The 52,554-nt window shown below is 73.0% G+C and carries 53 protein-coding genes, 1 CRISPR repeat array and 1 riboswitch; of the genes, 23 read left to right on the top strand and 30 right to left on the bottom strand.

All coding sequences use genetic code 11. The features are described from left to right. Positions 1-244: 244 nt before the first annotated feature. Positions 245-916, bottom strand: coding sequence for a DNA-3-methyladenine glycosylase (locus JJV70_RS16595; protein WP_219048776.1), 672 nt, complete (start codon positions 914-916; stop codon positions 245-247). A gap of 37 nt (positions 917-953) precedes the next feature. On the opposite strand from JJV70_RS16595, the gene JJV70_RS16590 reads away from it, so the two are divergent. Both JJV70_RS16590 and JJV70_RS16585 read left to right on the top strand, forming a co-directional pair. Then, positions 954-1,736, top strand: a complete 783-nt coding sequence (locus JJV70_RS16590; RefSeq protein WP_219048779.1) for a sporulation protein — start codon at positions 954-956, stop codon at positions 1,734-1,736. 222 nt (positions 1,737-1,958) lie between these two features. After that, the gene (locus JJV70_RS16585) at positions 1,959-2,498 is read left to right on the top strand and encodes a YbhB/YbcL family Raf kinase inhibitor-like protein (protein WP_219048775.1); all 540 of its coding nucleotides are present in this window, start codon (positions 1,959-1,961) and stop codon (positions 2,496-2,498) included. A gap of 302 nt (positions 2,499-2,800) precedes the next feature. Here the strand turns inward: JJV70_RS16585 and JJV70_RS16580 are convergent, their stop codons facing one another. The 3 genes from JJV70_RS16580 to JJV70_RS16570 form a co-directional block, all read right to left on the bottom strand. Beyond that, the gene (locus JJV70_RS16580) at positions 2,801-3,745 is read right to left on the bottom strand and encodes an SPFH domain-containing protein (protein ID WP_219048774.1); all 945 of its coding nucleotides are present in this window, start codon (positions 3,743-3,745) and stop codon (positions 2,801-2,803) included. A gap of 70 nt (positions 3,746-3,815) precedes the next feature. After that, positions 3,816-4,238, bottom strand: a complete 423-nt coding sequence (locus tag JJV70_RS16575) for an NfeD family protein (RefSeq protein ID WP_308294848.1) — start codon at positions 4,236-4,238, stop codon at positions 3,816-3,818. 46 nt (positions 4,239-4,284) lie between these two features. Continuing rightward, positions 4,285-5,076 (bottom strand): ABC transporter ATP-binding protein, encoded by a 792-nt coding sequence (locus JJV70_RS16570; protein ID WP_219048773.1) that lies wholly within the window; start codon positions 5,074-5,076, stop codon positions 4,285-4,287. Between the two features lie 128 nt (positions 5,077-5,204). On the opposite strand from JJV70_RS16570, the gene JJV70_RS16565 reads away from it, so the two are divergent. Beyond that, positions 5,205-5,993 (top strand): hypothetical protein, encoded by a 789-nt coding sequence (locus JJV70_RS16565; protein ID WP_219048772.1) that lies wholly within the window; start codon positions 5,205-5,207, stop codon positions 5,991-5,993. A gap of 90 nt (positions 5,994-6,083) precedes the next feature. Here the strand turns inward: JJV70_RS16565 and JJV70_RS16560 are convergent, their stop codons facing one another. From JJV70_RS16560 to JJV70_RS16545, 4 genes are all read right to left on the bottom strand, one after another. After that, positions 6,084-6,323 carry a chaplin gene (locus JJV70_RS16560; protein WP_219048771.1) on the bottom strand — a complete coding sequence of 80 codons (240 nt, stop codon included), beginning with the start codon at positions 6,321-6,323 and terminating at the stop codon, positions 6,084-6,086. Between the two features lie 256 nt (positions 6,324-6,579). After that, a complete protein-coding gene (locus JJV70_RS16555) occupies positions 6,580-7,221 on the bottom strand; it encodes a response regulator transcription factor (RefSeq protein ID WP_219048770.1) in 642 nt (213 codons plus the stop codon). Next, the gene (locus tag JJV70_RS16550; RefSeq protein WP_219048769.1) at positions 7,214-8,350 is read right to left on the bottom strand and encodes a GAF domain-containing sensor histidine kinase; all 1,137 of its coding nucleotides are present in this window, start codon (positions 8,348-8,350) and stop codon (positions 7,214-7,216) included. The genes JJV70_RS16555 and JJV70_RS16550 overlap by 8 nt, the downstream gene beginning before the upstream one ends. 100 nt (positions 8,351-8,450) lie before the next feature. Further along, on the bottom strand, positions 8,451-11,045 hold the full coding sequence (locus JJV70_RS16545; protein ID WP_308294847.1) for an FHA domain-containing protein: 2,595 nt from the start codon (positions 11,043-11,045) through the stop codon (positions 8,451-8,453). A gap of 251 nt (positions 11,046-11,296) precedes the next feature. Between JJV70_RS16545 and serB the strand changes: the two genes are divergently transcribed. After that, positions 11,297-12,544 (top strand): phosphoserine phosphatase SerB, encoded by a 1,248-nt coding sequence (serB, locus tag JJV70_RS16540; RefSeq protein ID WP_219048767.1) that lies wholly within the window; start codon positions 11,297-11,299, stop codon positions 12,542-12,544. 168 nt (positions 12,545-12,712) lie between these two features. Here serB and JJV70_RS16535 read toward each other — a convergent pair whose 3' ends face one another. The 3 genes from JJV70_RS16535 to JJV70_RS16525 form a co-directional block, all read right to left on the bottom strand. Next, positions 12,713-13,225: a histidine phosphatase family protein gene (locus JJV70_RS16535; RefSeq protein ID WP_219048766.1), complete on the bottom strand. Its 513-nt coding sequence runs from the start codon at positions 13,223-13,225 to the stop codon at positions 12,713-12,715. 69 nt (positions 13,226-13,294) lie between these two features. Beyond that, positions 13,295-13,540, bottom strand: a complete 246-nt coding sequence (locus JJV70_RS16530) for a hypothetical protein (protein ID WP_219048765.1) — start codon at positions 13,538-13,540, stop codon at positions 13,295-13,297. 361 nt (positions 13,541-13,901) lie between these two features. Continuing rightward, entirely contained in the window at positions 13,902-14,351 is a 450-nt protein-coding gene (locus JJV70_RS16525) for an ATP-binding protein (protein ID WP_219048764.1), read from the bottom strand. Between the two features lie 165 nt (positions 14,352-14,516). Here JJV70_RS16525 and JJV70_RS16520 point away from each other — a divergent pair, with 165 nt between their 5' ends. The 3 genes from JJV70_RS16520 (at position 14,517) to JJV70_RS16510 (ending at position 15,834) form a co-directional block, all read left to right on the top strand. Next, positions 14,517-15,371, top strand: coding sequence for a helix-turn-helix transcriptional regulator (locus JJV70_RS16520; RefSeq protein ID WP_219048763.1), 855 nt, complete (start codon positions 14,517-14,519; stop codon positions 15,369-15,371). Further along, complete coding sequence (locus JJV70_RS16515; protein WP_219048762.1) at positions 15,368-15,553, top strand: DUF397 domain-containing protein; 186 nt, start codon at positions 15,368-15,370, stop codon at positions 15,551-15,553. Before JJV70_RS16520 ends, JJV70_RS16515 begins: the two co-directional genes overlap by 4 nt. Positions 15,554-15,648: 95 nt before the next feature. Further along, complete coding sequence (locus JJV70_RS16510) at positions 15,649-15,834, top strand: DUF397 domain-containing protein (protein WP_219048761.1); 186 nt, start codon at positions 15,649-15,651, stop codon at positions 15,832-15,834. Positions 15,835-15,946: 112 nt separating this feature from the next. Here JJV70_RS16510 and JJV70_RS22860 read toward each other — a convergent pair whose 3' ends face one another. Further along, entirely contained in the window at positions 15,947-16,063 is a 117-nt protein-coding gene (locus JJV70_RS22860) for an SGM_5486 family transporter-associated protein (protein WP_257574064.1), read from the bottom strand. A 16-nt stretch (positions 16,064-16,079) separates the two neighbouring features. After that, on the bottom strand, positions 16,080-17,381 hold the full coding sequence (locus tag JJV70_RS16505) for an MFS transporter (RefSeq protein WP_219048760.1): 1,302 nt from the start codon (positions 17,379-17,381) through the stop codon (positions 16,080-16,082). 75 nt (positions 17,382-17,456) lie between these two features. Between JJV70_RS16505 and JJV70_RS16500 the strand changes: the two genes are divergently transcribed. Further along, positions 17,457-18,131 (top strand): FadR/GntR family transcriptional regulator, encoded by a 675-nt coding sequence (locus tag JJV70_RS16500; protein ID WP_219048759.1) that lies wholly within the window; start codon positions 17,457-17,459, stop codon positions 18,129-18,131. Positions 18,132-18,187: 56 nt separating this feature from the next. On the opposite strand, the gene fabI is transcribed toward JJV70_RS16500, so the two are convergent. Further along, positions 18,188-18,985: an enoyl-ACP reductase FabI gene (gene fabI, locus JJV70_RS16495; RefSeq protein ID WP_219048758.1), complete on the bottom strand. Its 798-nt coding sequence runs from the start codon at positions 18,983-18,985 to the stop codon at positions 18,188-18,190. Positions 18,986-18,990: 5 nt separating this feature from the next. Beyond that, positions 18,991-19,695 carry a 3-oxoacyl-[acyl-carrier-protein] reductase gene (fabG, locus tag JJV70_RS16490; protein WP_219048757.1) on the bottom strand — a complete coding sequence of 235 codons (705 nt, stop codon included), beginning with the start codon at positions 19,693-19,695 and terminating at the stop codon, positions 18,991-18,993. A gap of 340 nt (positions 19,696-20,035) precedes the next feature. On the opposite strand from fabG, the gene JJV70_RS16485 reads away from it, so the two are divergent. From JJV70_RS16485 to tyrS, 3 genes are read left to right on the top strand one after another with little or no spacing between them, the layout of a single operon-like run. Then, positions 20,036-21,577 carry a TldD/PmbA family protein gene (locus JJV70_RS16485; RefSeq protein WP_257574063.1) on the top strand — a complete coding sequence of 514 codons (1,542 nt, stop codon included), beginning with the start codon at positions 20,036-20,038 and terminating at the stop codon, positions 21,575-21,577. Next, entirely contained in the window at positions 21,574-22,974 is a 1,401-nt protein-coding gene (locus JJV70_RS16480; protein WP_219048755.1) for a metallopeptidase TldD-related protein, read from the top strand. Before JJV70_RS16485 ends, JJV70_RS16480 begins: the two co-directional genes overlap by 4 nt. 51 nt (positions 22,975-23,025) lie before the next feature. Continuing rightward, positions 23,026-24,438, top strand: coding sequence for a tyrosine--tRNA ligase (tyrS, locus tag JJV70_RS16475; protein ID WP_219048754.1), 1,413 nt, complete (start codon positions 23,026-23,028; stop codon positions 24,436-24,438). Positions 24,439-24,609: 171 nt separating this feature from the next. Here the strand turns inward: tyrS and JJV70_RS16470 are convergent, their stop codons facing one another. Continuing rightward, positions 24,610-24,891, bottom strand: a complete 282-nt coding sequence (locus tag JJV70_RS16470; protein ID WP_219048753.1) for a GlsB/YeaQ/YmgE family stress response membrane protein — start codon at positions 24,889-24,891, stop codon at positions 24,610-24,612. Between the two features lie 201 nt (positions 24,892-25,092). Here JJV70_RS16470 and JJV70_RS16465 point away from each other — a divergent pair, with 201 nt between their 5' ends. After that, positions 25,093-25,488, top strand: a complete 396-nt coding sequence (locus tag JJV70_RS16465) for a DUF3099 domain-containing protein (RefSeq protein WP_219048752.1) — start codon at positions 25,093-25,095, stop codon at positions 25,486-25,488. Between the two features lie 214 nt (positions 25,489-25,702). Continuing rightward, positions 25,703-25,942: a hypothetical protein gene (locus JJV70_RS16460; RefSeq protein ID WP_219048751.1), complete on the top strand. Its 240-nt coding sequence runs from the start codon at positions 25,703-25,705 to the stop codon at positions 25,940-25,942. Positions 25,943-25,991: 49 nt separating this feature from the next. On the opposite strand, the gene moaA is transcribed toward JJV70_RS16460, so the two are convergent. Continuing rightward, entirely contained in the window at positions 25,992-26,981 is a 990-nt protein-coding gene (gene moaA, locus JJV70_RS16455) for a GTP 3',8-cyclase MoaA (protein ID WP_219048750.1), read from the bottom strand. Positions 26,982-27,288: 307 nt separating this feature from the next. Here moaA and JJV70_RS16450 point away from each other — a divergent pair, with 307 nt between their 5' ends. The 4 genes from JJV70_RS16450 to JJV70_RS16435 all read left to right on the top strand — a co-directional run bounded on the left by JJV70_RS16450 (position 27,289) and on the right by JJV70_RS16435 (position 31,777). Next, positions 27,289-28,821, top strand: coding sequence for a S8 family serine peptidase (locus JJV70_RS16450; protein WP_219048749.1), 1,533 nt, complete (start codon positions 27,289-27,291; stop codon positions 28,819-28,821). 301 nt (positions 28,822-29,122) lie between these two features. Then, entirely contained in the window at positions 29,123-30,142 is a 1,020-nt protein-coding gene (locus tag JJV70_RS16445) for a DEDDh family exonuclease (protein ID WP_219048748.1), read from the top strand. A gap of 25 nt (positions 30,143-30,167) precedes the next feature. After that, a complete protein-coding gene (locus JJV70_RS16440; RefSeq protein ID WP_219048747.1) occupies positions 30,168-31,016 on the top strand; it encodes an SURF1 family protein in 849 nt (282 codons plus the stop codon). Between the two features lie 5 nt (positions 31,017-31,021). Then, complete coding sequence (locus JJV70_RS16435; protein ID WP_219048746.1) at positions 31,022-31,777, top strand: SDR family oxidoreductase; 756 nt, start codon at positions 31,022-31,024, stop codon at positions 31,775-31,777. Positions 31,778-31,846: 69 nt separating this feature from the next. On the opposite strand, the gene amaP is transcribed toward JJV70_RS16435, so the two are convergent. The 11 genes from amaP to JJV70_RS16380 form a co-directional block, all read right to left on the bottom strand. Next, the gene (gene amaP, locus JJV70_RS16430; RefSeq protein ID WP_219048745.1) at positions 31,847-32,443 is read right to left on the bottom strand and encodes an alkaline shock response membrane anchor protein AmaP; all 597 of its coding nucleotides are present in this window, start codon (positions 32,441-32,443) and stop codon (positions 31,847-31,849) included. Positions 32,444-32,449: 6 nt separating this feature from the next. After that, positions 32,450-33,097, bottom strand: a complete 648-nt coding sequence (locus JJV70_RS16425) for a DUF6286 domain-containing protein (RefSeq protein ID WP_219048744.1) — start codon at positions 33,095-33,097, stop codon at positions 32,450-32,452. Next, positions 33,094-33,477: a hypothetical protein gene (locus JJV70_RS16420; protein ID WP_308294846.1), complete on the bottom strand. Its 384-nt coding sequence runs from the start codon at positions 33,475-33,477 to the stop codon at positions 33,094-33,096. The genes JJV70_RS16425 and JJV70_RS16420 overlap by 4 nt, the downstream gene beginning before the upstream one ends. Before the next feature lie 18 nt (positions 33,478-33,495). After that, the gene (locus tag JJV70_RS16415) at positions 33,496-33,687 is read right to left on the bottom strand and encodes a hypothetical protein (protein ID WP_219048742.1); all 192 of its coding nucleotides are present in this window, start codon (positions 33,685-33,687) and stop codon (positions 33,496-33,498) included. A gap of 33 nt (positions 33,688-33,720) precedes the next feature. Beyond that, positions 33,721-34,194, bottom strand: a complete 474-nt coding sequence (locus JJV70_RS16410; RefSeq protein WP_219048741.1) for an Asp23/Gls24 family envelope stress response protein — start codon at positions 34,192-34,194, stop codon at positions 33,721-33,723. Between the two features lie 250 nt (positions 34,195-34,444). After that, the gene (locus JJV70_RS16405) at positions 34,445-35,233 is read right to left on the bottom strand and encodes an enoyl-CoA hydratase/isomerase family protein (RefSeq protein ID WP_219048740.1); all 789 of its coding nucleotides are present in this window, start codon (positions 35,231-35,233) and stop codon (positions 34,445-34,447) included. A gap of 118 nt (positions 35,234-35,351) precedes the next feature. Continuing rightward, entirely contained in the window at positions 35,352-35,567 is a 216-nt protein-coding gene (locus JJV70_RS16400; protein ID WP_219048739.1) for a helix-turn-helix domain-containing protein, read from the bottom strand. A 432-nt stretch (positions 35,568-35,999) separates the two neighbouring features. Continuing rightward, positions 36,000-37,598: an ABC-F family ATP-binding cassette domain-containing protein gene (locus JJV70_RS16395; RefSeq protein ID WP_219048738.1), complete on the bottom strand. Its 1,599-nt coding sequence runs from the start codon at positions 37,596-37,598 to the stop codon at positions 36,000-36,002. A gap of 317 nt (positions 37,599-37,915) precedes the next feature. After that, the gene (locus JJV70_RS16390; RefSeq protein ID WP_219048737.1) at positions 37,916-39,280 is read right to left on the bottom strand and encodes a hypothetical protein; all 1,365 of its coding nucleotides are present in this window, start codon (positions 39,278-39,280) and stop codon (positions 37,916-37,918) included. A gap of 149 nt (positions 39,281-39,429) precedes the next feature. Next, positions 39,430-40,578 (bottom strand): S9 family peptidase, encoded by a 1,149-nt coding sequence (locus JJV70_RS16385; protein ID WP_219048736.1) that lies wholly within the window; start codon positions 40,576-40,578, stop codon positions 39,430-39,432. Between the two features lie 82 nt (positions 40,579-40,660). Then, a complete protein-coding gene (locus tag JJV70_RS16380; RefSeq protein ID WP_219048735.1) occupies positions 40,661-41,440 on the bottom strand; it encodes a class II aldolase/adducin family protein in 780 nt (259 codons plus the stop codon). Positions 41,441-41,887: 447 nt separating this feature from the next. Between JJV70_RS16380 and JJV70_RS16375 the strand changes: the two genes are divergently transcribed. Together JJV70_RS16375 and JJV70_RS16370 are read left to right on the top strand one after the other, a co-directional pair. Continuing rightward, a complete protein-coding gene (locus JJV70_RS16375; RefSeq protein WP_219048734.1) occupies positions 41,888-43,117 on the top strand; it encodes an inorganic phosphate transporter in 1,230 nt (409 codons plus the stop codon). 48 nt (positions 43,118-43,165) lie between these two features. Next, positions 43,166-43,378, top strand: a complete 213-nt coding sequence (locus JJV70_RS16370; protein WP_219048733.1) for a hypothetical protein — start codon at positions 43,166-43,168, stop codon at positions 43,376-43,378. A gap of 54 nt (positions 43,379-43,432) precedes the next feature. Here JJV70_RS16370 and JJV70_RS16365 read toward each other — a convergent pair whose 3' ends face one another. Next, on the bottom strand, positions 43,433-43,693 hold the full coding sequence (locus JJV70_RS16365) for a type II toxin-antitoxin system RelE/ParE family toxin (RefSeq protein WP_219048732.1): 261 nt from the start codon (positions 43,691-43,693) through the stop codon (positions 43,433-43,435). Then, positions 43,690-43,956, bottom strand: coding sequence for a type II toxin-antitoxin system Phd/YefM family antitoxin (locus tag JJV70_RS16360; RefSeq protein ID WP_219048731.1), 267 nt, complete (start codon positions 43,954-43,956; stop codon positions 43,690-43,692). The genes JJV70_RS16365 and JJV70_RS16360 overlap by 4 nt, the downstream gene beginning before the upstream one ends. A 303-nt stretch (positions 43,957-44,259) precedes the next feature. Then, positions 44,260-44,472: a CRISPR direct-repeat array (repeat unit 29 nt; unit sequence GGGACCACCCCCGCAGGCGCGGGGAGCAC). A gap of 308 nt (positions 44,473-44,780) precedes the next feature. Next, positions 44,781-44,908: riboswitch (cobalamin riboswitch) on the top strand. Between the two features lie 139 nt (positions 44,909-45,047). Here JJV70_RS16360 and JJV70_RS16355 point away from each other — a divergent pair. The 4 genes from JJV70_RS16355 to JJV70_RS16340 form a co-directional block, all read left to right on the top strand. Further along, entirely contained in the window at positions 45,048-46,040 is a 993-nt protein-coding gene (locus JJV70_RS16355; RefSeq protein WP_219048777.1) for a cobalamin biosynthesis protein, read from the top strand. Then, positions 46,027-47,553 carry a cobyric acid synthase gene (locus JJV70_RS16350; protein ID WP_219048730.1) on the top strand — a complete coding sequence of 509 codons (1,527 nt, stop codon included), beginning with the start codon at positions 46,027-46,029 and terminating at the stop codon, positions 47,551-47,553. The genes JJV70_RS16355 and JJV70_RS16350 overlap by 14 nt, the downstream gene beginning before the upstream one ends. Then, positions 47,550-51,203 (top strand): cobaltochelatase subunit CobN, encoded by a 3,654-nt coding sequence (cobN, locus tag JJV70_RS16345; RefSeq protein WP_219048729.1) that lies wholly within the window; start codon positions 47,550-47,552, stop codon positions 51,201-51,203. The genes JJV70_RS16350 and cobN overlap by 4 nt, the downstream gene beginning before the upstream one ends. After that, the coding region (locus JJV70_RS16340) for an ATP-binding protein (protein ID WP_219048728.1) at positions 51,200-52,554 on the top strand (1,355 nt) is incomplete at its 3' end. The genes cobN and JJV70_RS16340, both read left to right, overlap by 4 nt.

Raw genomic sequence — 52,554 nt, 5'->3', positions numbered from 1 at the left:
AGGAACGGACGCTTCCTTCGGACACCCTTCCAGGCGATCCTCCGGGCGCTTCCCTTCGGTGTCTCCACTCTAACCAATTTCCCAGCCGAGTCATAATCGGCCTTTTGGGAGACTTTCGGCATCGCCAAAAGGATCCCGTGCGGGAGATCGTCGAAGTGGATGGCCACCCTACGCGGCGTCCACGCGATCCGTTGCTGAATGATCTTTGTGAATGCTCTGCCTGCGTCCAGCGGCTCGGACTACATTAGGCGTCCGGCCGCCCGGCGTCAAGTGGCTTCTGGCGGCGGCGCGGTTGGTGGGGCCGGTAGGGGCTCACCGTGGGGTCGCCCTCGATCCAGAAGCGGTACGGATGGTGAGCGCCGTCGCCGCCGACGCCCGTGCGGGGACCGGTGCGGATGCTGCTGGACACCGGCGGCTCCCCGCCCGTCAGGCTGAGCGCGGCAGCACCGTCGGGGGCACACAGGTCGGTGCCGTTGAGTCGGCGGTCCACGTCGAGGGCAGTGGCCAGGCGGGCGGGGCCCTTGGCCAGCTCGCTGTCGCGCCGCGCGGTGTGGCGCCGGGGGCGGGCGAGTTCGGCGCCCGTCACGACCTCGCCGGCGCGCAGGAGAACCCCGGCGGCCGTGCCCGGCGTCTCACACACCAGGTTCAGGCAGTGCCACATGCCATAGGTGAAGTAGACGTACGCGTGCCCGGGAGGTCCGAACATCGAGGCGTTCCGCTCGGTTTGGCCACGGTAGGCGTGGGAGCCCGGGTCGCGTTCACCCTCATACGCCTCCACCTCGGTCAGCCGGACCTCGATCGGTCCGTGCGGGGTGTGCCGTACGAGGACCCGGCCGAGCAGGTCCTCAGCGACCTCTAGTACGGGACGGTCAAAGAACGTTCGGGGCAGGGCGGTACGGTCACGGGCGACGAACATGCCAGTCGAGGGTAGTCGAGTGGCAGGAAAGGACGAGATGGCGTTCAAGAAGCTGTTCGCGAGTGTGGGCATCGGCGGCGCGTCGGTGGAGACCGTTCTCTCCGACCCGAACGTGCTGCCCGGTGGGGTCGTGCACGGAGAGGTGCGCATCGAGGGCGGTTCGGTCGATCAGGAGGTCCAGGGGCTGTCGGTGGGCCTCCAGGGCAAGGTGGAGGTGGAGAGCCAGGACCAGGAGATGCTGCGGGACATCGAGTTCCACACGCAGCAGCTCGGCGGCGCGTTCGACCTGCGGGCCGGGGCGTCTCACGTCGTGCCGTTCGCGCTGGAGATCCCGTGGGAGACGCCGATCACCACGTTCCTGGGGCACCAGCTGACCGGGATGCACATCGGCGTGAGCACGGAGCTGGCGATCGCCCGGGCGGTGGACTCCTCGGACCTCGACCCGGTGCACGTCCACCCGCTGCCCGCGCAGCAGGCGATTCTCGACTCCTTCGGGGAGCTCGGTTTCCGCTTCAAGAGTGCGGACCTGGAGCAGGGCGCGATCCGCGGCACCCGGCAGCGTCTGCCCTTCTACCAGGAGATCGAGTTCTACGCGCCGCCGCAGTACCGGGGGCTGAGCGAGGTGGAGCTGTCCTTCGTCGCCGACGGCCGGGGGATGGACGTCGTACTGGAGATGGACAAGAAGGGCGGCATCCTCACCGGCGGCAGCGACTCCTACCGGTGTTTCCAGGTGGACCTGGAGCGGTTCGGCGAGACCGACTGGACGGCCCACCTCAACCAGTGGCTGGCCGAGGTGGGCAGCAAGCGCAACTGGTTCTGAGCCCGCCCGCGCCGTGCCCGCCTGGCCAACCCGGCCGGACCTGTTCTGCCCGGCTCAGCTCAGCAGGACGGACATCAGCAGGACGGACAGGGGCGTGGCGCGCGCATCCCAGAAGGCGGCGGCCGCGGTCAGCAGGTCCCGCGGCCGTCGCCGCATCCTCGGGTGTCGCCTCTGGTTAGGCTGGCCAGTGGATCACATGCCAGCGATACAGGAGGTTCTGACGTGCCCGAGCAGAAGCGGCGCCCGCTCCCCCACGACTTCCATCCTCCGGTGGCGTCCTTCACGGTGGTCAGTGACGACGTCAGCGACGGGCAGCCACTCGGCGCGGCCCAGGTGCAGTCCGGCGGCAACGCCTCGCCGCACCTGCGCTGGGAAGGCTTTCCGGAGGGCACGAAGAGTTTCGCGGTGACCTGCTTCGATCCGGACGCCCCGACCGGCAGCGGTTTCTGGCACTGGACGGTCTTCGACATCCCCGCCTCGGTCACCGAGCTTCCCGCCGGTGCGGGCAGCGGGGACGGCGCCGGGCTGCCGCAGGGCGCCGTGCAGGTGCGCAACGACTACGGCGCCAAGGAGTTCGGTGGCGCCGCGCCGCCGCCCGGCGACGGGCCGCACCGGTACGTGTTCACCGTGTACGCAGTCGGTGAGGAGAAGCTGGGGCCGGACGCGGAGGCGACTCCGGCCGTCGTCGGCTTCAACCTGCGGTTCAAGGCGATCGGACGCGCGCACCTCATCGGCGAGTACGAGGTCCCAGCCGAAGGCTGAGCCGTGAAGCCGGGACGGGGACACGCTGCCGGAGTGGCTTGCGGTTCCGGCCGCGTGAGGCGGTTCCCGGTCTCACGCCTTCCCCGGCGAGTAACTGGGGCTACCCCCGCGCCCCGCTGCTGCGGCTCCCGCATCTCCTCCGCCGGAAGCGCTGAGTTCAGCCCGTTCTGGCGCATCCCCCAACGGTATTGCTGGGGGATGCGCCAGGACAGGGTCAAGCTGTGCAGGGGCAGCCTTGCCGGTTTCGGACAGAGCGGGGCCACTTCGCGCCCCGCGCACGAGCCCCGGCCCGGGCTGCGGAGTCAGTCGATCGGGGGGCGTTCCGGAGAGCGCTGGGGGGCGGGGACGCTGGGCGCGGTAGCACTGTTGCCGTGTCCCTTGAAGCTGTCGAGCGCGCCGCCGAGGCCCTTGAGCGCGTCGCCGATCTCGCTGGGCACGATCCACAGCTTGTTCGCGTCGCCCTCGGCGATCTTCGGCAGCATTTGCAGGTACTGGTAGGACAGCAGCTTCTGGTCCGGGTCCCCGGCGTGGATGGACTCGAAGACGGTGCGGATGGCCTGGGCCTCGCCTTCGGCGCGCAGGGCGGCGGCCTTGGCGTCACCTTCGGCGCGCAGGATCTCGGACTGCTTGTGGCCCTCGGCCTGGAGGATCTCGGACTGCCGGACACCTTCGGCCTGGAGGATGGCGGCGCGCTTGTCGCGGTCGGCGCGCATCTGCTTCTCCATCGAGTCCTGGATGGACGTGGGCGGCTCGATGGCCTTCAGCTCCACGCGGTTGACGCGGATGCCCCACTTGCCGGTGGCCTCGTCCAGCACGCCGCGCAGGGCGGCGTTGATCTCCTCCCGGGAGGTGAGGGTGCGCTCCAGGTCCATGCCGCCGATGATGTTGCGCAGCGTGGTGACGGTGAGCTGTTCGATCGCCTGGATGTAGCTGGAGACCTCGTACGTGGCGGCGCGCGCGTCGGTGACCTGGTAGTAGATGACGGTGTCGATGTTCACGACCAGGTTGTCCTGGGTGATCACCGGCTGGGGCGGGAAGGGCACGACCTGTTCGCGCAGGTCGATGCGGTTGCGGACCGTGTCGATGAACGGCACGACGATGTTGAGGCCCGCGTTGAGCGTGCGCGTGTAGCGGCCGAAGCGCTCGACGATGGCGGCGCTGGCCTGCGGAATGACCTGAATCGTCTTGATGAGTGCGATGAAGACCAGCACCACCAAAATGATCAGGACGATGATGACGGCGTCCATCGCGTCCCCCTGGAGTGAGTTGCTGACGTGAGAAGTTGGCCGGCAGCCACCGGCCGGGCGGTCCTCGGCATCACATCACGACAGCGGTGGCGCCGTCGATTTCGACCACGTCAACGCGGTGACCCGGCTCGTAGGCGGTCTCGGCCTCCAGCGCCCGGGCGGACCAGACCTCACCGCCGATCTTGACCCGGCCGCCGCTGCCATCGACGCGTTCGAGCACGATGGCCTGGCGGCCCTTGATCGCATCGACACCGCTGGCCAGTTCGGGGCGCTCGGCCCGCATGCGGCGGGCCACGGGCTGGATGACGAGGATCAGTGCCGTGGAGACCACGGCGAAGACGACGACCTGCGCGACGATCCCTCCCCCGAGCGCCGCGACGAGTGAGCCCGCTCCGGCGCCCACCGCGAGCATGCCCAGTTCGGGCATGGCGGTGAGCACGAGCGGAATGCAAAGCCCCACGGTGGCGATCAGCCACCACACCCATGCGTCCACCTACTCATCATAGGCGCCCGGCCAGGCTCCGGGACAGGGCACAACCTCAGCTCAGCGGCAGGCCATTGGCCGTCCAGCGGTCGCCGACGTGCTCGACGACGAGCGGGAGGCCGAAACAGCGCGAGAGGTTGGCGGAGGTCATCTCCATCTCCAGCGGGCCGGCGGTGAGCACCTTGCCCTGACGGACCATCAGCACGTGGGTGAAGCCGGGCGGGATCTCCTCGACGTGGTGGGTGACCATGATCATGGACGGTGCGTAGGGGTCGCGGGCGAGGCGGCCGAGGCGCCGCACGAGGTCCTCGCGGCCTCCGAGGTCGAGTCCGGCGGCGGGTTCGTCCAGGAGCAGTAGTTCGGGGTCGGCCATCATCGAGCGGGCGATCTGGGTGCGCTTGCGCTCGCCCTCGGAGAGGGTGCCGAACTGTCGGTGCAGGTAGTCGTTCATGCCCAGCCGGTCGAGGAAGGCGCGGGCCCGGTCCTCGTCCACGGCTTCATAGTGCTCCTGCCAGCCGGCGGTCATGCCGTAGGCGGCGGTCAGCACGGTCTGGAGCACGGTCTGGCCGGGGGGCAGCTTGTCGGCGAGTCCGCTGCTGGAGACGCCGATGCGGGGGCGCAGTTCGAAGACGTCCACGGCGCCGAGGCGGTCCCCGAGGATGGTGGCGTGGCCCGCGGTGGGGAACAGGTAGGTCGAGGCGAGGTTCAACAGGGTGGTCTTGCCCGCGCCGTTGGGGCCGAGGATGATCCAGCGCTCGCCCTCCTTGACCGACCAGGAGACGTCGTCCACCAGAGCCCGACCGTCGCGGACCACGGATACGTCCACCAGCTCCAGTACATCGCTCATGAGCGCGTTGTCTCCCATTACAGTCGCTTTCGCCCGTGCCGGTGGGCACAGTCCCCAGGGAAAACCTACGCCACGTGCCGCCGCTGGCGGCGGCCAGGCTGGTGCGCGCCGGGTCCTAGGCTGGAGGGATGCTGGAAGAACCACGGTCGGGGCGGTTGGCCGCCTGGGGGAACGCGCTGCTGGCGGGTGCGGTGGCGCCGGACGACGCGGCACCGCGCATCGTCGCGCAGGACGCCGTGCACCGGGTAGCGGGCATATCCGGAGAGCCGGATGCGGTGGGGTTGACGCTGGCGCTGGGGCGGCTGCGGGCCTTGGGCGCGGTGGGGCTGCGGGTGGCGCTGCCGGTGCCGGGGCATCCGCTGGGGCTGAGCGGTCCGCCGGAGTTCAACGCGGTGGCGCTGGAGGCCGGTGAGGCGGTGGTGGTGTCGGGGGCGGCGCTGGGGCTGGTGCCGGAGGTCACGGAGGCCGGTCCGGCGGGGGACACGCACGTGGAGGTGGTGTGGCGCTGCCACCCGGTGCGGGAGGGGCCGCCGGCGGATGTGCCGTCGCTGGGTGAGGCGGAGCGCGAGTTGCAGCAGGCGTTGCGGGAGGCGACGGGGGCACTGACCCGGCTGGACGTCGCGGGCTCCGGTCCGGTGGCACAGGCCGCGCTGGCGGCGTACCAGGCTCGGGCGGAGGCCGGACGGCAGCTGCTGGCGCCGGGCTATCCGCCGCGCGCGGTACGGGTGTTGGAGCTGGCCCAGCGGGTGGACGCGCTGGTGGGCATCGCACAGGCCACGGAGCCGGGCGCGGCGGTCAGCGCCGGGCAGCAGGCGGCCCGGGCGGAGCTGCTGCGTCCGGTGGCGCGGATGGCGCGCCGGGCGCAGGTGGCGGCGTACAACGCGTACGCGGAGGAACGCGAGCGGCGCGGCGCGTGAGGCGTGCCGCTCCGGCGGGTGCGGGTGCGCGGAACGCGCTGCGGGCCGCCGCCGGAAGTCGGCGGCGGCCCGCGAGGGTCGGGTCCGGCGTCAGTCGTTGATGCAGACGTTCCCGAAGGTGGGGTTGAGCACGCCGATGACGTTGACCGAGTTCCCGCAGAAGTTGATCGGGATGTGCAGCGGAACCTGGATCACGTTGCCCGAGATGACACCGGGCGAGTTGACCGCAGCGCCGTCGGCGTCCGCGTCGGCGACGGCAGTGCCGGCGATGGTGCCCACAGCGGCCCCCGCGGTGGCGAGGACGACGGCGACCTTCTTGCCTGCGTGCATGTGTTTCTCCTGGAACTGCTCGGGGTGTGTCGGCCCGCCGCGTCGCTTGGCACGCGGGCCCCGCGGCCTGAGCCGCACGCTGAGCAACGCGCCGGGTCGGGCGGCGACACGGGGGCGACCCTCACGTCGCTCGTTCGGAGCAGTTGTGCTCGCCGGGCGACGGGGGTCCCCCGAAAGAGTTCCCCGCCGGAGCGCCGGGCCGGTGCCGGAGAACCACCTGTTCAGGGGCCGTGCGGGCGCCAGGCTGGGCCCCGGGTCACGGCGTGAGGCCGTGGCGGACGGCCCACAGGGCGGCCTGGGTGCGGTCGGCGAGGTCCAGCTTCATGAGGATGTTCGACACGTGCGTCTTGACGGTCTTCTCTGACAGCACGAGTGCGCGGGCGATCTCGCGGTTGGAGCGGCCGTCCGCGATCAGGCCGAGCACCTCGCGTTCCCGTTCGGTCAGGCCCGCGCTACGAGCCGCTCCTGGGGCCCGGCCCTCCTCGGTGAGCAGCGCCCCGGCCACCGTGGGGTCGAGGAGGACGTGACCGGCGTGCACGGAGCGGATGGCGTCGGCGAGGGCGTCGGGGTCGATGTCCTTGTAGAGGCACCCGGCGGCGCCCGCGCGCAGGGCGGGGACGGCGGTGCGCTGTTCGGTGAAGCTGGTGACGACGAGGACCCGGGCGGGGTGCTGGAGTTCCTTCAGGCGGCGCAGGGCCTCGATGCCGTCGGCGCCGGGCATCTTGACGTCGAGGAGGATCACGTCGGGGGTGAGCCGCTGGGCCAGTTCGACGCCCTCGGCGCCGTCCCCGGCCTCGCCGGTGACCTCGATGTCGTCCAGCACCTCCAAAAACGTGCGCAGCCCCCGGCGGACCACCTGGTGGTCATCGACGAGCAGGACCCGGATGCGGTCACTCACCGGGCACCTCCATGGTGATCTCGGTGCCCTGGCCGGGCGCGGAGCGGACGGTGAGGTGGCCGCCGACGGAACCGGCGCGGTCCCGCATGGAGACCAGGCCCAGGTGGCGTCCGGCGCGGCGGACGGCGGTGGGGTCGAAGCCGCGTCCGTCATCGGTGACGCGCAGGATGACGCCGCGTCCGTCCCGGCCCAGGGCGACGCGGACGCGGGCGGCGCCGGAGTGGCGCAGCGCGTTGTGCAACGCCTCCTGCGCCACCCGGTACAGGGCCGCTTCCTGGGTGGCGGGCAGCGCCCGGACACCGGCTGTCTCGAAGCTCACGGCGGCGGTGTGGGCGCGGTCCAGCACCTGGGTCTGGGTGCGCAGGGTGGCGACGAGGCCGTCGTCCTCCAGCCCGGCGGGGCGCAGCTCGACGACGGCGGCGCGCAGCTCGTCGGCGGCGTCGGCGGCCAGCGTGGCGATCTGGCGCAGTTCCTCCTTGGCGCGCGGCGGGTCGCGGTCCACGAGGGCGGTGGCCGCCTGGGCGGTCAGGCGCAGGGAGAACAGTTTCTGCGCGACGGCGTCGTGCAGGTCGTGGGCGATGCGGGCGCGCTCTTCGGCGATCGTCAGTTCCCGGGCGCGTTCGTAGAGGCGGGCGTTGGTCAGCGCTAGGGCCGCGTGCTCGGCGAGCAGGCGCAGCAGGTCCTCGTCCTCCTGGGTGAAGCCGCAGCCGCCGCCGGGGTGGGCCGTGCGCTTGTTGGCGAGGAAGAGGGCGCCCAGGATCTCGTCGCCGTCGGCCACCGGCATGCCGAGGAAGTCCACTAGCTCGGGGTGGGCCTCGGGCCAGCCCTCGAAGCGCGGGTCGTGCCGCACGTCGGCCAGGCGCTGCGGGGTGGCGTCGTCCAGCATCGCGGCGAGGACGCCGTGCTGCCGGGGCAGCGGGCCGATGGCCTTCCACTGCTGCTCGCTGACGCCGGCGACGACGAACTGGGCGAAGCCGCCACGGTCGTCGGGGACGCCGAGGGCCGCGTACTCGGCGTCGAGCAGTTCGCGGGCGGAGTGCACGATCGTCTGGAGGACCTCGCGGGCTTCCAGCTGCCGGTTCATGGCGAGCAGGGCCGCGCTGACGGCGGCGAGCCCGGTGCGGATCATGCGTCTTACCGTACGCCGGGCGGGCCGCACCCCGCGCACGCGGTAGCGCCGGGGCGGGCGCTGCCCGGGGTGCCGGGAGCGCCCGCCGGTGCGAAGCCGCCTACTTGCGCATGACCTCCGGTTCGTGGCGGCGCAGCAGGCGGGCGACGGCCACGCCGCACAGCACGGCCATGGTGAGCAGGACGCCCATGCTGACCAGCCACTGGCTCAGCTCGTGGTCCCACAGCGGGTCGGGGTTGCCCGGTTCCCAGGGCACCAGGACGTTGAGGTCGGCGGTGTTGCCCATGCCCGCGATCGTCCACCGCGCGGGCATCAGCCAGGCCAGCTGTTCGATGCCCGCGGTGCCGTGGATCTGGAAGACCACGCCGGTGAACACGACCTGGACGATGGTGAACATCACCAGCAGCGGCATCGTCTTCTCGGACGTCTTGACCAGTGAGGAGATGACGAGGCCGAACATCATCGAGGCCAGGCCCAGGCCGATGACGACGAGGGTCATCTCCACGCCCGGCGAGCCGGTGAACAGGACGCCCTCGGCGGGCATCGCGCGCGGCAGGAAGCCGACGAGGCAGATGATCACGCCCTGGAGGGCGGTGATGAGGCCGAGGACGATCACCTTCGACATCAGGTAGGCCGAGCGGGACAGGCCGGTGGCGCGTTCCCGCTCGTAGATGACGCGTTCCTTGATCAGCTCCCGGACGGAGTTGGCCGCGGCCGAGAAACACATGCCGATGACCAGGATCAGCATGATCATGCTGGCGTCGCGGTTGGTGCGGCCGCTGCCTTCGGGGCCGTAGCCCAGCCCGTGGTCGGAGGGGATGACGATGCTGACGACGCCGAGGACGGCCGGGAGGGCGAGCATCAGCAGCATGAAGCCCCGGTCGGAGGCGATGACGGAGGCGTAGCGGCGCATGAGCGTCCACAGCTGCGAGCCCCAGCTCTGCGGCTTCCGCAGCCGTTGCTGCTGCTGGTGCCAGTCCATCCGGACCGGCTGCGGGGCGACGGCGTCGATGTCGGCGGCGTAGAGCTGGTAGTGCTGGGAGCCGCGCCAGCGGCCCATCCAGTCGTAGTCACGGTAGTTCTCGAAGGCGGAGAAGACGTCCGCCCAGGAGTCGTAGCCGAAGAAGTTCAGCGCTTCCTCGGGCGGGCCGAAGTAGGCGACGCCGCCCCCGGGCGCCATGACGAGCAGCTTGTCGCACAGCTGAAGTTCGGCGACCGAGTGGGTGACAACAAGCACGGTGCGGCCGTCGTCGGCCAGGCCGCGCAGCAGCTGCATGACGTCGCGGTCCATGCCCGGGTCGAGGCCGGAGGTGGGCTCGTCCAGGAAGATCAGCGACGGCTTGGTCAGCAGCTCCAGGGCGACCGAGACGCGCTTGCGCTGGCCGCCGGAGAGTGCGGTGATCCGTTTGTCCGCGTGGATGTCGAGCTTCAGCTCGGCAAGGACCTCCTCCACCCGGGCGTTGCGCTCGGCCTCGGCCACGTCGCCGGGGAAGCGCAGCTTGGCCGCGTAGCGCAGGGCGGTGCGCACCGGCAGCGCGGTGTGCAGGATGTCATCCTGCGGGACGAGCCCGATGCGGTGCCGCAGCTCGGCGAAGTGGGTGTAGAGGTCGCGGTTGTCGTACAGCACCTCGCCGTGGTTGGCGGGGCGGTAGCCGGTGAGTGCCTTCAGCAGCGTCGATTTCCCGGAGCCGGACGGCCCGATGACGGCGATGAGTGACTTCTCCGGGACGCCGAAGGAGACGTCGTTGAGGATCGTCTTGCCGCCATCGACCTGCACGGTGAGGTGCCGCGCGGCGAAGGAGACCTCGCCGGTGTCGACGAACTCCTCCAGCCGGTCGCCGACCAGGCGGAACGTGGAGTGGCCGACGGCGACGGTGTCGCCGGGGCCGATCCGGTGCCGCCCGTTCTTCGGCAGCGGCCGCCCGTTGACGTAGGTGCCGTTGTGGCTGCCGAGGTCGTGGATCTCGAACAGGCCGTCCGGGCCCGCGAGGAATTCCGCGTGGTGCCGGGAGACCTGGAGGTCGGAGACGACCAGTTCGTTCTCCAGGGCACGGCCGATGCGCATCACGCGGCCGAGGGAGAGCTGGTGGAACGTCGTCGGGCTGCGGTCCGCGCCGCCCGTGCCCCCGCCGCCCCCGGCCTGCGCGGGCGCACCGCTGTGCGGGGGCTGGCCCGCGTACGGGGGCTGACCGGCGTGCTGGGCGGGGACGGCCGCCGCCTGCTGGTGCTGCGGGGCGTGCTGCCAGTGGCCCTGCTGCGCGTACTGCGGCTGCGGCTGCTGGTGCGGCGCGGCGGGGTGCGGGCTGGCGGACGGCGGGGCGGCGGCGGGCTGGTTCCAGCTCGCGGGCGCGCCCTGCTGGTGCTGGGGTGTGGCCTGCGGGGCCGCCTGCTGGGCCAGCGCGGGCGGTCCGGTGAACGTCAGCCGCGGGCCGTCGGTGGCGTTACCCAGATGGAGTACGGTGCCGGGGCCGATGTCCAGCTGCTGGACGCGCTGTCCCCGCGCGTACGTCCCGTTGGTGCTCCCCTGGTCTTCCAGGACCCAGGCGCGTCCGCCCCAGCGCAGCGTGGCGTGCCGCCACGAGACGCGGGCGTCGTCCAGCACCAGATCCCCCTGCGGGTCCCGGCCCAGCGAGTACGACCGGGACGGGTCGAGCGTCCAGGTCCTTCCGTTCAGTTCCAGTACGAGTTCTGGCACTCCATGCCCCACAGACTTTTCCCCCGAGCTGCCCCCACGTGGAGGGTTTAGGGACGGCGAACATCGGGGGGCACTATTCCAGGCGGGGCCCCGGAACAGGAAGCCGGGCCACGCCAACCGCCCGGGCACGGCGCGGGAGATCAGGGGAAAGCCGCATGCGCGCCCCAGACGCGGCCCGGCGGCGGGCGGCCGTCCCGGGGACCGGACGGCGCTGCGAGCCGGTCACCGCCGGCGGATACGGTGGGAAGACCATGAGTGCCACCGAGACTCCCCCGCTCCCGCCCGGCATGCCCGGCGAGGACGCCCCCACCCTGCTGGTCAAGATCTTCGGCAAGGACCGTCCCGGCATCACCGCAGGTCTCTTCGACACCCTCGCCGCCTACGAGCTCACCGTCGTGGACATCGAGCAGGTCGTCACCCGGGGCCGCATCACGCTGTGCGCCCTGGTCACGGCACCGGACGGCACGCATCCGGGCGCGACCGAAGGCGAGCTGCGCGCGACGGTGCACAGCTGGGCGGAGTCGCTGAAGCTCCAGGCCGAGATCATCTCCGGGCACGGCGACAACCGTCCGCGCGGTGTCGGCCGCTCCCACGTGACGGTGCTCGGGCAGCCGCTGTCCGCCCGGTCCACGGCCGCGATCGCCGCGTGCATCACCGGCACCGGGGGCAACATCGACCGCGTCTTCCGGCTCGCCAAGTATCCGGTGACGGCGGTGGAGTTCGAGGTGTCCGGCGCGCTGACGGAGCCGCTGCGGACCGCGCTGGCCACCCAGTCGGCCGCGCTGGGGGTGGACGTCGCCGTCATCGCGTCCGGGTTGCAGCGGCGGGCGCAGCGGCTGGTGGTCATGGACGTGGACTCCACGCTGATCCAGGACGAGGTCATCGAGCTGTTCGCCGGGCACGCGGGCTGCGCGGACCAGGTCGCCGAGGTGACGGCCGCTGCGATGCGCGGCGAGCTGGACTTCGAGCAGTCGCTGCACGCCCGGGTGAAGCTGCTGGCCGGGCTGGACGCGTCGGTGGTGGACGCGGTGCGCGCCCAGGTCCGGCTCACCCCGGGCGCGCGCACGCTGGTCCGCACGCTCAAGCGGCTCGGCTACCAGGTGGGCGTGGTCTCCGGCGGCTTCACCCAGGTCACCGACGAGCTGCAAGAACGGCTCGGGCTGGACTTCGCCTCGGCCAACACGCTGGAGATCGCGGACGGCAAGCTCACCGGCCGGGTGACCGGGGAGATCGTGGACCGGGCGGGCAAGGCGCGGCTGCTGCGCCGGTTCGCCGCCGAGGCCGGGGTGCCGCTGTCGCAGACCATGGCCATTGGCGACGGGGCCAACGACCTCGACATGCTGAACGCGGCCGGGCTGGGGGTGGCGTTCAACGCCAAGCCGGTCGTCCAGGAGGCGGCGCACACGGCCGTCAACGTGCCGTTCCTGGACACGGTGCTGTACCTGCTGGGCATCACGCGCGAAGAGGTCGAGCTGGCGGAGACGGCCGCGCCGGAGTAGGCCGCAGGCGGTGACTGTGCCCGCCGGGGTGGTGCCCGCCGGGGTGGTGCCGCCGCACGCTCACCGCCGGTGCTCCCCGTCCCGGGGGTGCGGGAGGCTGCCTCCCGCACCCCGTTCAGGAGCACCCGGCACCCGGCGTTGCCCTGGCGCCCCCGGGACGGCCGGGAACTACGGTGCCCAGAAGTGGGTGAGGTGGGCGGTGCCGGGTTCCACGGACTTCCAGGAGCCGTTCACGGTGAGGACGGCCATCGCGGAGGTGGGGAAGCCGCGCTCGGCCATCAGGCGTCCGGCGTCCTCGTCAAAGGTGGCGGTGAGGATTTCGGCCAGGCCGTGAATGCCGGGGTTGTGCCCGATGAGGATCACCTCACGTACGGCGTCCTCGACCTCGTTGAGCACGGTGATCAGCTCGCCGGGCGTCGCCTCGTAGACGCGCTCGTCGTAGACCGTCTTCGGCCGGTGCGGGAGCTGTGGGGCGGCGAGCTTCCACGTCTCACGGCAGCGGGCGGCGGTGGAGCACAGGGCGAGTTCCGGATGGATGCCCTGGGTGGCGAGCCAGCCACCCGCGACGGGCGCGTCCTTGCGGCCCCGGTCGGCGAGCGGGCGCTCGTGGTCGGGGACGTCGGGCCAGTCGGCTTTGGCGTGTCGGAGTAGGACCATCCTGCGGGGCTGATCGACGCTCATGGCCCCAGCTTCGCACGAAACGGACCGCAGGGCTCGGGGTGTTGACGAGCTGGCCCGCGCGGGCGCCCGTCAGCCCCGGGTGAGGCGGCTGAGCAGCTCCCACAGGGCGGTGGCGGCCTGCCCGAGACCGTCGGCGGACTCGGCGTGGGCGTCGCCGCCACCGAGGACGACGAGCGACAGCAGGGCGAGGAAGACCGTCAGCGGCAGCGGGAGGGCCCACCAGCGCAGCCGCAGCCCCGCGCCACCGGCCGAGGAGTGGTGGGTGCGCGGGCGGGGAGCGGAAAGGCGGGGGCGGGGGGCGGGATGGGCGGCCATCGGCTCGCCTTTCGTCGTAGCGTCGAGCGGTACTTCCGACGCTACGGAGGGCGCGGCCCGTGGCCTACCCGGGAAGCCACCCACCCAACCCTGAACCCAGCCCCCTAAGGGACGGCGAGGCTGCCCCCACCCATCCGGTGCCGACCGGGGACCGGACACCTTCTCCCGACTGGAGCCACCTCCGCCCCCGTGAAGACCCCACGCCGTGCGCCCTGCCCTGCCTGAATGTGTACAGCGTCAACGCGCGAGGTGGCCGCGCACCTGGCAGGCACGGACCAGCCCGGCGGGCTGCCGGTGGGGAGCGGAACGAAACGGGTACGAGCTCGTACTTCCGTGGGGACGAGCCGCTTGGTCTGGCCGCTCAGTGCGGCTTCGCAGCGCACTCCGCCCAGACCGTCTTGCCGCTGGGCGGATAGGGCTCGGTGCCCCAGCGGTCGGCGAGGGCGGAGACGAGCAGCAGGCCCCGGCCCGACTCCGCGCCGGGAGCTCCGTCCTGGCCTGGGGCGGACGCCGGAACGGGGACGCGGGCACCGTTCGCGTCGGTGACCTCGATGCGGACGGTGCCCGTCTGCGGGATCAGCCGGAGTCCGAGCCGGAAGTCGCGGCCCGCGACGCGGCCGTGCGAGATGGCGTTGGCGGCCAGCTCGGCCACGACGTGCTCGGCGCGCTCGGTGACGGACGGCGGTACCCGCCACGTGCGCAGCTGTTCCACCGCGAGCAGCCGGGCGAGCCGGGCACCGCGCCGGGTGGAGGACAGCAGGAGCAGGAAGGCGTGGTCGGCGCCGGAGCGGGGTGACGTGCGTGAGTGCATGGCCGTCACGTTGGCGGGTGCGCGGGGAGGTTGACCAGCGATCAGCCTCGTACGCTCAGTCAGCGTACGGGCACTCGCGGTAGACGGTACGGGGTGACAGGCGTCACCCTGGGAGGTGGTGAGCGGGAGCGTTCGGGCTCACGCACGGTGGCAAAGGAGCCGCGTATGTGGACTGGGGATGTTGTCGGGTCAGAGCCGGAGAACGAGCGGGAGCCGGACCCGTCGGACAGTCTGCGGACGTTCGGCGCCGTCGTCCAGGCGCTGCGCGAACACGCGGGCCTCACCCGTACCGAGCTCGCCGCCCAAGTCCGGTTCTCCAAACACACGGTGGAGTCCGTGGAACTGGGCCGCCGCATGCCGGACGACCAGTTCGTCGCACGCGCGGAGCCCGCTCTCGGCAACACCGGCGCCCTGCGGCGCGCCTCCCGCCACCTCACGCGCGGCGAGGCGGGCCTCGCCGCCTGGTTCCGCCGCTGGGCAGGGCTGGAGCGCAAGGCGGTGAGCCTGTGCACGTACGAGTGCCGGTTGGTGCCGGGGCTATTGCAGTCGGAGGGGTACATGCGCACCTTGTGCGACGAAGAGGTCCCACCTATGTCGGACAAGGCGGTGGCAGACACCATTGATGCCCGCTGGGAACGACAGCGACTGCTTCGTGAACGTCCCACTGTGGCCTTCGACTTCATCGTGGAAGAGAGCGTCTTCCGGCGCGGGCTCGGGGGGCCGGACGTGACGCGCGAGCTTCTGGACCACGTCCTCCAACTGGTCACACCGAGGAACGTGACTCTCCAGATCATGCCGTCGTACAGCGAGCATCACGCCTGCCTGTCGGGGCCAATCCAGCTGCTGGAGACCCGTGACGGGCGCTGGCACGCATACTCCGAGGGGCAGGAGAACGGCCGTCTGATCGCTGACCCCAAGGAAGTCAGCAAGCTACAGATGCGCTATGCAAGACTGCGCTCACAGGCCCTCACGCCAATGGACTCCGTGGGCCTGCTTGAGCAGATGCGAGGAGACCTATGAGCACGGCCGAACTTAACTGGTTCAAGTCCAGCTACAGCAGCGCACAAGGGGATAGCTGCGTCGAGGTTGCGGTCACCGACGCAGCCGTCCACGTGCGGGACTCGAAGGACTTGACGCACCGCGACTTCATCGTAGGCCGTAAAAGCTGGGCTCGGTTCGTGCACTACGCCGCACGCGGCTGAGCCCAACCAGGCTCAGCCGGGCTGCGAAACCTCAGTCCGCCCCGGGGCCGCGCCGGACGACGCGGCCGCGGTTTGAACCATCTGCGAGGAGACTTGTGAACAAGAGCGAACTCAACTGGTTCAAGTCCAGCTACAGCGGCAGCCAGGGGGACGACTGCGTGGAGGTCGCCACCACGGACGGCGCCGTCCACGTACGGGACTCCAAGGACGTGACACGAACCGACTTCGCCGTTGGACGTGAAGGCTGGACGCAGTTCGTACGGTACGCCGCAGGCAGCTGAGCCCAACCCAGGCTCAGCCGGGCTGCGAAACCTCAGTCGGCCCCGGGCCGCGCCGGACGACGCGGCCCGGGGCTGAGGGGCCGCTGGGGTGGCACGCGGGAGCCAGCCGGGGTCAGGGCGCGAGGAGGGAGGCGATGACGCCGATGACGAGGCAGACGCCGAGCATGGCGGCGAGGACGAGCAGCAGCTTTTTCTGACCGTTGCCGGGGTTGGGTTCGAGCACTGGCATGGATTCAGTCTCGCACTCAGCCGCCGTCCTCGACGCACCGGTTCCGGCCCGCCAGCAGGCCCACGGCCATCTGCACCACCAGGAGGGTAGCCATCAGCGCGAGCGGGGCGCGCCAGCCGCCGCTGACGCCGTGCAGGACGCCGACGAGCAGCGGGCCCGGGATGGACAGGAGATAGCCGGTGCTCTGGACGAACGCGGAGAGCTGGGCGACGCCCGCGCTGGTGCGCGAGCGCATGCCGATCATGGTGAGCACCAGCGGGAAGGCGCAGTTGGAGACGCCGAGCAGCACCGCCCAGGCCCAGGCCCCGGCGGCCGGGGCGAGCATCAGCCCGGTGTAGCCGCCCAGGCCGCACAGGCCGAGCAGCAGCACGAGCGGGCCCTGGTGGTGCAGGCGGGCGGCCAGCGGGGGCAGCACGAAGGACAGCGGGATGCCCAGGCCCATCGTGACGCCGAGGAGCACGCCCGCGGTGGACGCGGACAGCCCGGCGTCCCGGAAGATCTGCGGCAGCCAGCCGAGCGTGACGTAGGCAGCGGTGGCCTGGAGGCCGAAGAAGCAGCCCAGCGCCCAGGCGATGCGGGAGCGGGTGATGCGCAGGGGCGCGGCGGGCGCGCTGGGGGTACCGGGGGCCGGGTCCTGCGCGCGGGCCGGGTTCTGCGCGGCGCGGCGGCTGCCCCGGTCGCGGGCGAAGACGGCGGCCCAGGGCAGCACGGCCAGGGCGCCGAGCGCGGCCCAGATCCCCAGGCCGGTGCGCCAGTCGCCGTCGAGGGCCTGCACCGCTGGCACGGTAAGCGCGGCGGGGGCGGAGGTGCCCAGGGCGAGCGCCATGGAGTACAGGCCGGTCATGCTGCCGACGCGGTGGGGGAACCAGCGCTTGACGACGACCGGCATCAGCACGTTGCTGACGGCGATGCCCGCGAGCGCGAGCGCGGTGGTGAGCAGGAAGACGGTGGTGTTCCCGGCCAGCGGGCGCAGCGCGAGTCCGGCGGTGATGGCCACCATGCCGCCGAGGATGACGGCGGCCGGACCAATGCGGCGGGCCAGGCGGGGGGCGAGGCTGCCGAAGACGGCGAAGCACAGGGCCGGGACGGAGGTGAGCAGCCCGGCGACGGTGCCGTTCATCGCCAGAGTGGCGCGCACCTCCTCCAGCAGCGGCCCGAGGCCGGAGACGGCGGGCCGCAGGTTCAGGGCGGTGAGGACCAGACCGGCGGTGACGAGTCGCAGCGTCCACGGTGAGCGGGCGGCGCGGGGCCGCGCGGCGGAAGTGGGGGCCGTGGAGCGGGGAGCGGTGTCGAGCGCGAGCCGGTTTTCCTGGTGCATGCGCCCATCATAGAATCATGGGATGAATGCTTGGTACCCCGCGTATCCGCCTCTCGCTCCCCCGGCAGGCGTGCCATGCCGCTGAACTCGCCCCGGCGGTCGGCCCTCGCCGACCAGGTCATCAACGCCCTGCGGGACCAGATCACCTCCGGTGAGTGGCCGGTGGGCTCGCGCATCCCGACCGAGCCGGAGCTCGTCGAGCGGTTGCAGGTCGCCCGCAACACCGTGCGCGAGGCGATCCGGGCGCTCGCGCACAACGGTCTGCTGGACATCCGGCAGGGATCGGGCACCTACGTGGTGGCCACCAGCGAGCTGGCGGGCGTCATGCACCGGCGGTTCGCGGACGCCGACCCGCTGCACGTCGCGGAGCTGCGCTCGACGCTGGAGGCGGAGGGTGCGCGGCTGGCGGCGCACCGGCGCACCGAGGAGGACGTCCGGCAGCTGGAACTACTGCTGGAACGGCGCGAGCAGGCGTGGGACTCGGGCGAGGTGGAGCGGTTCGTGCAGGCCGACGCGACCCTGCACCTGGCGGTGGTGAAGGCTTCGCACAACGAGGTGCTGACAGCGCTGTACGCGGACCTCGGTTCGGTGCTGCGGGCGTATCTGCGGCACGACATGGGGTCTCAGCTGCGGGCCGAGGACCGTCTGGACCACGCGCGGATGGTCCAGGCCATCCGGGACCGCGACGCGGAGCTCGCCGCGCGCGAGGCCGCGTCCTACACGGAGATCTGCCGGGCACGGGGCGCGTAGGGAGGTCCGGCGTGCTGCCGGACCTCCCTACGCGAAGACAGCTCAGTCCGTGCGGGTCAGGCCCCCATCATGTGGACGCCGCCGTCCACGTGGACGATCTCACCGGTCGTCTTGGGGAACCAGTCGGACAGCAGGGCCACCACGCCCCGGGCGGCGGGCTCGGGGTCGGTGAGGTCCCAGCTGATCGGGGCGCGGGTGTTCCACACGTCCGCCAGCTCCTCGAAGCCCGGGATGGACTTCGCGGCCATGGACTTGATCGGCCCGGCCGAGATCAGGTTGCAGCGGATGTTCTGCTCGCCCAGGTCGCGGGCGAGGTAGCGGGAGGTGGACTCCAGCGCCGCCTTGGCCACACCCATCCAGTCGTACTTGGGCCAGGCCACCTGCGCGTCGAAGTCCATGCCGACGACCGAGCCGCCCCGGCCCGGGCCCTCCCCGGAGGCCGCGAGCAGCGGCAACAGGGCCATGGTCAGCGACTTCAGCGAGTACGCGGAGACCTCGACGGCCGTGGCCACCGACTCCCAGCCGGTGTTCAGGAAGTTGCCGCCGAGGGCGTCCTGCGGGGCGAAGGCGATCGAGTGCACCACGCCGTCCAGGCCGACGCCCGCACCGAGGTGCTCGGCCACGCGGTCGGCGAGGGTGTCCAGGTGCTCGGCGTTCTGCACGTCCAGCTCGATGACCGGCGCCTCCTTGGGCAGCCGCTTGGCGATGCGCTGGACCAGCGACATCCGTCCGAAGCCGGTGAGCAGGACCTCGGCGCCCTCCTCCTGGGCGAGCTTGGCGACGTGGAAGGCGATCGAGGCGTCGGTCAGCACTCCGGTGACCAGGACGCGCTTGCCAGCGAGAAGTCCACTCATAGCGTTCAGTGCCCCATACCCAATCCGCCGTCAACGGGGATGACGGCTCCAGTGATGTACGCGGCCTCCTCGGAGGCCAGGAAGCGCACCGTGGCGGCGATCTCCTCGGGCGCGGCGTACCGGCCGAGCGGCACCTGCCCGGTGATGTTCGCGCGCTGCTCGTCGGTCAGCACCCGGGTCATGTCGGTGTCCACGAAACCGGGGGCGACGACGTTGCAGGTGATGTTCCGCGAACCCAGCTCGCGGGCCAGCGAGCGGGCGAAGCCGACCAGCCCGGCCTTGGACGCGGCGTAGTTAGCCTGCCCGGCCGAGCCCAGCAGGCCGACGACGGAGGAGATGAGCACGACGCGTCCGCTGCGGGCGCGCAGCATGCCACGGGTGGCGCGCTTGACGACGCGGAAGGTGCCGGTGAGGTTGGTCTCCAGGACCGAGGTGAAGTCCTCGTCGGACATGCGCAGCAGCAGCTGGTCGCGGGTCACGCCCGCGTTGGCGACGAGCACCTCAACCCGGCCCTGCTTCTCCTCGACCTCCTTGTACGCCTGCTCCACCTGCTCGGGGTCGGTGATGTCGCACTTGACGGCGAGGAAACCGGCCGGTGGCTCGCCCGAGCGGTAGGTGACGGCGACCTGGTCGCCCGCGTCGGCGAGCGCGCGGGCGATGGCGAGGCCGATGCCGCGGTTGCCTCCGGTGACGAGAACCGAGCGGCTCAAGGGACCACACTCCAAATCTTTCGGACCAGCCGGGCCGCGTCGTGCCGCGCGTCGGACTGTGCCGTGCTGTGTTCGTCGCGTCTGGTGCACCCAGCAACCTATCGGTTTGGCGGGTGCCGCCCGGACCGGGGCGTCCACAGGGGGCTCGGTGGCCCGCTGTGGAATCCCTACAGAAAGTCCGCTGGTCCCGGCTTCGGGACGCTGGCCCCCGCTTCGGGAACCGCCCTCGCCTCGCGGGCGCGGGCGGCCCTCGCGGCCCCGGCGACACCGGGTCCGGGAAAGCGCCGTGCGGATCGGTGGCCGAGCAGGCATGATCGGGTGCCGACCACGGGAGGTTGTCTTGCCACCATCCGCACCGTCCACCGGGCGTTTCCCCGACGAGAGCTTCACCGCGCTGCCGCTGCGGCAGCTGGCGGACGCGGCGCTGGCGCGGGCCCGGGCACTGGGCGCCGAGCACGCGGACTTCCGGTACGAGCGGGTGCGCAGCGCCTCGTGGTCGCTGCGGGACGCGCGCCCGGCGGGGTCGGCGGACACCACGGACGCCGGGTACGCGGTGCGGGTGGTGCACGGCGGCGCGTGGGGCTTCGCGGCCGGGGTGGACCTGAGCATGGACGCCGCCGCGCGGGTGGCCTCGCAGGCGGTGGCGATGGCGAAGCTGTCGGCGCGGGTGATCCAGGCGGCCGGGACGCGGGAGTGGGTGGAGCTGGCCGAGGAGCCCGCGCACGGTGAGCAGACGTGGATCTCGGCGTACGAGATCAACCCGTTCGACGTCCCGGACGAGGAGAAGACGGGGCTGCTGACGGCGTGGAGCGAGCGGCTGCTGGCGGCGGACGGCGTCGCGCACGTGGACGCCGCGCTGCTGGCGGTGCAGGAGAACAAGTTCTACGCCGATACGGCGGGCACCGTCACCACGCAGCAGCGGGTGCGGCTGCATCCGCAGCTGACGGCCGTGGCGGTGGCGGACTCCGGCGAGTTCGACACGCTGCGCACCCTCGCCCCGCCGGTGGGCCGGGGCTGGGAGTACCTGCACGGCACCGGCTGGGACTGGGACGCGGAGCTGGCCGAGCTGCCGGAGCTGCTGGCGCAGAAGATGGCCGCGCCCAGCGTGGAGGCGGGCTCCTACGATCTGGTGATCCACCCGTCGAACCTGTGGCTGACGCTTCACGAGTCGGTCGGTCACGCCACGGAGCTGGACCGGGCGCTGGGTTACGAAGCGGCGTACGCGGGAACGTCGTTCGCCACGTTCGACCAGCTGGGCACGCTGCGGTACGGCTCGCCGGTCATGAACGTCACCGGGGACCGCACGGCCGAGCACGGGCTGGCCACCATCGGCTACGACGACGAGGGCGTGCGGGCGCAGGAGTGGGACCTGGTCCGGGACGGCACGCTGGTGGGCTACCAGCTGGACCGGCGCATCGCCAAGCTCACCGGGCTCGGACGCTCCAACGGCTGCGCCTACGCCGACTCCCCCGCGCACGTGCCGGTGCAGCGCATGGCGAACGTCTCGCTCCAGCCCGCACCGGACGGACCGTCCACCGAGGAGCTGATCGCGGGCGTGGAGCGCGGCATCTACGTCGTCGGGGACCGCTCGTGGTCGATCGATATGCAGCGCTACAACTTCCAGTTCACCGCGCAGCGGTTCTTCCGCATCGAGGGCGGCCGGCTGACCGGGCAGCTGCGGGACGTGGCCTACCAGGCGACGACGACGGACTTCTGGGGGTCGATGGAGGCGGTCGGCGGGCCGCAGACGTACCTGCTGGCGGGCGCGTTCAACTGCGGCAAGGCCCAGCCGGGCCAGGTCGCCGCCGTCTCGCACGGCTGCCCCTCGGCGCTGTTCCGTGGCGTCAACATCCTCAACACCACCCAGGAGGCCGGGCGATGAGCAAGCCGACCGCACCGCACGAGATCGTCGAGCGGGCCCTGGCGCTGTCGCGGGCTGACGGGTGCGTGGTGATCGCTGAGGAGAGCTCGTCGGCGAACCTGCGCTGGGCGGGCAACGCGCTGACGACCAACGGCGTCACCCGGGGCCGCACCCTGACGGTGATCGCCACCGTGGACGGCGCGCGGGGCACGGCCTCCGGCGTCGTCTCCCGGTCGGGGGTGACGGCCGGGGAGCTGGAGCCGCTGGTGCGGGCGGCCGAGGACGCGGCGCGCACGGCGGGCCCGGCCGAGGACGCGCAGCCGCTGGTGACCGGCGGTGAGGCGGCCACCGCGTTCGAGGAGCCGCCCGCCGAGACCTCCGCGGAGGTGTTCGACGCGTTCGCGCCCGCGCTCGGTGAGTGCTTCGCCAGCGCGGGCGCGGGAAGCCGCACGCTGTACGGCTTCGCCTACCACGAGGTCGTCTCCACCTACCTGGGCACCTCGACAGGGCTGCGGCTGCGGCACGACCAGCCGACGGGGACGCTGGAGCTGAACGCCAAGTCCGCCGACGGGTCGGCATCCGCGTGGGCGGGCCGCGCCACCCGGGACTTCGCCGACGTGGACCCGGCCGCGCTGGACGCCGAGCTGGCGCGGCGGCTGGCCTGGTCACGGCGGCGGGTGGAGCTGCCCGCCGGGCGGTACGAGACGCTGCTGCCGCCCACGGCCGTCGCGGACCTGCTCATCTACCAGCAGTGGACGTCCTCGGCCCGGGACGCCGCCGAGGGCCGCACGGTGTTCAGCGCGCCGGGCGGTGCCACCCGGGTCGGCGAGCAGCTGGCCGCCCTGCCGCTGACCCTGCGCAGCGACCCGCACGCGCCGGGCCTGGAATGCGCCCCGTTCACGGTCGCGCACGCCTCGGGGGGTGCGGCGTCGGCGTTCGACAACGGCCTGCCGCTCCAGGTCACCGACTGGGTGCGCGAGGGCAGGCTGGAGCACCTGATGACCACCCGGCACTCCGCTCAGCTGACCGGGCTGCCGCTCACGCCCGGCGTGGACAACCTGATCCTGGACGGCGGCGGGGAGCGCGGCCTGGAGGAGATGGTCGCCGCCTGTGGGCACGACGGGCCCGCCCTGCTGCTGACCTGCCTGTGGTACATCCGCGAGGTGGACCCGGCCACGCTGCTGCTCACCGGCCTCACCCGCGACGGCGTCTACCTGGTCGAGGGCGGCGAGGTGACGGCGGCGGTGAACAACTTCCGGTTCAACGAGTCACCGGTGAGCCTGCTGGGCCGCGCGACGGAGGCCGGGCGCACCGAGCAGACCCTCTCCCGCGAGTGGGGCGACTACTTCCCGCGCACCGCGATGCCGCCGCTGCGCGTCCCGGACTTCAACATGAGCTCGGTCAGCCAGGGCGTGTGACCGGCATAGACTCGTCTCCGCCCCCCTATCCCTTCGATCTTTGGACGCAACGTGACACGCCTCGGCGAATCCGTGCGGCGCGCGAGCGCGCTGCTGGCACAGGACCTCTCCTGCGACGCGACGGTGGAGCAGCTGCTCACCGAGACGGGTTCGCGGCGCTCCATGGACCTCAGCGACCTGAGCGCCACGGAACAGGCCGAGCTCATCGCCTCCCGGTCGGTGGAGGTGCTGCCCGGGGTGGAGCGGATGGCCGAGCGGATCGAGCAGCGCGGCGCACAGGGCCGGGGGCTGCACGTCAAGCTCGGCATCGACCCGACGGGCACCGACATCCACCTGGGGCACGCGGTGCCGTTCATCGTGCTCAGCCGCTTCCAGCGGATGGGCCACGACGTCACGGTGCTGATCGGCGACATCACCGCCAAGATCGGCGACCCCTCGGGCCGCACGGCGGAGCGCCCGCCGCTCACCGACGAGGACATCGCCCGCAACCTGGCGGGCTACCGCGAGCAGGTGCGGCCGTTCTTCGACTTCGACCGGGTGCGGTTCGTGCACAACAGCGAGTGGCTGGGCGGGCTGACGTTCCCGCGGCTGATCGGCATCCTCGCGCAGGTGCCCGCCTCCCAGCTGCTCCAGCGCGAGGACTTCCGCAACCGGCTCGCGGCCGGTTCGGGGCTGACCATGTCCGAGCTGATCTACCCCGTCGCCATGGCCATCGACTCCGCGGAGCTGGACTGCGACCTGGAGCTCGGCGGCGTGGACCAGCTGCTGAACATGCAGATGGGCCGCAAGGTGATGGAGATCTACGGGCTGACGCCGCAGCTGATCGCGGCGATGCCGCTGATCGAGGGCACCGACGGCTCGGGCGCGAAGATGTCGAAGTCCAAGGGCAACTACATCGCGCTGACCGCCCCGGCCGACGACGTCTTCGGCAAGGTCATGTCCATCCCGGACCGGCTCATGGTGCCCTACCTGCGGGCCTGGACCGAGTGGACGGACGCCGAGATCGACGCGGCCCGCGCGCGCGTCGAGGAACGCTCACTGCACCCGATGGACCTGAAGAAGGTCCTGGCCGGTGAGGTGGTCATGGCGCTGCACGGCCGCAAGGCCGCGATGGCGGCGCGGGCCGGGTTCGTCGCGCAGTTCTCCCGGAAGTCCTTCACCGACGTCGGCACACTGCCGGTAGTGGATGCGGGCGAGCACGGCGGCGAGGGCATCGCGGCGGTGCTGACCCGGGTGCTGGAGTTCGCCCCGAGCGCGTCGGCCGCGCGGCGGGTGGCCAAGCAGAACGGACTGCGGCTGATCGTCGAGCCTTCCGGGGGCGAGCAGCGGGCGCTGGTGCTCTCCGAGGCCGACGCGCTGCGCCCGCTGGCCGAGGTGGCGGCCGAGAAGCTGGCGGAGGCCGGGGTCACCGGCACGGTGTACCTGAAGGCGGGCCGGAAGGTCGCCGAGGTCACCGGGCTGTAGGGCCAGCCGGGCGCGCGGCGTACCGGCCAGGCGGCGGCGTGGGCCGGGTGCGGTCCGGCGTCCCGGCCGAGTGCGCGGCACCGGCCACGCGGCGGCGTGGGCCGGGTGCAGACTCCCGGCCCACGCCGCTCCCCCGGCCGCCCGGTGCGCGTGGGTCACCCGGGCGGCGGCTTACCTTCGGTGGGTTCTGCTGCCGCGCCTGATCGAGGCCCACAGCGGGGCGCCGATGGCGACGATCAGGACGGCGCCGGCCAGCTGGAGCAGGTGCCTGATCCAGTCGATGCCGCTGGTGCTTTCCACGCCCATCCATCCGGCCACGGCGTTGCCCAGCAAACTGCCGAGGATGCCGAAGATGATCGTCAGCCAGATGGGGATGTCCTGCTTGCCGGGGAGGATGGCGCGGGCCAGCACACCCAGGATCAGACCCACGATGATTGCCCACAACCAACTCATGTCGCCTCCTAGTGCGGCGCTGTGGACGGACCTTCCCAGGGTGCGCACACCCGGGCGTGCCGCTCATCCGGTGCTCGGCCGTACGGGTGAAAGGGGCGGTTTCCCCCGGCCCACGGCCGGGCCGGGTACGGGCGTACCGTGGAGGCGTCGGGGGACACAGGCGGGTACGGCCACGGCCGGGGTGCGAGCAGGTGGTGCAGCGTGAGGCGGAAGCAGCACGACGACTCCGAGGTCTTCCGGATCACCGGGGCCCGGCAGGGGCTGTCCGACGATGTGCGGGGGCGGCAGCGGCGCTACGTGATCTCGATGCTGGTCCGCACCCTCTCCGTCCTGCTCACCGTGGCGCTGTGGAACGTCTCGCGGCCCCTGGCGGTGGTGACGCTGGTGCTGGGCGGAGTGCTGCCGTACGTGGCGGTGGTCATCGCCAACGCGGGCCGGGAGAACGCCGCCCAGCTGCCGTCCACCCTGATCCAGCCGGGGCGCCCGGAGCTGGGCCCGGCACCGGATGCCCCGCAGCCGCCGCCTGACGTGCGGCCGCCGCGTGACGTGCGGCCGCCGGACGGCGTACGTCCGCCGCACCGCGCGGAGCACGAGTGAGCGCCGGGTGAGAAGCGGCGCGCCCGCCAGCGCCCGGTCTACCGCAAGAAAGGCTCAAACCCGCCTGCCATTCGGGTCACACGGAGCGTCCCCGCGTGCCATACTGCGGTACACGCTCCGTATCCCCCGTCGGAGCGTTTGATCGACGCCGGGCGGCTCCCCCCGTGGCCGCCCGGCGTCATCGCGTCTTAAGGGGGCGTGTTTGGATGGGCGGATGAGTGAGGACGCCCCGATCTGCTCCGCCAAGGGCTGCCGGGCCCCGGCCGTGTGGGTGCTGGCCTGGAACAACCCGAAGCTGCACGCGCCGGAGCGCCGCAAGACGTGGCTGGCGTGCGCCGAACACCGTGAGCACCTGTCCCAGTTCCTCGGCGTGCGCGGGTTCCTGAAGGACGTCGTCACCCTGGCGGAATGGGAGGCGCGCCCGTCAGCTCCCGGGGAGAGCGCGGAGGGCTGACCTGCCGGACGGCGGGCGGTCAGATCCTGTCCGGCGGATCGTGGCGGGACTAACCGCCGATCGCGGACATGGGGCGGTCGGGCTGGATGAAGGACGGGTCGTCGATCCCCGCGCCCGCCTTCTTGCCCCACATCGCGGTGCGCCACAGCCCGGCCACCGTCGCGTCGTCCGCGCCTGCGCGCAGCGCGCCGCGCAGGTCGGACTCCTCGGTGGCGAACAGGCAGGTGCGCACCTGGCCGTCGGCCGTCAGGCGCGTGCGGTCGCAGGCGCGGCAGAACGGGCGGGTGACGGAGGCGATGACGCCGACGCGGTGCGGGCCGCCGTCAACAATCCAGCGCTCGGCGGGGGCGGAGCCGCGCTTCTGCTGCCCCTCGGGGGTCAGCTCGAAGCGGGTACGCAGGGCGGCCAGGATGTCCCCGGCGGTGATCATGCCCTCGCGCTTCCAGCCGTGCTGGGCGTCCAGGGGCATCTGCTCGATGAACCGCAGCTCGTAGTCGTGCTCGACGGCCCAGGCCAGCAGGTCGGGCGCCTCGCCCTCGTTGAAGCCCGGCATGAGCACGGCGTTGACCTTGACCGGGGTGAGCCCGGCGGTACGGGCGGCGGCCAGGCCGCGCAGCACGTCGGCGTGGCGCTTGCGGCGGGTCAGGCGCTGGAAGACCTCCGCGTCGAGTGTGTCCAGCGAGACGTTGACGCGGTCCAGCCCGGCGTCCCGCAGTGCCGTGGCCGTGCGCTCCAGGCCGATGCCGTTGGTGGTCAGCGAGAGCTTCGGGCGGGGGGTGAGCGCGGCGCAGCGCTCCACGATGGAGACGAGCCCGGGACGCAGCAGGGGCTCACCACCGGTGAACCGCACCTCGGTGACGCCCAGCTCGGTGACCGCGATGCGCACCAGGCGCACGATCTCGTCGTCGGTGAGCAGCTCGGGCTTGGCGAGCCACTGAAGGCCCTCTTCGGGCATGCAGTAGGTGCACCGCAGGTTGCAGCGGTCGGTCAGCGAGACTCGCAGGTCGGTGGCGACCCGGCCGTACGTGTCGATCAGCATGCGCGCCAGTCCTCACACGGTCGTTTCTCTGCTGTCAGCGTACGTGAGGACCCCGACATTCAACAGTTCGTTGAAGTGATCACATGAATACCGTGTGTTAACTTTTCACGATCATCTGATGAATGCATTGCCGCACGATATTGATCAGCGATAGCTTCGCTCCGCCCCCCGGATGGTCAAGTCCGCATACCGAACAGGGGGTTGAGTCGCTGTGCCCCGCCCCGGGAGCTCAGCCGCGCACCATCCCGAGCTCCGCAGACCCCAAGAAGCCCGAGACCCCCGAGACCCCCGAGAACATGGAGACCCCATGGCCTTGAGCCCCCTGTCCAGACGGCGGCGCCTGCTCGCGGTACCGGCCGGAGTGGCCCTGACCGTCTCGCTCGGGCTGCTGCCCGGCACGAGCACCGCGCTCGCGAAGGGGAAGCCCACCACCGAGGACGGTCCCACGCTGTCGTACGTGGTGAACACCGACGCCTCCAAGAAGGCCGTCCGGAAGGCCAAGAAGGCCATCAAGAAGGCGGACGGCAAGGTCGTCACCGCGTGGGAGGAGATCGGCGTCGTCATCGCGCACTCCGCGAACCCGCGGTTCGGCGCCGAACTGCGCGCGAAGAAGAACATCGACTCCGCCGGTGCCACCCGCACCGCCCCGCTCACCCCGGTGGCCACCACCGACATCGGTGACCCGGAGTACGTCAAGCCGCCCAAGCCGGGCCTGGCCGCCTCCTCCGCCGCCGAGGGCGGGGTGACGAACGAGCCGCTGGAGTCCCTGCAGTGGCCGCTGCCGCAGATCAACGCCGCCGAGGCACACGAGATCAGCGAGGGCAGCCGCGACGTGACCGTCGCCGTCATCGACACCGGTGTGGACGACACCCACCCCGACCTCGCGCCGAACTTCTCCGCGAAGCAGTCCGCCAACTGCGTGGGCGGCGTCGCCGACACCTCCGAGGGCGCCTGGCGGCCCTACCCGGGGGGCAGCTACCACGGCACCCACGTGGCCGGGATCGTCGCCGCCGACCGCAACGGCATCGGGGTGGCCGGGGCCGCGCCGGGCGTCTCGGTGTCCTCCATCAAGGTGAGCGCCCCGGACAGCGGCCTGTTCTACACCGAGGCCGTGGTGTGCGCGTTCATGTTCGCCGCCGAGCAGGGTGTGGAGATCACCAACAACAGCTACTACATCGACCCGTGGCTGTTCACCTGCAAGAACGACCCCGACCAGGGCGCCTTGGTGGACGCGGTGACCCGTGCCCTGAAGTACACGCGGGACGAGGGAGTCGCGCACATCACCTCGGCCGGGAACTCCAACATGGACCTGGCCGCCGACGAGCTGACCGACACCACCAGCCCGAACGACTCCACGCCCGTCGAGCGCACGATCGACCCGAGCGTGTGTCCCGACATGCCGACCCAGCTGCCGGGCGTGACCTCGGTCGCCTCCACCGGCGCACACGGCGTCAAGTCGTACTTCTCCAACTACGGCCGGGGCCAGGTGGACATCGCCGCGCCCGGCGGTGACGCGCGCTACCAGATCCCGGACGCCCCGGCCAAGAGCGGTGGTGTGCTGTCCACCATGCCCGACGGGGAGTACGCCTTCCTCCAGGGCACCTCGATGGCCGGTCCCTACGTCGCCGGGGTCGCCGCGCTCATCAAGAGCGAGGACCCGCGGGTCACCCCGCAGGGGCTGGCCTGGCGGCTGAAGGCGCAGGCGCAGAGCACCCCCTGCCCCGAGGGCGAGTTCGACCCGAGCGGTGACGGCCGCTACGCCGCCACCTGCACCGGCACCCAGCACATCAACAGCTTCTACGGCTACGGCATCGTGGACGCCCTCGCCGCCGTGAAGTGACGCGGTAACAGCCGCACCGGCCGTTACCGCACGCAGGACAGCTCCTTGACCGCAGGGGCCGGGCGACCTCCGCCCGGCCCCTGCTGGGTGTCCGCGTCCCACCGGACGGCGGGCACGTGCACGCCGTCCGCGAGGCCGCCTGACTCCCACTCCGGCGTGCCACAGGACGGGCGGGTACCGACACCGGACAAGTGGGGCTTAACGCGGGTTATCGGGGCGTCAGATCGGTTGGCTGCGCGCGGGCTTGCGGGGCAGGGGCGGCAGGCGGGTGTGTCAGCCGTGGACCGTATCCTCTGTGACCATGCTCGAAGACCAGACGGCACCGGACCAGGCGGCGGCCACCCCGCTCATTCCCGCGCAGCACGCCACCGGGCTCGTCTGGCCGTCCGGCTATCCGCAGGGGTACGCCGTGGTGGACGTCGAGACGACGGGGCTCGCCCGGCATGACCGCATCGTGTCGGCGGCCGTCTACCGGCTGGACGCCCGCGGCAACGTGGAGGACCACTGGTACACCCCCGTCAACCCGCAGCGCGACCCGGGCCCCACGTGGATTCACGGGCTGACGAGCGAGATGCTGGCCGACGCCCCGCTGTTCCCCGACATCGCCGAGGAGTTCGGCACGCGCCTTGCCGACCGGGTGCTCGTCGCCCACAACGCGGCGTTCGACTGGGCGATGATCGCGCGCGAGTTCGCCCGCACCGAGCACACCGTGCCGGTGCGGCAGCGGCTGTGCACCATCGCCCTGTCCAAGGCGATCGGGCTGACGCTGCCCAATCACAAGCTGGAGTCGCTGGCCGCGCACTACGGCGTCACCCAGCGGCGCGCGCACCACGCGCTGGACGACGCCCGGGTGCTGGCCGAGACGTTCCGGCCCAGCCTGTACCACGCCGCCCGGCAGGGCGTGCCGCTGCCGGTGCTCGCGTGCACCCAGCTCACCGAGTGGTCGGCGGCCCCCGGCAGCGGCGGGTACCGCTCGCCGCGCCCGTACGGCTCCGCGAGCTGGCGGCCCGCCCGCCGTCGGCCCGCCTGCCCCTACCCCAACCCCGGCCGCTACGAGCCGGGCGGGGTGCTGGTGCAGGGCATGCGGGTGGCGATCTCCGGCGACACCGCGACCGAACGCGAGCTGCTGGAGGACCGGGCGACGGAAGCGGGCCTGCACATCGCCACCAGCGTCTCGCGGCTGACGAGCCTGCTGGTGACCAACGACCCGGAGGCGGCCACCGCCAAGGTCGCCCGCGCCCGGACGTTCGGGACGCCGGTGGTGGACGAGGCGGCCTTCACCCACCTGCTGCGCGACGTGGCCCCGGCCCCGGGAAGGTGACGCGGGCCCGGTACCGTCGATAGGCGTGTACCGCTTCCTGTTGTCCCGGCAGTGGGTCGTTCTGACGCTGCTCGCGCTCGTGCTGATCCCGGTGATGGTTCAGCTCGGCTTCTGGCAGCTGCACCGGCACCAGGACCGCGTCGCCCACAACGAGCTGATCGCCGCCAGCCTGGCGGCCGAGCCGGTCCCGGTCACCGAGCTGACGGGCGTGGGGCGGCAGCCTGAGCGGGACGACCTGTACCGCCGGGTGACGGCCACCGGCGCCTACGACACCGGCGGTGAGGTCGTCGTCCGCCGCCGCACCGCGGCCGACGACCGCTCGATCGGCTACTTCGTGCTCACGCCGCTCGTCCGTGCGGACGGGTCGGTGCTGCTGGTCAACCGTGGCTGGGTGCCCAGCGGCGCCAGCCAGCGCACGTACCCCGACGTCCCGCCCGCCCCCGGGGGCACGGTGACGGTCACCGGGCGGCTGCTGCCGGACGAGACGACCGACTCGACCGGCATCACGGTGCGCGACGGGCTGCCGGACCGCCAGGTGATGCTGATCAACAGCGAGCAGCGGGCCCAGGCGCTGGACCGCCCGGTGCTCGGCGGCTTCGTCGAGCTGACCGCGACGCGGCCCGAGCCCCCGGCCGCCCAGCTGGCCGAGCAGGTACCGGAGCCCGACCACAGCGGCATCGGCGCCCACCTCGCCTACGCGGTCCAGTGGTGGCTGTTCGCCGCCGCCGTGCCGGTGGGCTGGGTGGTCCTGCTGCGCCGCGAGGCGCGGGACCGGCGGCAGCAGCGGGCCACGGCCGCCGAGGCGCGCCCGGGCGGCGACGCGCCGTCCGGTGCCCCCGCCCTCGCGGGCTCCGGGAGCGGCCAGGCAGACTGACGCCCATGGATCTTGGGCTCAAGGACACGGTGTATCTGGTCACCGGCGGCACCCGCGGACTCGGCTTCGCCGCCGCCCGGGAGCTGACGGCCGACGGGGCGCGGGTGCTGGTCACCGGCCGCAGCCGGGACAGCACGGAGGCGGCCGCCCGGCGGCTGGGACCGAACGCGGAGGGCATGGCCGCCGACAACGCCGACCCCGGGGCAGCCGAAGGGCTGGTCGAAGCCGCCATCGCCCGGTTCGGCCACCTCGACGGCGTCCTCATCAGCGTGGGCGGGCCGCCGGCGGGCACCACCGAGCAGGCCACCGACGCGCAGTGGCGGGCGGCGTTCGAGTCGGTCTTCCTCGGCGCGGTGCGGCTGGCCCGGTGCGCGGCCGCGCGGCTGGGCTCCGGCGGCGTCATCGGGTTCGTGCTCTCCACCTCGGTGGCCGAGCCGATTCCGGGGCTGACCCTCTCCAACGGGCTGCGGCCGGGACTGGCCGGGTTCGCCAAGTCGCTGTCGCTGGAGCTGGGGCCGCGCGGCATCCGCGTCGTCGGGCTGCTGCCGTCGCGCATCGACACCGACCGGGTGCGCGAGCTGGACGCGCTGTCCGGGGACGCCGACGCCGCGCGCGAGCGCAACTGTGCGGCGATTCCGCTGGGCCGCTACGGCACTCCGGAGGAGTTCGGCCGGGCGGCGGCGTTCCTGCTCTCCCCCGCCGCGTCCTACCTCACCGGCACGATGCTCCCCGTGGACGGCGGCGCCCAGCACCGGTTCTGACGCGCGCCGGGCCGGTGCCGGAGCCGCTGGCCGGGACGCGGGCGGCGGGTGCGTGCGCGGGGTCCGCCGTCAGCTGATGCGGCCCGGGTCCTGGCGGGCCGCGCGGAGGCGGGCCTCGGCAGGGAGCGTCGCCAGCCCCGCTGAGGTCCGCGCGTGTTCCAGCGGCCCGTCCCGCAGCTCCCTGACGACGTGGGCGGGGCGGGCGTCGGGGTCGAGCAGCAGACCCACCCGGGCCCGGGGCGCGCGCTGCCGTCCGCCCAGGCCCACCCGGGTCCGGCGCACGCCCCGCAGGCCGTCGGCCTCGGCGGCCATCGCGTCCTCCAGCGTCGCGCCGCGCACGTGGGCCCCGGCGCCGTCGCCGCTGTCCACGAGCACGGTACGCACCCGGCGCGACCGCAGCTGCGCGCCCAGCCACCACAGCAGGAGCAGCACGAGCACGCCGAGCACGGCGAAGACCGCCCACCACCACCAGCTCTCGTCGCGCCACTGGGTGCGGTCGGCATCGGTGAGCGGCACCTCGTCGGGGCCGGTCCAGGAGTAGCCCTCGGGCGGGGTGACGCCCAGGCGGCGCGGCAGGTCGGCCGCGGCGGCCAGCGCGGCGAGGCCGAGCGCCAGCAGGAGGAGCCCGGCCAGCGCGAGCAGCAGGCGGTTGACGGTCTTCAGCACGGCACCTCAGTCCTTCTTCGGCCTGCTCACGCGCACGGACAGCTTGGGGCGGCGGGCCAGGCCGAGGTCCACCAGGGTGTCGGCCAGTACGCCGGTGAGGTCGTGGCGTACGTCGTCCACCTCGCGGAAGTGGGCGACGGCGCGGACCGTGGCCTTGCGGCGCCGCACCTTCGTCTTCACCGTCTGGACGCCGGGCACGCGGCTGGCCTCCTCGCGCAGGATGACCGCCGCGGCCCCACGGTCCAGCCCGGCCCGCAGCTGGGGAGCGCCGGACAGGGGCAGCAGGGAACGCAGCCCCGGGGTGAGGGCGAGCAGCAGCAGCCACAGGCCCAGCAGCGCGGCGACCACGGCTGCCGCCACCACCCACACGTCCCCGAGACGGCGGGTGGCGAGCTGGTCGGCGAGCCACCGCCGCCAGGCCATGGCCGGTTCTCCGGTGCGCACGGCGATGAGGTCAACCAGCAGCACGATCAGGGCGGTGAGCAGGACGACGGCCAGCAGCGCGGCGGGCACGCGGCGCGGGGACCAAAAGCGCCTGGCCCGAGGCGTCTGGCCCTGGTCCGCACCGGGGTCGGGCGGCGGGGGGCCGTCCAGCCCGTGGTCCGGGTCGCGCTTCTCCAGGGTGGGCTGGTGCCGGGTGTCCGCGTCGCTCATCGCACGCGTCCTTTCCGGGTGCCGCCCGCGTCGGCGGACCGGGGCGGGCCGAGCTGTTCGACGTCCACGGCCACGTCCGGGACGGCAAAGCCGACCAGCTCGCGGACCCGGGTAGCGACCTGGCGCCGCACCGCGCGCGCCTGGGCGCCGATGTCGCTGGGGTAGGGCAGCTCGACGGCCACCCGCAGGCGCGCCGAGCCCAGCTCACCGCCCGGCCCCGGGCCACGGCGTCCGAAGACGCTGGCATGCCGGGAGCGGGCGCCGACCGGGCTGGGGTCCCGGTCGGCGCCCGTGCTCAGCGCCTCGTGGGCGGCCTGGGCGGCGACCTTGGCGATCACCTTGTCGGAGATGCGGGTGGCGCCTCGGTCCGCCGGGGGCACGCGCTCCAGCTCCACGGCTCACCGCCGCCGTTCGCCACGGCCCCGGGTCTGGAAGAACTCACCCGGGTCGAGGTCCCCGTCGAGGAACCGGCCGGCGACCAGACCCACTGCTCCCAGGGCCGCCACCAGGAGAAAGGCCCCGAAACCGCCGAAGTATCCGGCGAAACCCAGCGCCATACCGGCGATCAGACCGACGACAGCCATGCTCATCTGGCACTCCTCGTTGCGTGTGGTGGGCGTGCGTCAGCGCAGCCTGGGCTGCTCCGGCTCTTCCTCGTCCTCGTCTTCCTCGTCGGGAAGCTTCACGTCGCTCACCGCGATGTTGACCTCGACGACTTCCAGACCGGTCATCCGCTCGACGCCCTGCACGACCGACGTGCGCACGTCGGCGGCCACCTCGTGGATGGGGTAGCCGTACTCCACGACGATCTCCAGGTCCAGTGCGGCCTGGACCTCGCCGACCTCGGCCTTCACACCACGGGTGACCGAGCCACGGCCACCGGGCACCCGGTCGCGCATGGCGCCGAAGGTGCGGGCCATGCCGCCGCCCATGGCGTGCACGCCCTCGACGTCGCGCGCCGCCATACCGGCGATCTTGGCCACCACACCATCGGCGATGGTCGTCTTGCCCCGGGAAGAGGGGTCGCCCCCACCCCGGTTGGCCGGGGACTTTCCGGTGTCGGACTGCCCGCCGACGGCTGACGTTGTCTCGCTCATCGCCTTCGCCCCTTTCGAGAAGATTGTGGGGAGGCGGAGCGGTACGCCCCGCTCCGCGCTCACCTTACGTCCGTGAACGTCGAGTACCCGGGAGATAGCAGTCCGAACGGGTGGCGGGGTGTTGACGCGGGGCTGGGGTGGCTGGGTTAGCCGGGTGGCGGCGCGGGCTGGACGCCGGAGCGCCCGGCCCGCGCCGACACCCGCCCGAAGGGCCGGCTGCGGTGACCGGGCGGTCCGGGCGGTCCGGGCGCTACTCCCCGAGACCGGCGAGATCGCGCAGGCGGCGGCCCTGGGCGGCGCGTTCGGCTACCCGCTGGTCCTCGTAGTCACGCTCGATGGCGCCGCGCAGCAGCGCCTTGGTCTCGATCACCGCGTCCCGGGGCGCCTCCAGCATGGCGGCGGCGAGGTCGGCGGTGGCGTCGGCCAGTTCGGCCCCGGGCACCACCAGGTTGGCCAGGCCGCAGCGCTCGGCCTCGGCGGCGCGCACATACCGGCCGGTGGCGCAGATCTCCAGCGCCCGTGCGTAGCCGACCAGATGCACCAGCGGGTGCGTCCCGGCGAGGTCGGGGACCAGTCCGAGGCTGGTCTCGCGCATGGCGAACTGGACGTCCTCAGCACACACCCGCAGGTCGCAGGCGAGTGCCAGCTGGAAGCCCGCGCCAATCGCGTGCCCCTGCACGGCCGCGATGGAGACGACGTCGGGCCGCCGCCACCAGGTGAACGCCTCCTGGTAGGCGGCGATCGTGGCGTCCAGCTCGGCCGCCGGGCCGCGCGCCATATCCAGGAACGACGGCTCGCCCGCGAACCCCTCGGGGGTGAACGCCTGCCGGTCCAGCCCCGCGGAAAACGACTTGCCCTCACCGCGCAGCACGACGACGCGGACGGAGCCGGGGAGCCGCCGGCCGGCCTCGGTCAGCGCGCGCCACAGCGCCGGGGACTGGGCGTTGCGCTTGCCCGGATTCGCGAGCGTGACCGTGGCCAGCGTGCCGTGGTCCGGATCGACGGTGAGGCGGACGCCGTCGGTGTCGAGCAGGGTCATGCGAGTCCTCCGGTGGCTCGTCACGTCACAAGTGACTGAAGAGTAACCACCAGGGGACTGGCGTGACGGGGCCGGGTGGCGCGCCCGCCCCGGCGCATGGTGGCGCCGGGGCGCGGCGTCACCCGGTCTTCTTGCCCCGCGTGGCGCCGCCGCGACCGCGCAGGGTCACGCCAGCCTCGCTGAGCATGCGGTGCACGAACCCGTAGGAGCGGCCGGTTTCCTCGGCCAGCGCCCGGATGCTCGCACCGGAGTCGTATTTCTTCTTGAGGTCCGCCGCGAGCTGTTCGCGCGCGGTGCCGGTCACCCGGCTGCCCTTCTTCAGAGTCTCGGCCACCCGTGCCTCCTCATGGGAAGTGCGCTCTGAGTTCTCATGATCACCCCTCCCGGTCCTTCTGGCCACCCATTCGGCAAGGTCGATCCGAGCCGGTTGCCCGGCGTGGCGGCCGGACCCGGTGGGCCTGCCGGGCGGTACGCGGGGTCCGCCTGCCTCCGCCGAACGGGTGAGGCAGGGGAAAGTGGCAGGTCAGCAGCCCGGGCCAGACGCGCAGCGGCCGCGCCCATACGGGCGCGGGGACGGCCCGGGCGGTGCTGCCTGCCCGTCGGCGTCACTCGCACGAAGGACGGCCTTGGGCGCCGTGGCGCACGCTCCACCCGTTCGGCTAGTCGCCGGGCGGAGAGTCCGGCCCGTATGCGGCTGGGCAGGCCGCTGCGCCGTTCGGCCCGGTCCGCCGGGCGGGACCGCAGGCCCCACCCGGCGCTGCCAGCGTTACGCCAGAGCGACCAGGTCGGCGTAGTCGGCGCCCCACAGGTCCTCGACGCCGTCGGGGAGCAGGATGATCCGCTCCGGCTGGAGCGCCTCGACCGCGCCCTCGTCGTGCGTCACCAGCACGACCGCGCCCGTGAAGGTGCGCAGCGCGCCGAGGATCTCCTCGCGGCTGGCCGGGTCGAGGTTGTTCGTCGGCTCGTCCAGCAGCAGCACGTTGGCCGAGGAGACGACGAGGGTGGCCAGCGCCAGCCGCGTCTTCTCCCCGCCGGAGAGCACTCCGGCGGGCTTGTCCACGTCGTCGCCGGAGAACAGGAACGAGCCCAGTACCTTGCGGACGTGCACCAGGTCCAGGTCGGGCGCGGCGGAGCGCATGTTCTCCAGCACCGTGCGGCCGGGGTCCAGCGTCTCGTGCTCCTGGGCGTAGTAGCCCAGCTTGAGGCCGTGCCCGGGCACGACGCCGCCGGTGTCCGGGGTCTCGATGCCCGCCAGCAGCCGCAGCAACGTCGTCTTGCCCGCGCCGTTGAGGCCGAGGATGACGACGCGCGAGCCCCGGTCCACCGCCAGGCTGACGTCGGTGAAGATCTCCAGCGAACCGTAGGACTTGGACAGGTTTTCGGCGGTCAGCGGCGTCTTGCCGCACGGCGCCGGGTCGGGGAAGCGCAGCTTGGCGACCTTGTCCGACTGGCGCTCGGCCTCCAGCCCGGACAGCATGCGCTCCGCGCGGCGCGCCATGTTCTGTGCCGCGACGGCCTTGGTGGCCTTCGCCCGCATCTTGTCGGCCTGGGCGTTGAGCAGGGCGGCCTTCTTCTCCGCGTTCGCCCGCTCCCGGCGGCGCCGCTTCTCGTCCGCCTCGCGCTGGGTGAGGTACTGCTTCCAGCCCATGTTGTACTGGTCGATCTGCGCGCGGTTGGCGTCCAGGTAGAACACCTTGTTGACGACCGTCTCCACGAGGTTGATGTCGTGGGAGATGACGACGAGGCCACCACGGTAGGTCTTCAGGAAGTCACGCAGCCACACGATCGAGTCGGCGTCGAGGTGGTTGGTGGGCTCGTCCAGCAGCAGGGTGTCGGCGTCCGAGAACAGGATGCGGGCCAGCTCGACCCGGCGGCGCTGACCGCCGGAGAGGGTGTGCAGCGGCTGGCCGAGCACCCGGTCAGGCAGGCCCAGGCTGGCGGCGATGGTGGCCGCCTCGGCCTCGGCCGCGTAACCGCCCTTGGTCAGGAACTCCGTCTCCAGGCGCTCGTACTTCTTCATCGCCCGCTCCCGGGTGGCGCCCTTGCCTGAGGCGATGCGCTCCTCGTTCTCCCGCATCCCGCGCAGCACCGTGTCCAGGCCCCGGGCGGAGAGGATGCGGTCACGGGCGAGGGAGTCGAGGTCGCCGGTGCGCGGGTCCTGCGGCAGGTAGCCGATCTCGCCGCCGCGCGAGATGGTGCCCGCGGCGGGCTGTCCCTCTCCGGCGAGACACTTGGTGAGGGTGGTCTTGCCCGCGCCGTTGCGGCCGACCAGGCCGACGCGGTCGCCGCGCGCGATGCGGAAGGTGGCGGACTCGATGAGGACGCGGGCACCGGCGCGCAGTTCAAGGCCGGAGGCGGTGATCACGAGAGGACTCCTGGACGAAGACGGCGTACGTACGAATCTGGTCGCTGAACGTGTGCGGCGCTCCCCGCGCGGGAGGCTGACCGGAGCCGGTCAGCCGCGAGGCGGGTGGGCACGCGGACGTACGCCGTCGCTAATGCGTGGGAGGAGTTGCCATGCCTGGCAGTCTACCGGCGCCGCGCAACCGGTTTTCCCGCCCCGGGTCCCGCACGCGGCTCCATACGGCGTCCCCTGTCTCCGGGCTGCCCACGGTGCCGCGCGGGCAGCCCGGAGACAGGGGACGGGCGGCGGGTGGAGCGGCGGGCGGTGGTCGGACGCGGTCAGCCTTCGCCGGAGTGGACCTGGAAGGCGGCGCGGCGGACGGTGCGGGCCAGCGCCGGGTCGGGGTGGGCGGCGGCGAGCGCCACCAGCACTTGCACGGTGCGCGGGTGGCCGGTGGCGCGCACCTCCTCCAGCAGCCGGGGCACCGACTCCCGCACCGCCGACTCCAGGTGGTCCACCAGCAGTTGTGCCTCCCCGTGGTCGGCGACCGCGGCGGCGGTGTCCACCCACAGCCAGGCGGCCTCGGCCCGGGTAAGGACGCCGGGGGCGCCGCCCGCCAGGTCGTCGGGGTCGGCGCCCTCGTGTTCGGCGAGCCACAGCAGGGCGTAGGGACGCAGCGCCGGAGCGTCGGCGGCCTCGCGGACCGCGGACTCGGCCGGGGTGCCCACGACGCGCAGCGCCTCGAAGGCCAGCGCCCGGATCAGCGCGTCCGCACCGTGCGCGGCGTCGAGGAGTTCGGTGACGGCCGGGCCGGTGGGGCGGGCGGCGAGCCAGGCGCGGTACTCGTCCCGGGCCGGGCCCGGGGACAGGCGGGCGCAGCCGCGCAGCATGTCGGCGGCCGACTGCTCGATGTTGCCCGCCGGGCTGAGCGCGGCCACGCAGATCTGCTCCAGCTTCACCCACACCGCCCAGTCGCCGAGCGGCGTCAGCACGGCCTGTCCGGGGCCGCCGGGGTCGGCGCAGCGGGTGAGGGCGCCGACGGCCGCCAGTCCGTCCAGCGCCCAGCCCAGCAGGCCGGTCAGCTCCGCCTCGCTCGGTTTCGGTACGGGCTTGTTGGCCTCGGCCCGCTCGGTGTGCAGCTCCGCGACACGCTGGGTGAGCAGTTCGAGCAGCGCCGGTTCGGTGACGGCGCCGGAGGACAGGTGCATCACCGACAGCAGCTGCGGGGCGGCCACCACCACGTCGCCGACGAGCGCGGTGCTGGCCGCGTCCGGTGCCGGGAAGGCCAGGGACCAGGCGTCGAAGAGCGCGACCCAGCCGCGCAGGACGGCGGAGTCGTCGCGGTCCCAGGCGCGCAGCCGCCAGCCCGCGCGGACGCTCCCGGCATGCAGTTCGACCAGTCCGGCCAGCCGTGCCCGGTCCCAGTGGGCGGGAAGCTGCGCGGGCGGCATCCGCAGGGCCCGCGCGGCCCGCTGCGGGTCGGTGAGGGGAGAGACGCCCTCCGCGTCGGCCCAGCGGGCCAGGCGGACGGCGTCGTCCAGCGCGGCGCGGGCCTGCCGGGCCAGGTGCTCGCGCGGAGCGAGCCGGGCGGGCGGGCGCGGCGCCGGGCGGGCGCGGCGCACGGACACCGAGCGGCGTGCTGTGGCCAGCGCCTGGGCGGGGACGATGCTCAGTCGGGTGCCTCGCGGGGTACGGGACGTCACGGGTGCAGTCTTCCTGGTGACCCCCGGAAAGCCCAAACCGTCGCACCGCCTGCTCAGATGGGCACGCCCGCGTCCCCGCTCAGCGCGGTGGCCACGAGCGCGCCGGGGACCCCCGGTGACGCTCCGGCACGGCCCGCGTGAGGCTTCCGTCACACCAGCGGGGTGACGAAACGGCGCAGTGCCTCGTCCACGCCCATCGGGTCGGCGTTCCAGCAGCCCGCGTGCCGGGCGTGCGGCACCTCGCGCAGGGTCACCAGGCGCGGCCGGGCCTCGGCGTAGGCGGCGGAGGCGGCGAAGGAGGCGATGGTGTCGCCCGGGCCGTGCAGGATCAGCGCCGGGCACGCCAGCCGTCCCGCGTCGGCGGCCTCGTCCAGCCGGTCGGGACGCAGCCCGGCGCGGCCCTGGGCGGCGCGCACCGCGAGGGGCAGCAGCGGCCCGGGTGCCCGGCGGGCGGCCAGGGCCCGCAGGGTGTGGCGCCAGTCCAGCACGGGTGAGTCCAGCACCAGGCCCGCGACGTGGGCGCGCACCGCGGAGCGGGCGGCGGCCAGCAGCGCGGCGGTGGCACCGGTGGACCAGCCGAACAGCACCACGCGTTCGGCGCCGTGCCGCAGGGCGTAACGCATCGCGGCGTCCACGTCGCGCCACTCGTCGTCGCCGAAGCGGCCGAGCCCGTCGTGCGCGGGCGGTGCGCCGAGGTCACCTCGGTAGGCCAGGGAGAGCACCGGGAACTGCATCCGGTGCAGCAGCGGCATCACCACCATCGGGTGGTCCCGGGTGGTGCCCAGGCCGTGCACGGCGATGATCCAGGTGTCCCGCGCGCCGGGCACGAACCAGCCGGGCAGCGGGCCCAGCTCGCCGGGCACATCGACGTCGGCACAGGGAAGGTCCAGCGCGCCGTGCGGGCTGCCGGTGTACACCTGCGGGGTGAGGCGGACGCGGGTGCCCGGGCGCAGGTCGCCCTCGGTGACGCGGACCAGGCGGCGCACCACGGTGTCGGGTGAGCCACCGGCGTCCTGGCGGGCGCGGGTGCCGGACTCCAGCACGTTGCCCACGACGGCGTGCAGGCCGTTGCCGGTGAGCCCGTAGATGCCGGGCAGCCGGGAGACCAGCGCGCGGGTGAGCGAGACCTGGCCCGGGCCGGTGCCGTGCACGGTGAGCGCGGGTCCGTCGAAGCCGGGCGGCGCCTGGCCGGCCGGTTTCAGGGCGGCACCGGCCGCGTACCGGCCGACCGCCACGGCGGCTCCGGCACCCAGCACGGTGGTGGAGGCGGCCACAGCCGCCACGGTTCCCGGTCGCATCCCGCCCAGTGTGGGGTGTGCGGGCGGGTGTGACCAGTGGGCGGGGGCGGTCGGGTGAGGTGCGCGGCGTCAGCGGAACGCGTCAGGAGGCCGCGTCCGCCGGTCCGCTGAGGGGCGACGGCGGTGCCGGGTCCGCGCCGGTGGACGATGCCGCTCCCCCGTCCGCGCCGGCGGGTGACGGCGGTGGCGGGTCCGACTGGCCGTAGCCGCGCAGGCGTTCGGCCACCACCTCCAGCTCCTGCGGCGGGAGCAGCGCGGGGGTGCGCCCGGGTACGGAGGCGGCGGCCAGCCACACCCGGCACATCCACTCCAGCTGCGCGGTGTTCGCGTACGCCTGGGCGAGGTCGCGGCCGTGCACGACGGTGCCGTGGTTGCGCAGCAGGCAGCCGCTGCGTCCCGCCAGCGCCGCCACCGCGTGCGCGGCCAGTTCCGGGCTGCCGTAGGTGGCGTACGGGGCCACCCGTACCGGGCCGCCCAGCGCCGCGGCCATGTAGTGCACGGCGGGCAGTTCGTCCACGAGCGTGGAGACGGCGGTGGCGTGCACCGCGTGGGTGTGCACGACCGCCGAGGCGTCGGTGGCGCGGTAGGCGGCCAGATGCAGCGGCAGCTCACTGGTCGGGATCAGGTGGCCCGTGGCGCGGCTGCCGTCGAGGTGGACGGCGCACAGGTCGGCGTCGGTGAGCCGCTCGTAGGGCACACCACTCGGCGTCACCAGCACGACATCGCCGACGCGGGCGGAGACGTTGCCGGAGGTGCCGACGACCAGTCCGTCCGCGACGCTGCGCCGGGCGGTGGCGACCACCTCGCGCCAGGCAGTGAGCCATGCCTCTGGCGGGGTGGCGGGCGGCGGGGTCTGGGTCATGCTGGCTCCTGTGCGGTGGTCGGTGGCGGCGGGTGGTGCGGGGCGGGGCGTTCGGGTCGGGAGGGTGCGGGGCGTTCGGGCCGGGAGGGTGCGGGGCGGAGAGCGTGCGGGGCGACCCCGCGCGGTGCCTGTCAGCCAGCGGGCCACGCGTGCCCCTGCGGAGTCCGGAAGATCTCGATCCGGTCTCGGCACCCTGAGTGCCGGAAGCGGCCAGAACCTCCCGCCCGCCTGACGGAAACACGCCGCAAACACCCGCCGGGCAGCGGCCAGCTGAGATGTGACACGCGTTACTGCGCACCCGCGAACGCCCTGGTTACGCGGGCGCGCCCCGGCGTGCGCGCGCCTTCCCGGGGCACGACACCCCCACGCCCGCCTCAGTTCACCTTCCGTTCATTCGACGTCCTTACGTTCGCCGGGCTACCTGACCGCCCAACTGATTGCCGGGTAATGGAACACTTCACGCTGCTGATCGGGATCGTGATCGTCACGGCCCTGGTGTTCGACTTTACGAACGGCTTCCACGACACCGCCAACGCGATGGCCACCACCATCTCCACCGGGGCCATGAAGCCGAAGGCGGCGGTGACCATGTCGGCGATCCTCAACCTGGTCGGAGCGTTCCTCTCCGTCGAGGTCGCCACCACCATCTCGAAAGGCATCGTTGACGAGACCTCGGGCATCCGCCCCGAAGTGATCTTCGCCGGACTCGTCGGCGCGATCCTGTGGAACCTGCTGACCTGGCTGGGCGGCATCCCCTCCAGCTCCTCCATGGCGCTCATCGGAGGTCTCGTCGGTGCCACCGTTGCCGCAGTGGGCATCGGCGCCATCCACGTGGACGCGCTTCTCAGCAAGATCATCATCCCGGCTTTCGTGGCTCCCGTCGTGGCCGGTCTGGCCGCACTGTTCGCTACCAAGCTGACTTACCGGCTGGCCCGGAAGTCCGACGCCGAGCGCACCGGACGCGGCTACCGCACCGGCCAGATCACCTCCGCCGCGCTGGTCTCGCTCGCGCACGGCACCAACGACGCGCAGAAGACCATGGGCGTGATGACCCTGGCGCTCATCACCGGCGGCGTGCTCGCCCCGGACGCCGACCCCCCGCTGTGGGTCATCGCCTCCGCCGGTCTCGCGATCGCGCTCGGCACCTACCTGGGTGGCTGGCGCATCATCCGCACCATGGGCCGGGGGCTGACCGACATCCACGCCCCGCAGGGCTTCGCCGCGCAGACCAGCTCGGCCGTCACCATCCTGGCCTCCTCGCACCTGGGCTTCTCGCTGTCCACCACGCAGGTTTGCTCCGGCTCGGTGATGGGCTCCGGCTACGGCCGCAAGGGCGGCGTCGTCCGCTGGAACACCGCCTACCGCATGTTCGCCGCCTGGGGTCTGACCATCCCGGCCGCCGGCATCGTCGCCGCGCTCGCCGCGCTGCTGGCGCAGCAGGGCAACTGGGGCGTGACCGTCGTCGCCGTCCTCTTCGTGGTGGCCTGCGGCGCGATCTGGGCCGCGTCCCGCCGCGAGGTCGTGGACCACAACAACGTCAACGACCCGCACGAGCACGAGACCGGCGTGATGACCGACGCCATCCAGGCCGTCAGCCCGCCCCCGGCTGGCGTGACCGCCACCGAAGCGGACGCCGACGCCGACGAGCCGCGCGAGCGCACCGTCAGCACGGTCTGACCCCACCCGCCCAAACACCCTCCCCCACCCACGCAAGGACACACCGCGATGGACATCGACTGGGCAGCACTCGGCCAGGTCTTCGGCGTCAGCCTGCTGGCGACCGTCGCCCTGGTAGGCGTCTTCACCCTCGGCATCGTCGGCGGCTCCGCCCGCAAGCCCGACGGCACCGTCTCCACCGCGGGCAAGGCAGGCTCCTACCTCGCCTACGCCCTCTGCGCCGCAGCCGTCGCCTACGGCATCTACACGATCGCGGCATAGGCGGGCCAGAGCCCACCCGGCCGCCTCACCGCCACCGGAACGCCGCGCCCCTCCTCAGCGGTACACATTCCGCCGGTGATCGACTTCGATCACCGTGATCGTCACCACCGCGTTGTCGATCTCGTACACCACTCGGTAGTCCCCCACCCGCAGCCGATACGAGGGGGCTCCTCGTAGCTTCTTGACATCCAGACCGGGAGCGAAGGGGTCCTGGGTCAGCTTCTCCAGAGCCATCCTGAGCCGCCGCTTCGTGCTCCCGTCCAGACGGTCTAGTTGGCGTCGCGCGTGCGAAGTGAAGGTCAGGCTGTAACTCATCGGCCGCCCTCGGAGCTTTCGTCTCCGAAGACCTCGGCCATGGAGTAGCGCCCGCCATCATCGTCGTACGTCCTGGCTGCGAGCGCCTCATCGATCACGCTCTCGGCGGCTTCGTAGTCCTGCATGGACACGATGGCCGCGATCGGCTCCCCGTGGCGAGTGACTACCGTTGCCCCGCCGCCCTCTGCTCGCTTCAGCAATTCACCCAACAGCTGGGAAGCCTCGGATTCCTCAACGCTGTCGGGAAGCTCAGGACCATTCATGCTCGTCACCGTAACGCCAACAAGAAGAGCGCGCAGAGGCCCTGGGGATACCTCAGCGGCAACCCCTACTACGTCGTTAACTTTGACCCCCACAGTCACGGGAAACGATGACTTCGGCATGGTCGGTGTACTCGGCACGCTCCCGCAGGTGACGGAGACGCCCCGCCTCAGCACGGCCGGGGCGGTGGCTCTCTCAGAGGACACACCGCACTTCCTGTCGCCCCCGTGAAGGCGAAGCAACGCACGCTTACGCGATCGGTGAGGCGTCGGCGTCCGGTTGACGCATCTAAACCTGCGGCGGCAAAGGACCACCCCCGCAGGCGCGGGGAGCACGACCCGCGCGGCCCCGGTCTGAGCGCGGGTGAGGGACCACCCCCGCAGGCGCGGGGAGCACATGAGCCGGTGGGCACGTGAGGGCATCACGTCGGGACCACCCCCGCAGGCGCGGGGAGCACCTCGTGCAGTAGCGCGCGAAGTGGCCCGGCCAGGGACCACCCCCGCAGGCGCGGGGAGCACAGGACGTGAGCTGCGATTTTATCGCGTCGCCTTGCGGTTTTTACTCACTTCCCGAGAAACCGGCATTCAGCTCCTGTGGGGCATAGGCGCCAAAGAGTTCTCATGTATCCCTAACCGTCGTGGCCACTCACACTCCAGCCGCGCGGTGTTTCGCGCCGGATTCAGGGGGCTGAGGCGGCCGGGGCGGGGCGCGGTGGGGGTCTCAGAGCCAGGGTGTGAGTCTGGCAACTTGGTGGTGTCGCAGGTCAGCGGGGAGTTGACGGCCTCTGCCGGGCGTGGTGGACTGCCCGGTGCCAAACGGCGGCAGGAGAGGAAGCCGGTGCGAGTCCGGCGCGGTCCCGCCACTGTCACCGGGGAGCACACCCCCACCCGATGTCACGGCCTCACGCGAGGCTGGAAGGCCGGGGGACGTGTAGATCCGGGAGCCAGGAGACTTTCACCGCCGGTTACGTCGAGCCAGGGCGAGGACCCTGAGTGAGGACATATCGCCATGCCCGGCATTCCGCTGCCGCCCGTGCCGCCTGACCCTTCCGTGCTGCCCACGTTCCGGGGTGCGACGGCCTGCTGACGACGTCATGGGCTTCTCCGTATCCGGGGCCGTGCTGGGCTACCTGGGTGACGCGCTCGCCGGCGATCCGCGCCGTGGGCATCCTGTGGCCGCGTTCGGCCGGGCGGCCGGTGCCGTCGAAGGCAGGGTGTGGCGGGACGACAAGGCCGCCGGTGTGCTGTACACCGCGCTGTGCGCCGGGCCGGTGGCGGCGGGCGCGGCGGTGCTCGGCCGCGCCGGGCTCGGGCGTTTCCGTTCGCGGGCGTATGACGCCGCGCTGACCGGCGCTGTCACCTGGTCCGTGCTGGGCGGCACCTCGCTGGGCCGGGAGGCGCGGGCGATCGGTGCCGCGCTCGCCGCCGGTGACGTGGACGGCGCCCGCGCGCGGCTGCCGCATCTGTGCGGGCGCGACCCGCAGGCGCTGGACGCGGACGGCATCGCACGCGCCGTGGTGGAGTCGGTCGCCGAGAACACCTCTGACGCCGTGGTGGGCGCCCTGGTGTGGGGCGCGCTGGCGGGGGTGCCCGGGATGGCGGCGTTCCGCGCGGTCAACACCCTCGACGCGATGGTGGGGCACCGTTCGCCGCGCTACCGGAACTTCGGCTGGGCCGCCGCCCGGCTGGACGACGTCGCGGGCTGGCCGGGGTCGCGGCTGACCGCCGCGCTCGCCGTGGCTCTGGGGGACGACACCCGCGCCGCCGTGACCGCCTGGCGGGCGGACGCGCACCGGCACCCCTCCCCCAACGCGGGTCCGGTAGAAGCCGCGTTCGCCGGAGCGCTGGGCGTGCGGCTGGGCGGCACGCTGTCCTACGGCGGCCGGGTCGAGCACCGGCCGACGCTGAACGGAGCCGGGCGCGCGGTCGCCGTCGCCGACATCGAGCGGGCGGTGCGGCTGTCGCGCCGGGTGGGCGTGGCCGCGCTCGCGGTCGCGGTGACCGTGCGCGGAGGCGTCCGGGCAGCCCGCGCGGCCCGGGTCCTCCGGGCCGTCCCGGGGAAGGGGGCGCGGCATGGCGGACGCTGAACACCGGGGCGGCGCGCTGCTCGTGGCGGGGACGACGTCGGACGCGGGCAAGAGCGTCGTGACGGCGGGGATCTGCCGCTGGCTGGCGCGGCGCGGGCTGAAGGTCGCCCCGTTCAAGGGGCAGAACATGTCGCTCAACTCCTTCGTCACCCGCGAGGGCGCGGAGATCGGCCGCGCGCAGGCCATGCAGGCCGCCGCCGCCCGGGTCGAGCCCAGCGCGCTGATGAACCCGGTGCTGCTCAAGCCGGGCGGCGACCGTACGAGCCAGGTCGTGCTGCTGGGCCGGCCGGTGGGCGAGCTGAGCGCGCGCGGCTACCACGGCGGGCGCGGCGCCGAGTTGCTGGGCACCGTCACCGACTGCCTGGCCGAGCTGCGGCGCACGCACGATGCGGTGATCTGCGAGGGTGCGGGCAGCCCGGCGGAGATCAACCTGCGCCGCACCGACATCGTCAACATGGCGCTCGCCCGCGCCGCCCGGCTGCCGGTCGTCGTCGTCGGGGACATCGACCGTGGCGGGGTGTTCGCCTCGTTCTTCGGCACGACGGCGCTGCTGTCGCCCGGGGACCAGGCGCTGGTGGCGGGCTACCTCGTCAACAAGTTCCGTGGCGACGTCTCACTCCTGGAGCCTGGCCTGGACATGCTCCAGCAGCTCACCGGGCGCCCCACGCTGGGCGTGCTGCCGCACCGGCACGGTCTGGGCATCGACGAGGAGGACGGGCTGCGCGTCTCGCTGCGCGGCACCGTGCGCGAGTCGGCGACGGCGCCACCGCATGGCGCTGACGTGCTGCGGGTATCGGTGCTTCCGGTGCCGCTGATGTCGAACTTCACCGACATCGACGCCCTGGCCGCGGAGCCCGGGGTGATCGTGCGCTTCAGCGACCGCCCGCAGGAGCTGGCCGACGCCGATCTCGTCGTCGTCCCCGGCACCCGGGGCACGGTCGGCGCGCTGGGCTGGCTGCACGCGCGCGGGCTGGCCGCCGAGCTGGGCCGGCGGGCGGCGTCCGGTCGCCCGGTGCTGGGCCTGTGCGGCGGGTTCCAGCTGCTGGGCGAGCGCATCGAGGACGACGTGGAGTCCCGCGCCGGAGTGGTGGACGGGCTCGGCCTGCTGCCCGTGCGGGTGCGCTTCCACCGCGAGAAGACCCTCGCCCGCCCCACCGGGCAGGCGCTCGGCGAGCCGGTGACGGGCTACGAGATCCACCACGGCGTGGCGGATGTGCGCGGCGGCGAACCCTTCCTGGACGGCTGCCGGGTGGGCGCGGTGTGGGGCACGCACTGGCACGGCTCGCTGGAGTCGGACGCGTTCCGCCGCGCGTTCCTGCGCCGGGTGGCCGCCGACGCCGGGCGCGCCTTCGTCCCCGCCCCCGACACCGCCTTCGCAGCCCTGCGCGAGGAACAGCTCGACCGGCTGGGCGATCTGATCGAAGAACATGCCGACACCGCGGCCCTGCTGCGGCTCATCGAGGACGGCGCCCCGGCCGGGCTGCCGTTCGTACCGCCGGGAGCACCTGCATGAGCACCGTACTGCTGTTGTCCACCGCTGACACCGACCTGCTGGCGGCCCGGGCCTCGGGCGCGCCGTACCGCATCGCCAACCCGACCCGCGTGGACGCCGCCGAGGACCTGCCCGCGCTGCTGGACGGCGCCGACCTCGCCGTCGTGCGCCTGCTGGGCGGCAAGCGCGCGTGGGAGGACGGGCTGGCGGCGCTGCGCGCGGCGCGGATTCCCACCGTGCTGCTGGGCGGCGAGTCGGTGCCGGACGCGGAGCTGATGGCCGACTCCAGCGTGCCCGCCGGTGTCGTCGCCGAGGCGCTGCGCTACCTGGTGGAGGGCGGGCCGGGGAACCTGGCGGAGCTGGCCCGGTTCCTGTCCGACACCGTGCTGCTGACCGGCGAGGGGTTCGAGCCGCCGACGCCGATGCCCGAGTTCGGGGTGCGCGGTGAGCGGCGCCGGGTGGCGGGGCGGCCCACGGTCGGCGTGCTGTTCTACCGCGCCCACCAGCTGTCGGGGAACACCGCGTTCGTGGACGCCCTGTGTGACGCGATCGAGGAGCGCGGCGGCAACGCGCTGCCGGTGTTCTGCGGTTCGCTGCGCGGCGCCGATGCGGGGCTGTACGAGCTGCTGGGCGGCGTGGACGCGCTGGTCACCACCGTGCTCGCGGCGGGCGGCACCCGGGCCTCGGACGCCAGCGCGGGCGGGGACGACGAGACGTGGGACATCGGCGCGCTGGCCGAGCTGGACGTGCCGCTGCTCCAGGGGCTGTGCCTGACGACCTCGCGCGCGGTGTGGGAGGAGTCCGACGCGGCCCTGTCGCCGATGGACGCCGCGATGCAGGTGGCCATCCCCGAGTTCGACGGCCGCGTCATCACGGTGCCGTTCTCCTTCAAGGAGGAGGGGCCCGAGGGCATCCCGCTGTATGTGCCGGACGCCGAGCGGGCGCGCCGCGTCGCCGGGATCGCGGTGCGGCACGCCGCGCTGCGGCACAAGCCGAACGCGCACAAGAAGCTCGCGCTGGTCTTCACCGCCTACCCGACGAAGCACTCACGGGTCGGCAACGCGGTGGGCCTGGACACCCCCGCGTCGGCGGTCAGGCTGCTGGACGCGCTGCGGGAGGCCGGATACGCCGTGGACGGCTACCCGGACAACGGGGACGAGCTGATCCACCGGCTGATCAACGCGGGCGGCCACGACGTCGAGTGGCTGACGGAGGAACAGCTGGCCGCCGCCCCGGCCCGCGTCCCGCTCGCGGACTACCAGCGGTGGTTCGCCACCCTCGACCCCGAGTTGCGCGACGCCATGCTGGAGCACTGGGGCGAGCCCCCGGGGTCGCTGTACGTGGACGGTGCGGACATCGTGCTCGCCTCACTGGAGTTCGGCAATGTCGTCGTCATGATCCAGCCGCCGCGCGGTTTCGGCGAGAACCCCATCGCCATCTACCACGACCCCGACATGCCGCCGTCCCACCACTATCTGGCCGCCTACCGCTGGCTGGAGCACAGCTATGGCGCCGACGCGATCGTGCACCTGGGCAAGCACGGCACGATGGAGTGGCTGCCGGGCAAGGGGCTGGGCCTGTCCGGGGGCTGCGCGCCGGACGCGGTGCTGGGCGACCTGCCGCTGGTGTACCCGTTCATCGTCAACGACCCGGGTGAGGGCACGCAGGCCAAGCGGCGCGGGCACGCCACCGTCGTGGACCACCTGGTGCCGCCCATGGCGCGCGCCGACTCCTACGGCGACCTGGCCAAGCTGGAACAGCTCCTGGACGAGTACGCCCTCGTCTGCGACCTGGACCCGGCCAAGGCCCCGGCCGTCCGGGGGCAGATCTGGACGCTGGTGCGGGCCGCCGAACTCCACCACGACCTGCACGTGGACGAGCAGCCGGACGAGGACGAGTTCGACGAGTTCGTCATGCACATCGACGGCTGGCTGTGCGAGATCAAGGACGTGCAGATCCGCGACGGCCTGCACATCCTCGGCGGCGCCCCGGCCGGTGAGCCCCGGGTGAACCTGGCGCTGGCGGTGCTGCGCTCGGCGCAGGTGTGGGGCGGCGTCGGCGGTGCGCTGCCCGGACTGCGGGCGGCGCTGGCCGCGCACGTCGGGCTGCACGAACAGACGCTGCTGGCGCAGCCGGGGGCGCGGGTGGAGGTGCCGTCCGCGCTGACCGCCCTGGCCGAAGGCCCGGCGCGTACCGCGTCCGACGCGATCGACCTGCTGGAGCAGCTGGCGCGGCGGCTGGCGGAGGCGATGGAGGCCGCTGGCTGGGCGCGCCAGGCGGCGCTTCCGGCCGTCCGCGAGGTGCTGGGCACGGAACTGCCGGACGCCGTGCGGGTACTGGAGTTCGCCGCCGAGGAGGTCGCGCCCCGGCTGGCGCGGACCACGGACGAGATCGGCAACGTGCTGCACGCGCTGGAGGGCGGCTACGTCCCGGCGGGCCCGTCCGGCTCGCCCACCCGCGGACTGGTCAACGTGCTGCCGACCGGGCGCAACTTCTACTCCGTGGACCCGAAGGCGATTCCGTCCAAGCTGTCCTGGGAAGTGGGCAGCGCGCTGGCCGACTCGCTGCTCGCGCGCCACCTCGCCGACCAGGGCGCGTACCCGGCGTCGGTGGGGCTGACGGTGTGGGGCACGTCCTGCATGCGCACGCAGGGCGACGACATCGCGGAGATCCTCGCCCTGCTGGGCTGCCGCCCGGTGTGGGACGACGCCTCGCGCCGGGTGACCGGGTTCGAGATCGTGCCGCTGAAGGAGCTGGGCCGTCCGCGCATCGACGTCACCGTGCGCATCTCCGGCTTCTTCCGCGACGCGTTCCCGCACGTGGTGGGCCTGGTGGACGACGCGGTGCGAGCCGTCGCGGAGCTGGAGGAGCCCGCCGAGTCCAACTACGTGCGCGCCCACGCGGATGCCGACACCGCCGAGCACGGCGACCGGCGCCGCGCCACCGCCCGCATCTTCGGCTCCAAGCCCGGTGCGTACGGCGCGGGCCTGCTGCCGCTCATCGACGCCCGCAACTGGCGCTCGGACGCCGACCTCGCCGAGGTGTACGCGGTGTGGGGTGGCTACGCCTACGGGCGCGGCCTGGACGGGCGGGCGGCACGCGGCGACATGGAGACGGCGTTCCGGCGCATCCAGGTGGCGGCCAAGAACGTGGACACCCGCGAACACGATCTGGTGGACGCCGACGACTACTTCCAGTACCACGGCGGCATGGTGGCCATGGTCCGCCACCTGACGGGCGCCTCACCGCAGGCGTACGTCGGCGACAGCGCGGTGCCCGAGCAGGTCAAGACGCGCACGCTGGGCGAGGAGACGCACCGGGTGTTCCGGGCCCGGGTGGTGAACCCGCGCTGGATGGCGGCCATGCGCCGGCACGGCTACAAGGGCGCGTTCGAGATGGCCGCCACCGTGGACTACCTGTTCGGCTACGACGCCACGGCCGGGGTGGTGGACGACTGGATGTACGAGAAGCTGGCGTCCGAGTACGTGTTCGATCCGGAGAACCGGGACTTCATGAAGAAGTCCAACCCCTGGGCGCTGCGCGGCGTGACCGAGCGCCTGCTGGAGGCCGCCGACCGCGAGCTGTGGGCGGAGCCGGACGCGGGGACCCTGGAGCGGCTGCGCCAGACGTACCTGGAGCTTGAAGGCGACCTGGAAGGAGACGACGCATGAGCACGCCCTACCCGTTCACCGGCATCGTCGGGATGGCCGACCTGCGGCTCGGCTTGCTGCTCAACGCCGTGTCACCCGCGATCGGCGGCGTACTCGTCCGGGGTGAGAAGGGCACCGCCAAGTCCACGGCGGTGCGGGCGCTGGCCTCCCTGCTGCCTCAGCTGGACGTCGTGCGCGGCTGCCGGTTCTCCTGCGACCCGGTCGCGCCGGACCCGGCGTGCCCGGACGGGCCGCACGAGGCGGGCTCCGGCCAGCAGCGGCCCGCGCGCATGGTGGAGCTGCCCGTCGGCGCGTCCGAGGACCGGCTCGTGGGGGCGCTGGACATCGAGCGGGCGCTCGCGGAGGGCGTGAAGGCGTTCGAACCCGGCCTGCTCGCGGACGCGCACCGGGGCGTGCTGTACGTGGACGAGGTCAACCTCCTCCACGATCACCTCGTGGACCTGCTGCTCGACGCCGCCGCGATGGGCGCGTCCTACGTCGAGCGTGAGGGCGTGTCCGTGCGGCACGCGGCGCGGTTCCTGCTCGTCGGCACGATGAACCCCGAAGAGGGCGAGCTGCGGCCGCAGCTGCTGGACCGGTTCGGGCTGACCGTGGAGGTGGCCGCGTCCCGGGAGACCGACGAGCGGGTGGAGGTCGTGCGCCGTCGCCTCGCCTACGACGCCGCCCCGGCCGCCTTCGCCGCGCGCTGGGCCGCCGAGGAGCGGGCCCTGCGCGAGCGCATCGCCGCCGCCCGGGCGCTGCTGCCCGAGGTGGTGCTCGGTGACGCCGCCCTGCGCCAGATCGCCGCCACCTGCGCGGCGTTCGAGGTGGACGGCATGCGGGCCGACATCGTGATGGCCCGCACCGCCAGCGCGCTAGCCGCCTGGGCGGGCCGGACCGGCGTGCTGGCCGAGGACGTGCGCCAGGCCGCGCTGCTGGCCCTCCCCCACCGCAGGCGCCGCAACCCGTTCGACGCGCCGGGCCTGGACGAGGACAAGCTCGACCAGACGCTGGAGCAGAACGCCGGTACCGAGGACGACCCCGACCCCGACGGCCCGGACGGCGGCCCGGGCGGCGGTGGCCCGGACGGCGGCGGGCAGCCCCCACCGGGCGACGGCGACCTTGGTGACGGCGACCCCGGCAACCCCGGCAACCCCAGCGGCGGCGAGCAGGCACCGGGCGAGGCCCCCGAGCCGTCCGTGCCGCAGCAGGGCGAGAGCCAGGAGCAGCCCGGCGCGGGCGGCGGCGCGGGCGAACGCGCCCCGGCTGAGGCGGCCGAGCCGTTCCGGGCGCGCACCCTGCACGTGCCCGGCGTCGGCGAGGGCACGGCCGGGCGGCGGTCGCGGGCCCGCACCGCGCAGGGCCGCACCAC

The sequence above is a fragment of the Streptomyces sp. JJ66 genome, assembly GCF_019303495.1.
Lineage (GTDB): Bacteria > Actinomycetota > Actinomycetes > Streptomycetales > Streptomycetaceae > Streptomyces.
The sequence above is the reverse complement of the archived record's forward strand: the minus strand, read 5'-3'. Positions and strand labels throughout refer to the sequence as shown.

Bases quoted from the DNA above. Each gene is read 5' to 3' on its own strand.
- JJV70_RS16405 (WP_219048740.1), bottom strand. From the start codon at position 35,233: ATGACCCTGCTCGACACCGACGGCGTCCGCCTCACCGTCGATCCGGAC.
- JJV70_RS16415 (WP_219048742.1), bottom strand. From the start codon at position 33,687: ATGAGCATGGCTGTCGTCGGTCTGATCGCCGGTATGGCGCTGGGTTTC.
- JJV70_RS16550 (WP_219048769.1), bottom strand. From the start codon at position 8,350: ATGATCCGCACCGGGCTCGCCGCCGTCAGCGCGGCCCTGCTCGCCATG.
- JJV70_RS16460 (WP_219048751.1), top strand. From the start codon at position 25,703: ATGAGTGAGGACGCCCCGATCTGCTCCGCCAAGGGCTGCCGGGCCCCG.
- JJV70_RS16365 (WP_219048732.1), bottom strand. From the start codon at position 43,693: ATGAGTTACAGCCTGACCTTCACTTCGCACGCGCGACGCCAACTAGAC.
- JJV70_RS16560 (WP_219048771.1), bottom strand. From the start codon at position 6,323: ATGCACGCAGGCAAGAAGGTCGCCGTCGTCCTCGCCACCGCGGGGGCC.
- serB (WP_219048767.1), top strand. From the start codon at position 11,297: ATGAGTGCCACCGAGACTCCCCCGCTCCCGCCCGGCATGCCCGGCGAG.
- cobN (WP_219048729.1), top strand. From the start codon at position 47,550: ATGAGCACCGTACTGCTGTTGTCCACCGCTGACACCGACCTGCTGGCG.
- JJV70_RS16445 (WP_219048748.1), top strand. From the start codon at position 29,123: ATGCTCGAAGACCAGACGGCACCGGACCAGGCGGCGGCCACCCCGCTC.
- JJV70_RS16530 (WP_219048765.1), bottom strand. From the start codon at position 13,540: ATGGCCGCCCATCCCGCCCCCCGCCCCCGCCTTTCCGCTCCCCGCCCG.
- JJV70_RS16520 (WP_219048763.1), top strand. From the start codon at position 14,517: ATGTGGACTGGGGATGTTGTCGGGTCAGAGCCGGAGAACGAGCGGGAG.
- JJV70_RS16505 (WP_219048760.1), bottom strand. From the start codon at position 17,381: ATGCACCAGGAAAACCGGCTCGCGCTCGACACCGCTCCCCGCTCCACG.
- JJV70_RS16500 (WP_219048759.1), top strand. From the start codon at position 17,457: ATGCCGCTGAACTCGCCCCGGCGGTCGGCCCTCGCCGACCAGGTCATC.
- JJV70_RS16370 (WP_219048733.1), top strand. From the start codon at position 43,166: ATGGACATCGACTGGGCAGCACTCGGCCAGGTCTTCGGCGTCAGCCTG.
- JJV70_RS16565 (WP_219048772.1), top strand. From the start codon at position 5,205: ATGCTGGAAGAACCACGGTCGGGGCGGTTGGCCGCCTGGGGGAACGCG.
- JJV70_RS16535 (WP_219048766.1), bottom strand. From the start codon at position 13,225: ATGAGCGTCGATCAGCCCCGCAGGATGGTCCTACTCCGACACGCCAAA.
- fabI (WP_219048758.1), bottom strand. From the start codon at position 18,985: ATGAGTGGACTTCTCGCTGGCAAGCGCGTCCTGGTCACCGGAGTGCTG.
- JJV70_RS22860 (WP_257574064.1), bottom strand. From the start codon at position 16,063: ATGCCAGTGCTCGAACCCAACCCCGGCAACGGTCAGAAAAAGCTGCTG.
- JJV70_RS16435 (WP_219048746.1), top strand. From the start codon at position 31,022: ATGGATCTTGGGCTCAAGGACACGGTGTATCTGGTCACCGGCGGCACC.
- JJV70_RS16385 (WP_219048736.1), bottom strand. From the start codon at position 40,578: ATGCGACCGGGAACCGTGGCGGCTGTGGCCGCCTCCACCACCGTGCTG.
- JJV70_RS16375 (WP_219048734.1), top strand. From the start codon at position 41,888: ATGGAACACTTCACGCTGCTGATCGGGATCGTGATCGTCACGGCCCTG.
- JJV70_RS16450 (WP_219048749.1), top strand. From the start codon at position 27,289: ATGGCCTTGAGCCCCCTGTCCAGACGGCGGCGCCTGCTCGCGGTACCG.
- JJV70_RS16350 (WP_219048730.1), top strand. From the start codon at position 46,027: ATGGCGGACGCTGAACACCGGGGCGGCGCGCTGCTCGTGGCGGGGACG.
- JJV70_RS16570 (WP_219048773.1), bottom strand. From the start codon at position 5,076: ATGAGCGATGTACTGGAGCTGGTGGACGTATCCGTGGTCCGCGACGGT.
- JJV70_RS16515 (WP_219048762.1), top strand. From the start codon at position 15,368: ATGAGCACGGCCGAACTTAACTGGTTCAAGTCCAGCTACAGCAGCGCA.
- JJV70_RS16525 (WP_219048764.1), bottom strand. From the start codon at position 14,351: ATGCACTCACGCACGTCACCCCGCTCCGGCGCCGACCACGCCTTCCTG.
- JJV70_RS16425 (WP_219048744.1), bottom strand. From the start codon at position 33,097: ATGAGCGACGCGGACACCCGGCACCAGCCCACCCTGGAGAAGCGCGAC.
- JJV70_RS16410 (WP_219048741.1), bottom strand. From the start codon at position 34,194: ATGAGCGAGACAACGTCAGCCGTCGGCGGGCAGTCCGACACCGGAAAG.
- JJV70_RS16470 (WP_219048753.1), bottom strand. From the start codon at position 24,891: ATGAGTTGGTTGTGGGCAATCATCGTGGGTCTGATCCTGGGTGTGCTG.
- JJV70_RS16590 (WP_219048779.1), top strand. From the start codon at position 954: ATGGCGTTCAAGAAGCTGTTCGCGAGTGTGGGCATCGGCGGCGCGTCG.
- JJV70_RS16480 (WP_219048755.1), top strand. From the start codon at position 21,574: ATGAGCAAGCCGACCGCACCGCACGAGATCGTCGAGCGGGCCCTGGCG.
- moaA (WP_219048750.1), bottom strand. From the start codon at position 26,981: ATGCTGATCGACACGTACGGCCGGGTCGCCACCGACCTGCGAGTCTCG.
- JJV70_RS16580 (WP_219048774.1), bottom strand. From the start codon at position 3,745: ATGGACGCCGTCATCATCGTCCTGATCATTTTGGTGGTGCTGGTCTTC.
- JJV70_RS16355 (WP_219048777.1), top strand. From the start codon at position 45,048: ATGGGCTTCTCCGTATCCGGGGCCGTGCTGGGCTACCTGGGTGACGCG.
- JJV70_RS16360 (WP_219048731.1), bottom strand. From the start codon at position 43,956: ATGAATGGTCCTGAGCTTCCCGACAGCGTTGAGGAATCCGAGGCTTCC.
- JJV70_RS16380 (WP_219048735.1), bottom strand. From the start codon at position 41,440: ATGACCCAGACCCCGCCGCCCGCCACCCCGCCAGAGGCATGGCTCACT.
- JJV70_RS16595 (WP_219048776.1), bottom strand. From the start codon at position 916: ATGTTCGTCGCCCGTGACCGTACCGCCCTGCCCCGAACGTTCTTTGAC.